We start from the raw sequence: 54814 nt of genomic DNA on the forward strand, positions 1-54814 counted from the left end.
TCCGCCCCACCCCCCCCCCCCCTACCCCCCCCCCCCCCCCCCCCCCCCCCCCCCCCCCCCCCCCCCCCCCCCCCCCCCCCCCCCCCCCCCCCCCCCCCCCCCCCCCCCCACGACGGTTTCGCGCGTGACAGATGTTCGGCAGATGATCTGCGCGTTGTGTCGCCGAGTCAGGTTCCGCTATAGTCGGCTCTGATTCATCGTGGACTGGCCCCCACCGGTCTGCTGGCAGCCTCAAGCTACCTAAATCAATATCGGAGTGCCGGATGGCCAACGATGGGGTAAACGATCCAGTCAATACTGGACGTCGACGGTTTCTGTCAGCAACCACTGCGGTGGTTGGCGCGGTCGGCGTCGGATTTGCAGCGGTACCGTTCATCAAGTCCTGGAATCCCAGCGCCCGCGCCAAACTGGCCGGGGCGCCGGTGATCGCCGACATCAGTGCCCTGCAGGAAGGCCAGCGCCTGGTCCTGGAGTGGCGAGGGCAGCCGATCTGGATCGTCAAGCGGTCCAAGGCCATCCTCGATGCGCTGCATGGTCTGGACGGTCGCCTGAAAGATCCCGAGTCGGGCGAGAAGGAACAGCAGCCGGACTACGTGCTCAAGCAGAACCCCGAATTCCGTGCGATCAAGGCCGATGTCTCGGTCCTGGTCGGGCTGTGCACCCATCTGGGCTGCTCGCCGGAAATGGTGGCCGAGATCCGCCCCGAGCCGTACGACCCGCAGTGGAAGGGGGGGTACTTCTGCCCCTGCCACAAGTCGCGCTTCGACATGTCTGGTCGCGTGTTCAAGGATGTTCCGGCGCCGATCAACCTGCTGGTGCCGCCGCACCATTACCAGGACGACAACACCATCATCATCGGCGTTGACCCGCAGGGGGCGGCTTGAGCATGGCCAATATCCTTACCCGCACCGCCACGGGCGTTGCCGACTGGGTCAATGCGCGCGCACCGGGCCTGATGCCGGTGTACCGCAAGCATGTGAGCGAGTACTACGCGCCGAAGAACTTCAACCTCTGGTACTACTTCGGTTCGTTGGCGCTGCTGATCCTGGTCAACCAGATCGTGACCGGCATCTTCCTCACGATGCACTACAAGACCAACGCGGCCGAAGCGTTCGCCTCCATCGAATACATCATGCGCGATGTCGAATGGGGCTGGCTGATCCGCTACATGCATTCGACCGGCGCCTCGCTGTTCTTCATCGTGGTCTACCTGCACATGTTCCGCGGCCTGCTGTACGGCAGCTACCAGAAACCGCGCGAGCTGGTGTGGATCCTGGGCATGCTGATCTACCTGGTGCTGATGGCCGAAGCCTTCATGGGCTACGTGCTGCCGTGGGGCCAGATGTCGTTCTGGGGCGCCAAGGTGATCATCTCGCTGTTCGGTGCCATTCCGGTGATCGGCAACGGCCTCACCGAATGGATCATGGGCGACTACCTGCCCAGCGATGCCACGCTCAACCGCTTCTTCGCCCTGCACGTGATCGCCCTGCCGCTGGTGCTGCTGCTGCTGGTGGTGCTGCATCTGGGCGCGCTGCACGAAGTGGGCTCCAACAATCCCGATGGCGTGGAGATCAAGAAGGGGCCCAAGGGCAACCGCTGGTCGGCCACCGCACCTGCGGACGGGATTCCGTTCCATCCGTACTACACGCTCAAGGACGGTGTGGGCGCCGGCTTCCTGCTGGTCATCGCCGCGTTCATCATCTTCTTCGCACCGGCGTTCGGCGGCCTGTTCCTCGAGCACGACAACTTCACCGAGGCCAATCGCCTGGTCACGCCCGAGCACATCAAGCCGGTCTGGTACTACACCCCGTACTACGCGATGCTGCGGGTGGTGCCGAACAAGCTGGGCGGGGTGATCGTGATGTTCTCGGCGATCGCGATCCTGTTCCTGGTGCCGTGGCTGGATCGGGCCCGGGTCAAGTCGTACCGCTACCGGGGCCTGCTCTCGCGAGGCCTGCTCGGCATGTTCGCGGTCTGCTTCGTCTGGCTGGGCGTGATCGGGTCGGGCCCGGGCACGGACGCGCATGAGACCTATGTCGGACGCGTGCTGACCTTCCTGTACTTCGCCTTCTTCATCACCATGCCGCTATGGACCAAGCTGGACAGGACCAAGCCGGTACCGGACCGGGTGACCACGCATGACTGACCACTGGATTGTCCGGCTGGCCTGCGCGGCCGCCCTGCTGTTGGCCAGCAGCCTGGCCGGTGCCGCCGAGGGCGGCAAGACCCTGCAGGCCGGCAACGACCTCAGCGACCGCGCCTCGCTGCAGCGCGGCGCGCAGCTCTACATGAACTACTGCTCGGGCTGCCACGCGCTGAAATACCTGCGCTACTCGCGCATGGCCGAGGATCTGGGGCTGAGCGAGGAGGAGGTGATGAACAACCTCAACTTCACCGGCACACCGATCGGCGAGCAGATCCCGGTCTCGATGCCCAAGGCGCCCGCGGAGAAATGGTTCGGCAAAATGCCGCCGGACCTGAGCCTGATCTCGCGCGTGCGGGGCAGCGACTGGGTGTACACCTACCTCAAGTCCTTCTACCTGGATCCCTCGCGCCCGCTGGGCTGGAACAACACGCTGTTCCCCAACGCGTCCATGCCCAATCCGCTGTGGGAAATGCAGGGCCTGCAGCACGCCGTGCATGGCAAGCCCGACGCCCCCGGTGCCGACGCGCCGGTGATCGGGCTCAAGCTTGCGCAACCGGGCAATGTGGACCCGGGCCAGTACGACCAGGCGGTGCGCGACATCACCAACTTCCTGGAGTATGCCGGCGAGCCGGCGGCACTGAAGCGGCAGAAGCTCGGCGTGTGGGTCATCCTGTTCCTGGCATTCCTGACCTTCCTGGTCTATCTGCTGAAGAAGGAATACTGGAAGGACGTGCACTGAACGGGCAGGGCGCCGCCGTTGCGATTCACGGCTACGGGCATGAGACGCATGGCCTATTGGCTTTTGTGATGTGCAGTTGCACACTCGGGTACTGTGACGACTGCCAGCACTGGGCTGGTGGCGCCGATACGACCGGCGGTTTCCGGTCGTTGGAGAGCCTTTGATGGCGGCGAGCGTACGCATGCGGAATACCCTGACGCTGTTTTCCTCGAACGACGATGTCCTGTGCCATCGCGTACGGCTGGTGCTGGCGGCCAAGGGCGTCACTTACGACCTCGTTCCGGTCGATCCGCAGAACCCGCCCGAGGACCTCATCGACCTCAATCCGTACCACTCCGTGCCCACCCTGGTGGAGCGTGAGCTGGTGCTGTATGCGGCGTCGGTGGTCAGCGAGTATCTGGACGAGCGTTATCCGCATCCTCCGCTGATGCCGGTCGATCCGCTGTCCCGCGCGCGTATCCGCCTGGCCATGCTGCGCATCGAGCACGACTGGGTGCCGCAGGTGCAGGCCATCCAGCTGGGCAACAAGACCCAGGCCGAGGCCGGCCGCAAGCGCCTGCGCGAGCTGCTGACCAGCGCAGTGCCGCTGTTCAAGGCCAGCAAGTTCTTCCTCAACCCGGAAATGAGCCTGGCCGACTGCGCGATGGCGCCGATCATCTGGCGCCTGCAGTCGCTGGACGTGGCGCTGCCCAAGGATGGCAAGTCGATCGAGGATTACGGGAACCGTATCTTCCGCCACCCCGGTTTCATCCGCAGCCTCACCGACCAGGAAAAGAAGCTGCGCGACCTGCCCACCTGAGCCGTGCGCCGGGGGCGATGACTGCATCGACGCTTTACGTGTCCAGCGCCGATGCTGACCGCTGTGGGTGCTGGCGCGTACACTTGCATCAGGCAATCCGGATCAAGAGCAGCCGAGCACGGCTCGGCTCTACCACATGACTGAAGACACTTTCCGCATGACCAGCCACCGTCCGTACCTGTTGCGGGCCCTGGTGGAATGGATCAACGACAACGATCTGACCCCGCATATCCTGGTCGACGCGGGCATGCCCGGCGTACAGGTCCCGCAGAGCGCGGTGAAGGATGGCCGGGTGGTGCTGAACATCGCCGAGCGCGCCGTGGTCCGGCTGAACATCGACAACGAGGGCGTGAGCTTCTCGGCGCGGTTCTCCGGTACCAGTTATCCGGTGCAGGTGCCGATCTCGGCCGTGCTGGCGGTCTACGCCCGCGAAACCGGGCAGGGCATGGCGCTGCCGGACGACATCCCCGGCCACGACCCGGGCCCGGACGACGAACTGCCGCCGGACGATTCCCCGACGCCGCCGGACGACGCACCGCCCAAGCCCAGCGGCCGCCCGCATCTGCGCGTGGTCAAGTAAAAACAGAATGGCCGCCGCAAGGCGGCCATTTTTTTGCGGCAGGTCCGATTCGTGGTCGGACGCCCCTGCCGGACACCCCGCCTGGATCAGACGTCTTCGGCGTCGCGGGTATCCACATCGCGGCGGATCTCGCTGATCCGCGCCGCCGACGGCCCGACGAAGGCCACCAGCTGGTCGCCGCGCAGCACCATGCGGCCGCTGTGGCGGTCTACGCCGTCGTGCGAATACTCGAACTTGAAGGTGCGCTCCCAGCCCAGCCAGCCACTCTCCTTGCGCACCACGCGCAGGCCGGTGGCATGCACGCTCTGGTCCAGCCACTGCACATTGGCGGCGTTGCACGCATTGCGGCCCAGTTCGCCCGCGCGCTCGGCGGCGGCGCGCGAGGAGTTCCAGAAGGCGTAGACGAACGCGCCGGCAATCATCAACAGGATCAGGCTGGGCATCGGCGGCTCGGTACGTTCAGGGCGGGTGGCCTTCCAAGATGGCGACGAATGCCGCACGGATCAAGCCGCCCACAGCACCGCGATCACCGTGTCGTGGGTGGCGGCGGCGGGGGAGCGGGGAGCGACACCGCAGGCGGAGCAGCCGGCGCGGTCGGTAGTGGCGGCACTGCGTCCTCAGGGGCTGGCGCCACGGGCGGCAGCCTGGCCGGCGCGGTCGCCACCAGCTTCAGAAGGGCGGCCCAGTCCTGCCGGTTGAAGCTGCATTCGTCCTCGCGGCCGGGGGTGCAGCCGGGGTCCACCCCGCTGCTGGCGCTGGCCTTGGCCGAGGGCAGCTCGATGCGGCCGCTGCGGTCCAGCGACAGCTTGCGCATCGCCACCGTGTTCATCACGTTGCCGCCGACCAGGTACAGGGTCCGGTCGCCGCCCACGTTGGCGGCGATCACCACTTCGCAGTGCGACTTCCAGTGGGCCACCGCGCCACTGCCGAGGGACTGCACCAGGCCGCTGTAGCTCAGCGTTTCGCGGCGGTCGCGCAGGAAGCAGAGCAGGTCGCCGGGTGCCGGCTTCTCCTGCGCGGGGTCGGTCATGCGGTAGGGGCCGCTGTTCTGGTAGGCGGCGCGGATGTAGTCGATGTGGCGCGGCGAGCGGGTGAAGCCGGGCACGCTGGCGCGCGTCATCACCCAGGAAATGAAGGCCGCCGACCACGGGTTGTCGATCAGGAACGCGCGGCAGTCGCTGTCGGTGTAGCGGGTGCCGAGCGGGGCCATGCAGCTGGACGCGCCGGGCTGGTCGCCCATCGGCGACAGCGTGCCGCTTTCGCGCCAGTAGCCCACCACCCGCTGCCAGGCGATCAGCCCGTTGTCGGCCAGGTGCTCGCGCTCGGCTTCGGTGACGCTGAGGCTGGCCGCGCGCCCGTCGCGGTCGATGAAGGGGCGGAACCACAGCCGGTGTTCGTTGCAGGCGGTCTGCACGATGTTCACCGCCAGCGGGCTCAACCCGTAGCGCGGCGGGATGTCGCAGACTTCGGCGGCCGACGCGGCGGCCGGCACCAGCATCGCCAGCGGCGACAGGCATGCAAGCAGGAGCAGGGGGCGCATGCGCGCTCTCCGGGTGGGGGCAGCAAGAGCCTCGCAGACCCGGGCTGCCGACGCCGTGAACGTGGGCAGCGGTGGGGGCCGACCGTGGGCTGCCGTGGGTGCCGACCGTTGGTCGGCACGGCACGCGCCACCTCAGCCCGGCGGCGGGCCCAGCTTCAGCGACAGGTCGATGGCCTGCACATGCTTGGTCAAGCCGCCGATCGAGATGCAGTCCACGCCGTCCTCGGCGATGGCGCGCAGTCCGGCCAGGTCCACGCTGCCGGAGACTTCCAGCGGAATCCGGCCGGCGGCGATACGCACCGCCTCGCGGCGCAGATCGGCGTCGAAGTCGTCGATCAGGATGCGTTCGCAGCCCACTGACAGCGCTTCGCGCAGCTGGTCCAGGTTTTCCACCTCGACCACCAGCGGCAGGTCCGGCCACTGCGCACGCGCTGCCTGCACCGCAGCGGTCAGCGAGCCGGCCGCACGGATGTGGTTCTCCTTCAGCATCACCGTGTCGAACAGCCCCAGGCGATGGTTGTCGCCGCCGCCGCAGCGGACCGCGTACTTCTGCGCCACGCGCAGGCCCGGCAGGGTCTTGCGGGTGTCCAGGATGCGGGTGCCGGTGCCGGCCACCGCCGCGACGTAGCGCGCCGTGGTGGTCGCCGTGCCGGACAGGGTCTGCAGGAAGTTCAGCGAGGTGCGTTCGGCACTGACCAGGCTGCGGTTGCGGCCATGCAGGATCGCCAGCACGGTCCCGGCCCGGACGGTATCGCCCTCGGCCACGCGCCAGTCGATGGTCACGTCCGGATCGAGCGCGCGATGGGTAGCATCGAACCACGGCCGGCCGGCGATCACCGCGTCCTGCTTGCACAGCAGGTACGCGCTGTCGGGACGGTCGGGCAGCAGGGCGGCGGTGACATCACCGGTACCGATGTCTTCCGCCAGCGCACGGGCGACGTCCTCGGCCACCACGGCCGCGGACGGGACGGGCAGCGGGGCCGGGCTCATTTTTCCGGGAAGTCGGCGATCTGCGCCGTTTCGATGGCCTCTTCGGCCAGCAGCACCGGAATGCCGTCATCGACGCGGAACACCTGCTTGCGGTCGCGCGTCAGCAGCGCTTCGCGCAGGGGCTGGGCCTGGGGGCTGCCGTCGGCCTTGGCCACGCCGCCGGCACCGATGGCGCGGTTGAGCGCGTCGAGGGCCTTGGCATCGAGCAGGGACAGGGGCTGGCGCGTGTCGGGCGAGCACAGCAGGTCGAGCAGCTTGCGGTCCATGATTCTTCGTCTTGCGTGGAAGATGGCTAGAATACGTCTTTAAGGCAGGTGACGGCCAATGACCCCCAACCAAACCGCGCCGCTCGTCGGCATCGTCATGGGTTCCCGCTCCGACTGGGAAACCATGCAGCACGCAGCCCAGAAGCTTGATTCACTGGGTGTTCCCTACGAAGTGAAGGTGGTATCGGCGCACCGCACGCCGGACGTGCTGTTCACCTACGCCGAGCAGGCCGGGTCGCGCGGCCTGCGCGCGATCATCGCCGGTGCCGGCGGCGCCGCGCACCTGCCGGGCATGATCGCGGCCAAGACCGCGGTGCCGGTGCTGGGTGTGCCGGTGCAGTCCAAGGCCCTCAACGGCATGGACTCGCTGCTGTCGATCGTGCAGATGCCGGCCGGCATCCCGGTCGCCACCTTCGCCATCGGCAATGCCGGCGCGTCCAACGCGGCCCTGTTCGCCGCCGCCATGCTGGCCTCGGACCAGCCGGCCATCGGCCAGGCGCTGGAGGCGTTCCGCGCCCGCCAGACCGAAGACGTCATGGCCCACGACGACCCGCGTCAATGACCATGAAGACCGTCGGAATCCTGGGAGGCGGGCAGCTGGCGCGCATGATGGTGCTGGCCGGCGCGCCGCTGGGCCTGCGTTTCGAGTTGTTCGACCCGGCCGCCGATGCCTGTGGCGCCCAGGTGGCGCCGCTGCAGGTGGCCGCCTTCGAGGACGAGGCCGCGCTGGCCGCGTTCGCGGCGCGGGTGGACGTGGTCACGTTCGATTTCGAGAACGTTCCCGCGCACAGCGCCCGCTTCCTGGCCGAACGCGTGCCGGTGTATCCGAACCCGGATGCGCTGGCCGTGGCCCAGGACCGGCTCAGCGAAAAAAACCTGTTCCGGCAGCTGGGTATTCCGCTGCCGCCGTTCGCCGATATCCGCAGCCGCGACGAGCTGGCCGCCAGGGTTGCCGAGTTCGGCAGGCCCTGCATCGTCAAGACGCGCCGCCTGGGCTACGACGGCAAGGGCCAGTTCCGCATCCGCAGCGCGGCCGACATCGACGCGGCCTGGGCCACCCTGGGCGACTACGTCGACCGCACCGGCCTGATCCTGGAGGGCTTCGTGGCCTTCGATCGCGAGGTCAGCGTGGTGGCCGTCCGTGGCCGCGACGGGGAGTTCCGCGCGTGGCCGGTGACCGGCAACTGGCACGTCGATGGCGTGCTGTCGGCCAGCCTGGCGCCGGCACGGCTGAGTCCGGCCCAGCACGACGCCGCCATCGGCCATGCGCGCGCGCTGGCCGAACGGCTGGACTATGTCGGGGTGTTCGCGCTGGAGCTGTTCTGCCGCGGCGACGAGCTGCTGGTCAACGAGATGGCGCCGCGCGTGCACAACTCCGGCCACTGGACCATCGAGGGCAGCGAGACCTCGCAGTTCGAGAACCACCTGCGGGCCGTGCTTGGCCTGCCGCTGGGCGATACGCGCATGCTCGGTCACGCCTGCATGCTCAACTGGCTGGGCGCGATGCCCGATGCCGCTGCGGTGCTGGCGCAGTCCGGCGGCCACTGGCATGACTACGGCAAGCAGCCGCGTGACGGCCGCAAGGTCGGCCATGCCACCCTGCGCGACGATGACGCCGCGCGTCTGGCCGGGGCGCTGGAGACGGTCGGCGGGCAGCTCGATCGCAACGCCCAGGTCGCCCCGGTGATCGACACGCTGCGCGGCTGACCGGCAGGTCGGCGCGGATGCCCACCTGCGGTGGGTGCCCCCCGAAAAGGTAGGTGCGCACCGTTGGTGCGCACACTGCCTGCAATCGCGGCGGGATCGGTGCGACCGGACGCCCCGTGCCGACCAACGGTTGTCGCCCCCCCAATTCCCTCCCTTTCTAACCGCGGTCCGTACCTACCAGTACCACCGGCACCTACCGCTCAGCCGTCAATCGCGCAGCTGCGACGCCACGAAGTCCCAGTTGACCAGCTTCCAGAACGCCTGCAGATAGCGTGCGCGTTCGTTCTGGTAGTCGGTGTAGTACGCGTGTTCCCAGACATCGCAGGCCAGCAGCGGGGTGCTGTTGCCGGTCAGCGGCGTGCCGGCGTTGCGCGTGACCTGGATGGCCAGCGCGCCGCCGGGGTGCTGCACCAGCCAGACCCAGCCGGAGCCGAACAGGCCCAGTGCGGCCTGGTCGAACTCATCGCGCAGCCGGCGTACGTCGCCGAAATGGCGGGTCACCAGTTCGGCCAGGCGGCCCTGCGGATCGCCGCCGCCACGGGGATGCAGGCACTGGAAGTAGAAACCGTGGTTCCAGGCCTGCGCGGCCGCGTCGAACAGGCTGCCCTGGCTTTGCCGGACCAGATCGTCCAGGGCCAGATCCTCCAGTTCGGTGCCGGCGATGCGGGCGTTGACCGCGTCGAGGTAGGCGCGGTGATGCCGACCGTGGTGCAGGTCCAGGCTCTCGGCCGACAGGTGCGGCTGCAGGGCGGTACGGTCGTAGGGCAGACGGGGCAGTTCGAAGGGCATGGTCACCACGGGCGGGGAAGGGGCGCCGTATGCGGGGCCAGTAGGCTTACAATGGCGGGCGAGGGAAGTCTAGCCGACCGGTGAGGTCGGGTTGTCCCACATTGGAGGGAGAGTCGTAGTGGCGGTGATGCAGCAAATCCAGGCCGAAGTCGAACGTTACCCCCTCGTGTTGTTCATGAAGGGCACCCCGCAATATCCGATGTGCGGCTTTTCCAGTCGTGCCATGCAGGCGCTGATGGCGGCCGGCGCGGTCGCGCTGCGCACGGTCAACGTGCTCGAAGAGCCTGAGATCCGCGCCAATCTGCCGCGTTTCTCGAACCTGCCGACGTTCCCGCAGCTGTTCATCCACGGCGAGCTCATCGGCGGCTGCGACATTGTGCTGGAGCTGTTCGAGTCCGGCGAGCTCAAGCGCATCGTCGAAGAGGCCTCCCAGGCATGAGTGCGGTCCCGTCCGTCGTGGTCGGGACCGGCGCACTGGCCGATCGTGTGATTCTCATTGCAGGCGCGGGCGGCGGCTTCGGCAGTGCCGCCGCCGTGGCCTGTGCCCGGGCGGGCGCCACGGTGGTCCTGCTGGGGCGCAAGCCGCGCCGGCTGGACCGGGTGTACACCGCCGTGCAGGCAGCCGGCCCGGAACCCCTGCTGTATCCGATGGATCTGGAAGGGGCGACCCCGGACGACTACGCCGCGCTGGCCGAGCGCCTGCAGGGCGAACTGGGGCGTCTGGACGGGCTGCTGTACTGCGCGGCCGATTTTGCCGGACTGACCCCGTTCGAACTGGCCGATCCGGCCGCCTTCGCCCGGGCTGTCCACGTCAATCTCACCGCGCCGGCCTGGCTGACCCAGGCGTGCCTGCCGCTGCTGCGCCAGCGCGACGACGCCGCGGTGGTGTTCACCGTGGACGACCCGACACGGGTCGGGCAGGCCTACTGGGGCGGCTACGGCGCCGCCCAGCACGGGCTGCGGGGCCTGATCGCCTCCCTGCACGACGAACTGGGCCGCAGCCCGGTGCGGGTCAGTGGCCTGCAGCCGGGCCCGATGCGCACCGCCCTGCGTGCCCGCGCCTTCTCGCTGGATGAAGACCGCACCGCGCGTGACCCGGCCGACTGTGCCGATGCCGCCGTCCTGCTGCTGTCCGCCGCCGGCGCCGCCCACCGCGGCCAGATCTTCGAGGGCTGAGCGCGTCGCGGCCGCTGGGGCCTGCCCGCGCCACGCCGGGTAGTGCCGGCCGCTGGCCGGCTCCCCAGCCAGCCTGCGCAGAACCCGTGCACCCCGCTGAATCCCGGAATGCCCGCATTCAGCCGGTCACAATCAAATGTGAAGATGGCGTCACGATCCCGTTGTGATGGCGTGTGTTTTGTCGCCAAACCGTCACAATCCAACGGTACCGTGTTAATCTAGTGTTAACCGTTGCGGCTGAAACCAGCTCGCGGCTAGGGAACCCAGATAAAAGTCCAGTCAGCCGCCAGCAAGGCTGCTTGGGCGCGTTTTTTTCTCCGCCATCGCCAATCTCGCATCGAGGCTACTCCCCAATGACCCACTCCCGTTGTCTCCGGATGTCCAAGCTGACGCTTGGTCTCGTGGCTGCACTTGCTGCCGCTCCCGCCTTCGCCCAGAGCACCTCTGCCGGTGTCGGCGGCCAGGTAATGTCGGCTGCAGGCGCGCCTGTCGCCGGTGCAGAAGTCACCATCACGCATACCGAGTCGGGCACGGTCAGCCGTGCGACCACCGATGCATCGGGTCGTTACAACGCGCGCGGTCTGCGTGTGGGTGGTCCGTACACCATCACCATCAACAAGCCCGGCGCTGGCACCAAGACCGAAGATGGCGTCTACCTCGGCGTGAGCCAGTCGGCGACGGTCAACGCTACGCTCAACGGTGATATGGCAGCGACCAACCTGGATGCTGTCCAGGTCACCGCCGTCGCGGCCGGCTCGGAAGTGTTCAGTGCGACCAAGATGGGCGCCGGTACGAACATCAGCCGTCAGACGATCGATGCACTGCCCTCGGCCGGTGGCAACATCCAGGATTACGTCCGCCTGGATCCGCGCATTGCGCAGACCAACAAGGCCGACGGTCAGATTTCCGTAGGCGGCCAGAACCCGAAGTACAACGCGATCCGCGTTGACGGTGTGTCGATCAGCGACACCTTCGGCCTGGAAGACAACGGCATGCCGACCCGTCGCCAGCCGGTTGCGATGGATGCGCTGGAAGCGATCAACGTCGACCTGTCCAGCTACGACGTCACCATCGCCGGCGCCACCGGTGCGGTGATCGACGCGGTGACGAAGTCCGGTACCAACGAGTTCCACGGTTCGGTCTACGGCTCGTACCGCGATGGCGACTGGTTCGGCAAGGATCCGGCCGGTTACAAGTTCGACGGCTTCGACAACGAGCGCACCTACGGCATGACGCTGGGTGGTCCGCTGGTCAAGGACAAGCTGTTCTTCTTCGCCAACTACGAAAAGCAGGAATGGAAGTCGCCGGGCGCAAGCGTGGCCGACAGTGCGCTGGGCAACGGCACGATCAGCCAGGCCCAGATCAATGAAGCGACCCGTCTGGCCAGCACCCTGTACGGTGTTGATGCAGGCAGCGTTGGCGACGTCGATGGCAGCACCGACCTGGAAGAATATGCGGTCAAGCTGGACTGGAACATCAACGACAATCATCGTGCCAGCTTCCGCTACAGCAAGGTTGAGCAGAACCAGGCGCGCACCCCGACCACGGGTGGTTCGATCGTCAACCTGAGCTCCTCCTTCTTCCAGCAGCAGAAGACGATCGAGAACTATGTCGCCCAGGTCTTCAGCGACTGGACCGACACCTTCTCGACCGAATTGAAGGCGTCGTACCGCGACTACACGTCCGCGCGCATCATGCCGGGCGAAAAGATTGCCACCACCAAGATCTTCTTTGGCGGCAATGTGGATTCTCCGACCGGTGAGTACATCATGTTCGGGCCGGACCCGAGCACCCCGGGCAACCTGCTGCAGACCAAGACCTGGAACGGCTACGCGTCGGGCGTGCTGACCCTGGGCGACCACGATGTCAAGTTCGGTGCCGACTTCAGCAGCAACGACGTGTACAACATGTTCGTCCAGAACCTGTACGGCACGTACGAGTTCTTCGGCCTGGACAACTACGCGGCCGGCAACTGGAGCAACTACGTCCAGCACCTTCCGCAGCCGGGCCTGAGCGATGACACCATCGCCGCCAGCTTCAAGTACCGTGAGCTTGGCCTGTTTGCGCAGGACACCTGGTATGTCAACAACAACCTGACGCTGACCTATGGCGTCCGCGCCGACAAGCCGACCGTCAGTGGTCGTCCGACCCTGAACTCGGCTGCCCTGGCCTCGTTCGGTCTGGACAACAGCTACGTCAACGGCAAGGACAAGTGGCTGGTCCAGCCGCGCTTCGGCTTCAACTACACCTTCGATTCGGAGCGTCCGACGCAGCTGCGCGGCGGCGTGGGCCTGTTCCGCGGCGCATCGCCGCAGGTGTGGTTCGGCAATGCATTCAGCACCACCGGTCTCAACTACCTGCGCTACACCGGCGAGCAGGGCGGCACGATCAACTCGGGCAACTGGGCCTATGAGCCGATCGTGGCCGATCAGGTCCGTCCGTCCGTCGGCACGCCGGAAACCAACGTCACTTACGTGAGCCCGGACTTCGAGCAGCCGTCGGTGTGGAAGGCCAACCTCGCGCTGGATCACGAGTTGCCGTGGCATGGCCTGGTCGCATCGGCCGAGCTGCTGGTGACCAAGGTCAAGAGCGACCTGTTCTACCGCAGCATCAACATCGGCGAGTCCACCTTCAAGGGTCAGGACGGTCGTGACATGTACTACGACCCGTCGCGCATCGGCCGTTCGTGGACCACTGCCAGCAACCGTTACAACCGTGATCGCAACTTCGGCAACGTGTACGTGTTGGAAAACACCGACAAGGGCCGCAGCAGCCAGTTCACCGTGTCGTTGGCCAAGCCGTTCTCGCCGGAAAGTGATTGGAGCTGGAACGTGGGTTACACCTACACCGACTCCAGCATGGTCAGTGACATGACCAGCTCGACGGCCGGTTCGACGTGGAACTACAACTACATCTTCAATGCCAACGAAGAAACGATCGGTACGTCGCGTTACCAGATCCGCAACCGCGTCAGCAGCAGCATCAACTGGAGCCACAAGTTCTTCGGCGACTACAAGACCAGCGTAGGCATGTTCTACGAAGGTCGTAACGGTCGTCCGTTCAGCTACGTGTACTCCAACGATGCCAACGGCGAAGGCCGCAGCGGCAACGACCTGTTCTACGTGCCTGCCGGCCCGGGCGATGTGCTGTTCGGTACCCTCAGTGCAACCGGTCAGTTCACCGCCAACCCGGCGATGGAAAAGTCGTTCTTCGAATGGCTGTCCGCCAACCCGGAACTGGCGCGTTACGCTGGCCAGGCAGCGCCGCGCAACTCCGGCCGCTCGTCCTGGGTGAACAGCTTCGATCTGCGCATCAGCCAGGAACTGCCGGGCTTCTTCAAGGGCCACAAGTCCGAGATCTGGCTTGACGTGATGAACGTCGGCAACCTGATCAACAAGGACTGGGGCCATATTGAAGATTACGGCTTCTTCGCGAACCGTCGCGTCCTGACCGCCGCGGGCATGTATGACGGCAAGTACGTCTACAGCAACTTCAACCCGAACAATGTCGAGCGTCCGACGGTTGCCAATGGCAGCAACGGCAACGGCAATACCGGTGTGTCCCAGTGGTCGATGCAGCTGGGCTTCCGCTACAAGTTCTGATGAAGTGATGTAGCACCGCTGTACGCAGAACGGCCAGGGCAACCTGGCCGTTCTGCTGTCCGGCGCCATGCTTGCTCCCGTGCGCGGTTGCGCGTATGCTCAACCGGTTGCGCCGCAAAAGGCGCCCGTACGGCGGCCCAGAGCAGCGCCGGGGTGCCACATATCCAACGGTCGGGTCTCCCCGGCCGTTTTGCTTTTTAAGGGGGCAGCGGTACAGTCGGACACCTTGAGGAAAGCAGAAAAGATGGAAATGAAAATCACCGAAACGCCGGCGCGCACGCTGCCGGTGCAGGACGCGCGGATCTACCCGCGCGGTGGGCTGGATGTGTTGTCGCGTGCCGAAGTGGCGCGCCTGCGCGACGCCTCCGGCGGCGGCATGCACGAGCTGCTGCGCCGTTGCGCGCTGGCCGTGCTGACCAGTGGCAGTGCCTCGGACGATCCGCGCGCCGCGCGCGATCTGTACCCGGATTTCGACATCCAGGTGGCGCAGCAGGACCGCGGCGTGCGCATCGATCTGGTCAACGCGCCGGCGATGGCCTTCGTCGACGGCGAGATCATCCGCGGTGTGGCGGAACTGCTGTTCGCGGTGGTCCGCGACCTGGCCTACATGGCCATCGAAATGGGCCCGGCCTACGCTGCCGAACTGGAATCCTCCGAGGGCATCACCAACGCCGTGTTCGGGCTGCTGCGCAATGCACGCATCCTCAACCCGGGCGACCCGAACCTGGTGGTGTGCTGGGGCGGCCATTCGATCGGCCGCGATGAGTATCTGTACACCAAGCAGGTCGGCTACGAGCTCGGCCTGCGCGGGCTGGACATCTGCACCGGCTGCGGTCCGGGCGCGATGAAGGGCCCGATGAAGGGGGCCACCATCGCCCATGCCAAGCAGCGCAAGCATGTGACCCGTTACATCGGCCTGACCGAGCCGGGCATCATCGCCGCCGAGTCGCCCAACCCGATCGTGAACCACCTGGTGATCATGCCGGACATCGAGAAGCGCCTCGAAGCGTTCGTCCGGATCGGCCACGGCATCATCGTGTTCGCCGGTGGCGTGGGTACCGCCGAGGAAATCCTCTACCTGCTCGGCATTCTGCTGCGCGAGGAGAACAAGGACCTGCCGTTCCCGCTGATCCTGACCGGCCCGACCGTCGCCGCGCCGTACTTCGAGCAGATCGACCGGTTCATCCGCCTGACCCTCGGCGATGAGGCCGCCAGCCGCTACGAGATCGTCATCGGCGACCCGGTCGCGGTGGCGCGGAAGATGTCGGCCGGCATCAAGCGTGTGCGCGAGCACCGCCTCGCGCAGAAGGATGCGTTCTTCTTCAACTGGTCCATCGAGATTCCGTGGGAGTACCAGCAGCCGTTCGTGCCGACCCATGAGGCGATGGCGGCGCTGGACCTGCATCACGGGCGGGCGCCGCATGCGCTGGCCGCGGACCTGCGCCGGGCCTTCTCGGGCATCGTCGCCGGCAACGTGAAGGAAGATGGCATGCGCCGCATCGAGGAGTTCGGCCCGTTCGAGATCCACGGCGACGCCGACATGATGCAGGCCCTGGACGAGCTGCTGCGCGCGTTCGTCGAACAGCGCCGCATGAAGATTTCGGGCGAGTACCAGCCCTGTTACAAAGTCCTGGCCTGAGCCGGGCAGGGGGCTGACGGCGGGCAGGGGTGCCTGCGGCCAGCCCCGCCAGGGGTACATGGGCGTCAACGCATTGACGCCTGTCGCCCCCGGGCGACCGTTCGTCCTGCCGCCGCTTGCCGCCGGGCGGCAGGGCGTCCATCTTCTGTGTCATCACGCTGGGGAGCGTTCCATGTCTTCACGCCGGTCCAACGGCTTCACACTGGTCGAGTTGATGATCGCCATCGCGGTTGTCGCGATCCTGGCTGCCATCGCCTACCCGAGCTTCCAGAGCGTCCTGCGGTCGAACCGTCTGGCCACCACCAGCAATGAAGCCTCCGGCCTGATCGCGCTCGCGCGCAGCGAGGCCATCCGCAACAAGCGCGGCGGCGGCGTCTGTGGCAGCGCCACCGGCACCAGCTGCGACGGCAGCTGGAGCAAGGGCATGCTGGCCTGGTCCGACGTCAGCGGCGACGGCACCTTCACCACCGGCGAGGTGGTCCTCCGTTACATGGTGGTCAACAAGGCCGTGAGCGCCAGCGGCCCGGATTCCGCCGCGATTGCCTTCGATGCCCGTGGCCGCCGCCGTGGCGCCGATCCGCAGGAAATAGCGCTGCAGCCGGTCAGTTGTGGCAGTCGACCGCTGCGCCGCCGCCTGACCGTCAATGCCTCCGGCCAGCTCAGCACCCTCAAGGAGAACTGCTCATGAGACGTTTCCGTGCCTCCGGGGGACGCAGGGCCGCCGGTGGGTTCAGCATGATCGAAGTGCTGGTCACCATCATCGTGCTGGCCTTCGGCCTGCTCGGCTTCGCGCTGCTGCAGACCATGAACGTGCGTTTCGTACAGAGTTCCAACTACCGCACCCAGGCCACCAACCTGGCCTACGACCTGATCGACCAGATGCGCGCCAACCGGTTCCAGTCGGCGTGGTACACGGGCGCGTCGTTCTCCTCCGGCACGGTGACCCGCGCCGCCTGTACGCGCCCGACCGGGTCGGTGACCATCAGCCAGAACGTGGCCCGCTGGCAGTGCCAGGTGGTGCAGGCGCTCGGTGAGGGTGCCAGTGCCACCGTCACCAATGCCAACGGGCAGGTCCAGGTCGACATTGCGTGGGGCGACCAGCGCTGGGACAAGGCCAACCCCAATGCCCGCACCACCTTCACCGCGGTGACCCAGCTATGAGCCGTGCGTCCACCCTGCCGCGCGCCGTCGCGGGCATCTCCCTGATCGAGGTCATGGTCGCGATGGTGATCGGCCTGGTGCTGATGCTGGGCGTGATCCAGGTGTTCACCGCGTCCCGCGAGGCCTCGCAGCTGGCGCAGGGCACGGCCCGCGCGCAGGAGAATGCGCGCTTCGCGCTGGAGTTCCTGCAGCGCGACATCCGCATGGCCGGCCACTTCGGCTGCGTCAACGACCAGGCGCACTTCGTCAAGAATCAAGGGGATCCTGTGGTGAACATCGCCGGCGTCGACACCGGTGGTGGCAGCGCATTGGACTTCTCGGTATCGATACAGGGCTACGAAGCCCCCAGCAGTGCGCCGAACAGCAACCTCACGCTGGGCGCGACCTGGGTGACCCCGACCATGCCCGACCCGCTGAAGAGCCTGAACGCGCGCGGCGGCAGCGATGTTCTCGTGCTCCGCTATCTCTCGCCGGTGGGCGTGCCGGTAACCAGCATCAGCGCAGGAACCGACAATATTGTCGGCTTCGACAGCGATCTGGGCAGGCGCCTGCTCGAGGATGGCGTTGCCACTCCCACCCTGTTCGGCATCGCGGACTGCAGCCATGCCGATGTGTTCATCGGTTCCTATGCGGCTGGCAGTGTCACTGCCAGCGGCGCCACGCTCAGCCGCTACAACGTGCAGCCGACCGGTGAGACGATGCTCTACCGCGCCGAGTCGATTGCGTACTACGTGGGAACCTCGGCCAACGGCGAACCGGTGCTGATGCGTGCGCGGGCCAATGCCGCCGGCAACTATGTCGTGCGCGAAGAGCTCGTTGAAGGCATCGAGAACCTGCAGGTGATGTACGGCCTGGACACCACTCCGGTGATCAGCCAGACCCAGTTGCCGGTCGGCAACGTCACCGTGCAGGGCACGGCGACCGACGTAAGCACCGGCAATGATGCGGTAGCTGCCAATCAGTGGCGTCGCGTCGGGCAGGTCCAGGTCGGTGTGCTGGCACGCAGCCCGAACCCCTCGATGGCCACGTCGTCTGCCACGGCGGTGAACGACCCGCGCCTGCTTGGCGTGCGTTTCGTTCCTGCGGCCGCCACCGACGGCCGCTACCGTGCGGCGTATGAATCGACCATCGCCCTGCGCAACCGTCTCTTCGGGAACTGATGCCATGAACCGGTCCTCCAGAACCTTCACCGCCCCGGCGCATCAGCGCGGCGCCGTGCTGTACGTCGCCCTGATCATGCTGATCCTGCTGGCACTGATCGGCATCGCCGGCATGCAGGTGGCCGGCATGCAGGAAAAAATGGCGGCCAACTACCGGGCCACCAACACCGCGTTCCAGGCGACTGAAAGCATGACCCGGCGCACCGAGCACGCCATCGAGGCGATCGCCAACCGCACCTCGCCGGCCAGCGATGCGCCGATCACGGCCAGCAACATCGCGCTGAACTGTGATGATGGCTATGACCCGGTCGACTGGGGCCGGAAGAAGTCCATCACCGGCGCCGACGCGGTCAACGTGCGCCGCATCGACTCCTGCATCATCGGCGGCGGCTCGCTGGGAATGGGCAAGGCCCTGGACCCGACCGCACCGATCTACCAGATCACTTCCTTCGCCACCGATGTGCCGGCAGGTCCGTCCTCGTCGGCCGTCATCGACACCGTATTCAAGCTCTGAGGGCTGCCGGCATGATTTCCCGCAAACTCGGTATCACCGCAGGGGCAGGTGTGCTGCTGCTCGGTTCCGGCCTGTACTTCATGTACAGCCTGTTCGCCGCCCAGGGGCAGGGTGAACTCGCGACGGCGCCGCTCAATTCGGTCAGCTCGGCGCCGCCGGCGTTCATCATGGCGGTCGACGACTCCAACTCGATGACGTTCGAGCGCATCTTCGTCGGTGGCGACGGGCGCATGCAATGGAACAGCAAGAACAGCAGCTTCTTCAACTCCGCGGGTGTGTTCTTCGACGTGGGCGCGAGCTGCCCCAACGCTGCGGTGGACTGCTTTGTCTACCTCTTCCCGCACAACGGCTACAACAGCAGCTACAGCCCCGGGCGGGCGATTCCGCCGCTGGATGAGTTCGGCTTCGCGCGTTCGCCGACCTACAACGCCGGCTACTTCAATCCGGCGGTGAAGTACGATCCGTGGCGCAAGTCCGACGGGGTGGGCGCTGCGAGCCTGTGGGCCGCCGCCGTGCCTGGCACCACCCGCGCGGATCCGCGCTCGGATTTCGCCACCGGCTACAACGTGACCTACAACATGGCGTCGTCGCGCGCCGTGTCGTCCGAGAGCTTCGGCATCGTGACCGGCATGACCCTGCCCAAGGGCACGGTCTATTACTCCGATGGCGAGATCTGCAATACCACCTACACCGTCGTCATCAACAACCGCAACCAGACCTTCTCGAACAAGGATGGGTTGCCCGACGCGAAGAAGAAGTGGGTCGAGCTGGCCAGTGACTGGAAAGCACCGACCAGCTGCCTGGTTCCGCTGCAGTACTTCCCCGCCACCTTCTATCTGCCGGCGGATGCGCCCGCACCGGCCGGCTACAAAACCGCCAACGCGAACCGGCCGGTCATCGCAAATGCCTGCGGCCCCGGCTGCGATATGCGCCGCTATACGATCACGTCGAACAACTACGACAGCGGCTACGACGACGCGATCAAGAACTTCGCCAACTGGTTCCAGTATCACCGTAACCGCATCCTGTCGATGGTGGGCTCGTCCTCGCATGCGATGGGCGAGATCGAGAACATGCGGGTGGGGTACTTCACCATCAACAACCTGGTCGACGTGACCATGTACGACGTGAAGCTGCAGCGCGCCGAGCTGTACAAGAAGATCTACAGCCTGGGGCCCAACGGCGGCACACCCAACCGCGGAGCGGTGGATTTCCTCGGCAAGCAGTTCCGTCGCACCGATGCCGGCGCACCGGTCGCGCTGGCCTGCCAGCGCAACGGCGGCATGTTGTTCACCGACGGCTATACCAATACCACCAGTACCGTGCCCAAGGGCACCGACTACGGCAATGCCGATTCCTCCGGTACGACGCACTTCAGCGGTGCGCCATTCGGGGATAACTACAAAAACACCATCGCCGACATCGCAGCGGCGTATTACGACGGGCCGCTGGTGCCGTTGCGGACCGATGCGAACTTCCCCGCCGGCCAGGTGCCGGTCAGCAAGCAGTGCCAGACGCTGAGCAAGACGTCGCCCGACTGGAAGCGCCTGGACTGCCAGCCCGACCTGCACATGAACTTCTACGGGGTCACGCTGGGCGCCCAGGGCAAGATCTACGAGGTCAACCAGGCGGCCACCAAGGATCCGTACACCAACGCGCCGAACTGGAACGGCAACGGTGACCCGATGGATTCGGACGACGGCCGTGTCATCGACGAGCTGTGGCATGCCGCGATCAACACCCGCGGTGAGTTCATCAACGCCAAAACGCCGGCCGAAGTGACCGCTGCCATGCGCCGTGTGCTGTCGGCCGTGGCCGCCGGTTCCTCGCCGTCGGGCAGCATCGCGCTGACCGGTGCGCGCATCGGCGCCGGCTCGCTGACGGTGACCCCGACCTATGAGGTTGCCAACGAAGGTACCGACTGGTTCAGCCGGCTGGCGGCCAACCAGGTGACGGTTGATCCCGGCACCCAAGCCGCGGTGTACACCCCGATCTGGGAAGCCAGCACCAAGTTCCCGCTGGCGGCCGCACGCAAGATCTACTTTGCCGACGGCACCGGCATCAGCGAGTTCACGACCCCGAAGGTCACCCTGGACCTGCTGTGCAGCACGCCCAGCGACCGGTACCCCGGCATGAGCCGCTGCGACAGTGCGGGGCTGACCGGTCTGGCCACGGACGCGACGGCCACCGCCTATCTGCGTGGTGATGCCAGCGGCGAGGTCCGCAATGGCGGCAAGCTGCGTGACCGCACCACGATCCTGGGCGACATCATCAACTCGTCCCCGCAGATCAGCGCGCCGATCGACGACTTCGGCTATCGCGCGCTGCCCGGCAGGCCGGGCTCGACCTATGCTGCCTACATGAAGGCCAAGCTGAGCAATCGCTACATGGTCTATGTGGGGGCCAATGACGGCATGCTGCATGCCTTCGATGGCGGGCTGGATTCGGACGGCAAGGCTGCGGGCAACGGCGGGCGCGAGCTGTTTGCCTATATTCCGGAGACGTCGGTGGGCCACATGGGCAACCTGCTCAAGCCCTACAACCCGCTCAACGCCAAGGACCAGGTGCCGCACCGCTACTTTGTCGATGGTCCGGTCACCGTGGCGGACAGCTTCTACGAGGACGCCTGGCACACCACGCTGGTCGGTACCACCGGTGCCGGCGGGCGCGGCGTGTTCGCGCTCGACGTGACCAGCCCGGGCGACTTCGGCGGCAGCAGCCGCCTGTGGGAGATCAACGATATCTCCGGCGCCTCCACGGATATCAGGAACAACATCGGCTTCGTCCTCGGCAAGCCGGTGATCGTGCCGTTCAAGTCGGGCAACACGGTGTCCTGGAAGGCCATCTTCGGCAACGGCTACAACAGCAAGAACGGCAAGGCCGTGCTGTTCGTGGTGGACATCGGCACCGGTACGCCCAACGTGCGCATGATCGAAGCGACCGAATCCGGCGCGGGGGCGCCGTCGGGCGTCAATGGCCTGGGCAACATCGTGGTGCTGGACCGCAAGGACAATGGCGATTCCACGCGGATGGTGCGCGATGGGTACGCCGATACCGTGTATGGCGCTGATGCCAACGGTGCCGTGTGGCGCTTCGACCTTCTGGAGAGCGCCAATACGGTGAGCAAGCCGGTGTTCACCACGCTGTCGCGCGTGGAATCGAGGATGACCTACCGCCAGCCGATTCTCGGCGGCCTGGTGGCGGCCTCGGGCGAAGGCGGTGGCGTGCTGTTGATGTTCGGCACGGGCAGCTTCTCCTTCGCCAATGACGTGGCGGATGAAACCACCCAGTCGCTGTACGCCTTCACCGATCGCTCCGGCGCCACCATCACCACGGTTACGCGGGCCAATCTGCTGCCCTATTCGGTCGAGGTGGCCACCGACGGGGTCTCGCGCTCGATGACGATGGGAACCCGGCCCACCGGGTCCTTGGGGTGGTACATCGATCTGCCCAGGGGCGAACGCATGATCGGCTATCCGGATGTGGTGTCCGGCGTGGTGTTCATGCCGACCTATGCGGCCCTGCTCAACTCGACCGGTTGCAGTACCGTCGGCAAGAACTGGCTGTTCGGCCTGGATGCGCGATCCGGTATGGCGGCATTGTCCACCGTCCGGTTGGGCTCGCCGGGCGGCAAATCCTACGCGGCGGGCACGGCGGCGGTCGCGCTGGATACCGGCGGTTCGGCACCGGTCAAGGACGTGGCAGTGTCGGTGGTGCCGCGCCTGCAGGCGCCCGCCAACCCGGGCGGCGGTGCCGCACCGCCCACCGTGCCGGGCAGCGGCTGCTGGATGGTGGTCAACGTGGCCGGCGCCCAGCCGATGTACCTGCCTTATCCCTGTGGTCGCCAATCCTGGCGCCAGATCCAGTAACGGAGACCGCACATGCGTTCGATGCTTTCCAACCGGTTCCGCGGCCAGCGCCGCGGGGCCGCGGGCTTCACCCTGATCGAGCTGATGGTCACCGTGGCGGTGATCGCGATTCTGGCGGCGGTCGCCTACCCGTCCTATCAGGACCAGATCCGCAAGTCGCGGCGTGCGCAGGCCAAGGCTGACATGGTGGAGTACAGCCAGAGGGCCGAGCGCTTCCATACCGTCAACAACACCTATGCGGGATTCACGCTGGCTGCGACCCAGACCCCCCGCGAGGGCGGCACGGCGTGGTACGCGCTCACCATTCAGCAGACCCAGGCCACATTCACCATCACCGCCACGCCCCAGGGCATGCAGACCAAGGACAAGTGCGGCACGCTGACCATCAACCAGGCCAGCGTCAAGACGCCGGCCGAAGCGACGGTATCCGGCTGCTGGTAACGCGGAACGGGGCAGGGTGTTGCATCGTCACGCAGCAACCTCTAGAATTCGCCTCCCCGCCCGAATAGCTCAGCCGGTTAGAGCACTTGACTGTTAATCAGGGGGTCGTTGGTTCGAGTCCAACTTCGGGCGCCAGATTCTGCAGAAGCCGCGAGAAATCGCGGCTTTTGTCGTTTTCGGCATTTGCCTCGGCAGCGCCGCCGTTCAGGGGCAGGGTTCGTGGGTGCGGTGGGTCTGGGATCGCGCGCGTCCGTGGTTGTTCACGATCACCTCGCCACGTCGCTCGCCGCGCACACACAGGGCGATGGTGAGGTTGCTGCCCAGGCTGCGCCCGTTCGCGCCATAGCGCAGGTAAGGGCGCCCGGACGTGGCGCTGGCGTGGACGCCGCGCGCGCGCTGACCGGGCTGGTAATGCAGGACATCGTCGGCACCGGCGGGCTGATCCTGGCGGCGGTGGTCGCGGTAGATCAACCACCCCGCGCTCCAGTCCTGGCTGCACTGCCGCCCATCCTCGCTCGCGCACACGCTGACGGCGTGGCGGCGGCTGATCGCGGTGCTGCGCGCGGCGGCGAACGCGGACAGCAGTTGCATCCGCATCGTGTCCACGCGGGCCCGGTCAAGCACATCCTGGAAGCCGGGCAGGGCCAGCGTGGCCAGCGCCGCCAGCAGGCCCAGCGCCAGCAGCAGCTGGATCAGGGACAGGCCGAGCGCATGCAGAGGGGGGCGGGTAACCGGGCGCATCGGGAACGTCCTGAACGGCGGAGGTATCCACAGTGCGGGGCCCGCGCGCTGGGCGGCATCGGCACATGCCGGCCCCTGGCCTCGGTACACCCCTCAGCCAGCCGTCACCAAGGCCCCCGGTATACTGGAGGGCCCGGGTAGTGGCGGCACCATGAGCGATCGCTTTGAACTTGTATCCCCGTACTCGCCGGCCGGTGACCAGCCCGCGGCGATCGAGAAGCTGACGGCCAACTTCGAGGCGGGTGTCGCCAAGCAGACCCTGCTTGGCGTGACCGGCTCCGGCAAGACCTACACCATCGCCAACGTGATCCAGCAGGTGCAGAAGCCGACCCTGGTGATGGCGCCGAACAAGACCCTGGCCGCGCAGCTGTACGGTGAGTTCAAGGCGTTCTTTCCGCACAACGCGGTCGAGTATTTCGTCAGCTACTACGATTACTACCAGCCGGAAGCCTACGTACCGTCGTCGGACACCTTCATCGAGAAGGACAGTTCGATCAACGAACACATCGAGCAGATGCGCCTGGCCGCGACCAAGACGCTGCTGTCGCGGCCCGACGCGATCGTGGTGGCCACGGTGTCGGCAATCTATGGCCTGGGCGCCCCCGAGGACTACCTGTCGCTGCGCCTGATCCTGTCCAAGGGTGAGCGCATCGACCAGCGCGATCTGATCAACCACCTCACCCAGCTGCAGTACACGCGCAACGAATATGAACTGCACCGCGGCACGTTCCGCGTGCGCGGCGAAGTGATCGATGTGTTCCCGGCCGAGTCGGACAGCGAGGCGGTGCGCATCGAGCTGTTCGACGGTGAGGTCGAGCAGATCAGCATGTTCGACCCGCTCACCGGCGAGAGCCTGCGCCGGCTGCAGCGCTACACCGTGTATCCCAAGACCCACTACGCCACCACACGCGAACGGGTGCTGGCGGCGGTGGATACGATCAAGGCCGAACTCAAGGTGCGGCTCGAGCAGCTGTACGAGCAGAACAAACTGGTGGAGGCGCAGCGCCTGGCCCAGCGCACCCAGTTCGACCTGGAAATGATGGCCGAAGTCGGGTTCTGCAACGGCATCGAGAACTACTCGCGCCATCTCACCGGCAAGGCGCCGGGCGAGCCGCCGCCGACGCTGTTCGACTACCTGCCGCCGGATGCGCTGCTGGTGATCGACGAGTCGCACGTGACCATTCCGCAGATCGGCGCGATGTTCAAGGGCGACCGTTCGCGCAAGGAAACGCTGGTGGAGTTCGGCTTCCGCCTGCCGTCGGCGCTGGACAACCGTCCGCTGCGCTTCGAGGAATGGGAGGCACGCTGCCCGCGCAGCATCTATGTGTCGGCCACGCCCGGGCCCTACGAACTGCGCGAGGCCGCGGATGAAATCACCGAACTGGTGGTGCGTCCGACCGGTCTGATCGATCCGGTGGTGGAAATCCGCCCGGTGGGCACCCAGGTCGACGACCTGATGAGCGAGGTCAACGAGCGCATCAAGCTCGGTGACCGCGTGCTGGTCACCACGCTGACCAAGCGCATGGCCGAGAACCTGACCGAATACCTCACCGAGCACGGCATCCGCGTGCGGTATCTGCACTCGGACATCGATACCGTCGAGCGCGTGGAGATCATCCGCGATCTGCGCCTGGGCAAGTTCGACGTGCTGGTCGGCATCAATCTGCTGCGCGAAGGTCTGGACATGCCCGAGGTGTCGCTGGTGGCGATTCTCGATGCCGACAAGGAAGGTTTCCTGCGCTCGACCGGCTCGCTGATCCAGACCATCGGCCGCGCGGCACGCAACCTGCGCGGCAAGGCGATCCTGTACGCCGACCGCATGACCCGTTCGATGCAGGCGGCCATCGACGAGACCGACCGTCGCCGTGCCAAGCAGGTGGAGTACAACGAACTGCATGGCATCGTGCCCAAGTCCGTCCTGCGCCCGATCACCGACGTGCTGGAAGGCGCGCGGTCGGAAGCAGCGGAGAAGGAAAGCCGGGGCAAGGGCAAAGGCAAGGGAAGTCGCATCGCCGAGGAAGCGGTGGATTACCGGACGCTGGAACCGGCGCAGATCGCCAAGCGGCTGCAGGCGCTGGAGCAGCAGATGTACCAGCACGCGCGCGATCTGGAGTTCGAAGATGCGGCCCGTGTGCGTGACCAGATCCGCCAATTGAAGGAGGCCAGCCTCGGCTGAACAACGCATTGTGAAAAATCTTCACAAAAGTGTTGCTCTTCCCAGACGACGTCCGTAATATACGCGGCCTGCACCGACGCATTCGCGGCAGCGCAGAACGAAACGGGCGGTTAGCTCAGCGGTAGAGCACTACCTTGACATGGTAGGGGTCACAGGTTCGAACCCTGTACCGCCCACCACTTAAGTACCTGAGCAATCAGAGGAAAAAGTGGATACGAACAAAGCCGGCCCTTGGGTCGGCTTTTTCGTTTTGCGCGGTCCGGTGCCCAGCGCCGCACCGTGTGATGTCCGCGCCGCGCGATGTCGCGGGCGATCACTGCATTCCCCGGGCTATCCCGACGCAGACCTGCCCCCGTGCCTGATGGCGGCGGCGAGGGTGCCGGCAGACGATGCTGATTCCGTCGCCGTGCCGATCCACATGCCACGCTCGTCCTCCGTCGTGTCCGCCGTTCCCTTGCCGGTGTTCGGCAAGGCCTGTGCCGCCAGCCTGCTGGGTGGCGTGTGCGCGGTCGTGTTCGCACCGCTCCTGCTGCCGGTTGCGCTGGGGTGGTGCTGCGTTGTGGTCGGCGTGTGTGCCTGGGCCGGATGGCCGCGCGGGCGCTGCTGCGGTGCGTTGCTGCTCGGTGCGGGGTGGGCCGCGCTGCATGGCCACGCCGGGTTGGCGGCGCAGCTGCCGGCATCGACTGTGCCTGCCGAGTACGCATTGCGCGGGCGGGTGGTGGATCTTCCGCAGCACGGCGAACGCAGCACGCGGTTCCGCTTCCGCATCGACGATGACGCCGGCATGCCTGTGCCGCTGCGTGGGCGTGATGTCACGCTCAGCTGGCACGATCCGGCGAAGTCGCAGGCGCAGCGCGGCCGTCATGCGCTGCGTGCCGGTGCGCGCTGGGCGTTGAACGCACGGCTGCGCCCGCCGCGTGGGCTGCGCAACCCGGGCGGTTTCGATGCCGAGCGCCACGCGTTGCTGCAGGGCGTGGCCGGCAGTGGCTACGTGACGACGCCGCTGCAGGCGCGTGCGCTGGGCCTGCCGACCGGTCTGCCGGCGTGGCGCGAGCGCATGGCGTTGGCGATCGCCGCACAGGTGCGTGGCGACGGCCGCCGCTTCATACAGGCGCTGGCGCTCGGCGACACGCGCGGCCTGACCCCGCGTGACTGGGACGACCTGCGCGCGCTGGGCTTGACCCACCTGGTGGCGATCTCCGGGTTTCATGTGGGCCTGGTGGCCGGCGTCGCGGCCTGGCTGGCGGCGCTTGCGTGGCGGCTGCTGCCGGGATTGGCGCGCTGCTGGCCGCGACCGTTGGCGGCGGCGCTGGCGGCGGTGGCCGGCGCCGCACTGTATGCCGCGGTCGCGGGCTTCGCGCTGCCCACCGTTCGCACGGCGCTGATGATCGCCATCGTCGCCGCAGCGCGCTGCGCCCGGCGCAGGTCCACCGTGGGGCAGGCGCTGGCGCTGGCTGCGCTGGCGGTGCTGCTGTTCGATCCGCTGTCGGTGCTCGCACCGGGCTTCTGGCTGAGCTTCGCCGGCGTGCTGTGGCTGGTGTGGTGCCTGCCGGGCACGGACCGGCATTGGCTGGCCGCCTTTCTGGGTGCGCAGGGTGTAGCGGCGCTGGGGCTGCTGCCATTGACCGTGGCCTTGTTCGGGCAAGCCTCGCGGGCAGGCCCGCTGGTCAACCTGCTGGCGATCCCCTGGTGGAGCCTGGTCGTGGTGCCGCTGGCGTTGCTCGGCACTGCGCTGGAGGCGCTGTGGGGCGGCGCGGGACGGTGGCCGTGGCAGCTGGCCGCGTGGTGTTTCGACGCCAGCTGGTGGCTGTTCGGCCACGTCGCCAGCCGCCCGCTGGCATTGTGGTGGCTGCCGCAGGCCGGCCCGGCCGCGCTGGCGCTGGCCGTGGCGGGCGTGTTCTGGCTGCTGATGCCACGCGGTGGCGGCGGCCGGCTGCCGGCGCTGGCGCTGTGCCTGCCGTTGCTGTGGCCGGCGCGGTCGCTGCCGGCCGATGGGGAGGTCGAACTGCTGGTGGTCGACACCGGGCAGGGCCTGGCGGTGCTGGTCCGCACCCGCGCGCATGCGCTGCTGTACGACGCGGGTCCGGCACTTCCGGGCGGGTTCGATGCAGGCGAGCGGGTGGTCGTGCCCGCGCTGCACGCACTGGGCATCCGGGCGCTGGATCGCGTGCTGCTCAGCCACGGTGACCTCGACCACGCCGGGGGCCTGCCCGCCGTTCGGCGGGCGCATCCCGGCGTGCCGCTGATGGCGCCTGCCGGCGCCCTCGCCGTGCCGGCGGCGGCGTGCCGGCGCGGCGAGGGCTGGCGCTGGGACGGCATCGACTTCCGGCTCCTGCATCCACCGGCCGGGCAGGGCGGGCGCGGCAATGCCGCCAGCTGCGTGCTGCGCATCGGTACCCCACACGGGGCAATCCTGCTGCCCGGCGATATCGGCCGCCGCGAGGAGGAGGCACTGCTGGCGCACGACGCACCCGGCCTGGCCGCCCGGGTCGTGGTGGCGCCGCATCACGGCAGCGCCGGATCGTCCACGCCCGCCTGGGTGGATGCGGTGGCACCGCAGCTGGCGCTGGTGTCGGCCGGGCATGGCAACCGGTTCGGTCATCCGCGGGCCGAGGTGGTGGCGCGCTGGCGGGCGCGGGGGGCCGAGGTACTGACCACCGCCGACAGCGGCGCGCTGCGGGTGTGGCTGGGCCGGGAGGGCCTGCACGTGCGTGAACAGCGGCTTTTCCAGCGTCGTTGGTGGGATGCCGCGGAGCGGGCACGGGCGACTGCTATCCTATCGACAGTCAAACAGGCGGCCGCAGGGCCAGAGGGTTGAAACGTGTGGGAACTGGTCAAGGCCGGTGGCTGGCCGATGGTGCCGCTGCTGCTGTTGGGCGTACTGGCTTTGGCGATCGTCCTGGAGCGTTTCTGGACGCTGCGTCGCAATGAGGTCCTGCCTCCGGGGCTGGGCCAGGAAGTGCGCAACTGGGCGGCCCGCGGCAAGCTTGATCCCGGTCACATCCAGTCCCTGCGGGCCAATTCACCGCTGGGCGCGCTGCTGGCTGCGGCGCTGGAAGCCCGCAACCGCCCGCGCGACCAGATCCGCGAGCGCATCGAAGATGCCGGCCGTCACCTGGTGCATCGCATGGAGCGCTTCCTGAACGCCCTGGGCACCATCGCCTCAGCCGGTCCGCTGCTCGGCCTGCTGGGCACGGTGGTCGGCATGATCCAGATGTTCCTGGGCATCCTCGACCACGGCGTGGGCGATGTGAACCAGCTGGCCGGTGGTATCGGCAAGGCGCTGGTATGCACGGCCACGGGCATGATCGTGGCGATCCCGGCACTGATGTTCCACCGCTACTTCAAGGGCCGCATCAACGGTTACGTGATCGAGATGGAGCAGGAAGCCAGCGCGCTGCTGGATGCGCTCGATGCGCGTCCCGGCGTGATGACCACCGCCGCCCGTCCGGCCGCCGCTGCGCCGGCCACGGGCACGCCCGTGACGGTCAAGGGCTGACGGATGCGTATCCGCAATGACCGGACCCAGGACGAGCCGCATATCGACCTGGTCCCGCTGATCGATGTGATCCTGGTCCTGATCATCTTCTTCGTGGTCACCACCACGTTCGATGCGCGCTCCACGCTGCAGGTGCAGCTGCCGACGGCCAGCCAGCAGAACAGCGCCGAGCCGCCGCGTGCGCTGAGCGTGCTGGTGAATGCCGAAGGTCGCTATTTCATCAACGACCAGGAAGTGCTGCGTACCGACGTCGAGTCGGTCAAGCAGACCATCGCGTCGGTCGCCGGCACCGATCGCGAGCAGACGGTGCTGCTGCGCGCCGATGCCCGTACTCCCTACCAGGCGGTCGTGACCGCACAGGATGCGCTGGGCCAGCTCGGCTTCCGGCGCATCGCCATCGCAACGGCCCCCGAGGTGCGTCCATGAGCAACAAACACGCGCCGGTCTGGCCGATCTACAAACGCCTGCTGGGCTACACGCGCGCCTACTGGGTGTTCATGGTCGCCGCCGTCATCGGCATGGTGGTCGAAGCCCTGGCCGGCTATCACTTCAGCAAATTGATGGAACCGCTGGTCAACCGCGGCTTCGTCAATCCCGAGCCGCGCATGGCGGTGATTCTGCCCCTCACCATCCTGGGGCTGTTCGTGGCGCGCAGCGCGGCCACCTTCGTCAGCGACTATGCCCTGGCACGCACCGGCCGCAGCGTGGTGCGCGACCTGCGCGAGCAGGTGCTGGAGAAGTACCTGCACCTGCCGTCGTCGCATTTCGATGCCGAGTCCACGCCGGTGATGGTCAGCCGCCTGAACTTCGATACCGAGCAGGTCACCCAGGCCAGCGCCGACGCGCTCAAGACCCTGGTGGCCGACACGCTGACCATCATCGCGATGCTGGTGGTGATGCTGCAGATGAGCGTCAAGGTGACCGTGGCGATGCTGGTGGTGGTGCCGCTGATCGGCGTGATCGTCTCGTTCGTGGGCAAGCGCTACCGGCGCATCAGCCGCGGCATCCAGGACGGCATGGGAACGATGGCGCAGACGGCCGAGCAGTCGCTGTCCGCGCAGCAGGAAGTGAAGGTGCACGGCACCCAGGCGCATGAGATTTCGCGCTATGCACGCCTGGCCAACCGCATGCTGGGCCTGAACATGAAGGTGGAAACCACGCGCGCGGCAGCGTCCAGCGTGGTCCAGTTCCTGGCCGCGCTGGCGTTGGCGGTGATCGTGTGGGTGTCCACCCGCGAAGCGCTGGCCGGGCGCCTGAACGCAGGGCAGTTCATGGGCCTGATGATCTCCATGACCGCGATCATTCCCTCGCTGCGTCGCCTGACCAGCGTGCAGTCGTCGATCGCGCGCGGCGTGTCGGCCGCAGAACGCCTGTTCTCCATCCTGGACATGCCGGTCGAGCGCGATCAGGGGCTGACGCGCATCGGTCGCGTCAAGGGCGAGCTGTCGTTCGAGCACGTGATGCTGCGGTATCGCGAAGACACCGGCATTGCGCTGGACGACATCAGCTTCGTCGCCCGGCCGGGCACGGTGACCGCGATCGTGGGCCGTTCCGGCAGCGGCAAGACCAGCCTGATCCGGCTGGTGCCGCGCTTCTATGAACCCAGCGGCGGGCGCATCACCCTCGATGGCGTGGCGCTGGACGACTATCCGCTGGCCGATCTGCGCCGCCAGGTGGCGATGGTCGGGCAGAAGGTCATGCTGTTCGACGATACGGTGGGCGCCAACATCGCCTACGGCATGGACGCCAGCGAAGCGCAGATCCGCGCCGCCGCCGAAGCCGCCAACGCGTGGGAGTTCATCGAACGGATGCCGCAGCAGCTGCAGACGCCGGTCGGCGAGAACGGCGCGCTGCTGTCCGGTGGCCAGCGCCAGCGTCTGGCCATCGCGCGCGCGATCCTGCGTGATGCGCCGATCCTGATCCTCGACGAGGCGACCGCGGCACTGGACAACGAATCCGAGCGGCTGGTGCAGGATGCACTGCAGCGCCTGATGCCCGAGCGCACCACGCTGGTGATCGCCCATCGCCTGTCCACCATCGAGCACGCCGACCAGGTGCTGGTGATGGACCACGGCCGCATCGTCGAACGCGGTACCCACGAAGAACTGCTGGCGCTGGGCGGCCTGTACGAACACCTGCACAAGATGCAGTTCCGCGAAAGGCAGCCCTGATGGCCGGCAAGGGAACCCAGACTCCGTCGTACTGGTATGACGGCAGTCCGGTGCCGTTGCCGGCGCGCCTGCTGGCGCCCCTGTACGGCGGCGCCATCGCGCTGCGGCGGCTGCTCTACCGGCGCCGCTGGTTGAAGCGACACAGTCTGCCGGTACCGGTGATCGTGGTGGGCAACGTCACTGCCGGCGGCACCGGCAAGACGCCGCTGACCATCGTGCTGGTCAACCGCCTGCGCGAGGCCGGGTGGAAGCCCGGCGTCGCCAGCCGTGGGTATGGCCGCGACGAGGCGGGCACGCCGCGCTGGGTGGAGGCGGCAACCTCCACTGCGTTGGGCGGTGACGAACCGGTGCTGATTGCCTGGAAGACCGGCGTGCCGGTACGCGTGGATGCCGACCGCGTGGCCGCCGGCCGCGCACTGGTCGAGGCGGGCTGCGACATCATCGTCTGCGACGATGGCCTGCAGCACTACCGGCTGGCCCGCGACATCGAGATCGAAGTGGTCGATGCCCAGCGCCGCTACGGCAACGGGCGGCTGATTCCGGCCGGTCCGCTGCGCGAGCCCGCCAGCCGCGCGCGCGACTGCGACTTCCGCGTGGTCAACATGGGCCAGGCCAGCGATGGTGCAGACGCCTTGCCGGCCAGCGGTTTCGGCGAGTGGCCGATGCAGCTGCATATCGATAGCGCCCAGCCGCTGCAGGGCGGGCGCGCACGTACCCTGGCGCACTTCAAGGGCCAGCGCGTGCATGCGGTGGCCGGTATCGCCCATCCGCAGCGGTTCTTCGACATGCTGCGCGCTCACGGTATCGGCGTGGTGCCGCACGCATTTGCCGACCATCACGCCTACCAGGCGTCGGACCTGCGTTTCGGCAGCGAACTGCCGGTGCTGATGACCGAAAAGGACGCGGTGAAGTGCAAGGCCTTCGCCACGGAGTGGCACTTCGCCGTGCCGCTGGCGGCCGAGTTGCCGGCCGCCTTCTGGGTGAACCTGCTGGACCGGCTGGACAAGCTCGGCAAGCGTTGACGGGCAGGGTGCCGGCTGCGGCACACTGTCCCCATCATTCCGCCGGTCACGCGCCGGCCGTCCCGCACCGCCGCTGCGCAGAGGTCTTTCATGAGTGCTCCCCTCGATTTCGTCGTCGCCATTCCCGCGCGCTTCGCGTCCACCCGTCTGCCCGGCAAGCCGCTGCGCCTGATTGGCGGCGAGCCGATGGTCCTGCGTGTGGCGCAACGCGCGCTGCTGGCCGGCGCGCGCGAGGTGTGGGTCGCCACCGACGATGAGCGCATCGCCGCCGCGCTGGCGGGTCTGGACGGGGTGCGCGTGGCGATGACCGCAGCCGACCATGTGTCGGGCACCGACCGCCTGGCCGAATGCGCGCTCAAGGCCGGTTGGGCCGACGACACCGTGGTGGTCAACCTGCAGGGTGACGAGCCCTTTGCGCCCGCCGACGGCATCCGCGCCGTGGCCGAGGCACTGGTCTACAGTGGTGCGGTGATGTCCACCCTGGCGACCCCGATCGAGGACGCCGACACCCTGTTCGATCCGAACGTGGTCAAGGTGGTGCGCCGCGAGAACCTGGACGCGCTGTATTTCAGCCGCGCACCGATTCCGTGGCATCGCGATGCCTTCGCGCAGTCGCGCCAGACCCTCTCCGGGTCGCACTGGCTGCGCCATATCGGCATCTACGGCTACCGCGCCGGCTTCCTGCGCCAGTTTGCCGCCCTGCCGCCGGGCGCGCTGGAGCAGCTGGAATCGCTCGAACAGCTGCGCGTGCTGGAGGCCGGCCACCGGCTGACCGTCGCGCTGTCGCCGGCTGTGTTCCCGCCCGGCATCGATACGCCCGAGGACCTGGTCCGCGCGGAGGCGTGGTGGAGCGCGCAGGCGTGAAGCTGCTGGTGGTGTGCCTGGGCAACATCTGTCGCTCGCCGATGGCCGAGGGCGCGTTGCGCGCGCGTCTGGCGGCGTCGCCGCTGGCGGGCCGGGTCAGCGTGGAGTCGGCCGGCACCGGCGACTGGCACGTCGGCGAGCCACCGGACCGGCGCGCCATCGCCTGCGCCGCGCGGCATGGCGTGGATATCGCCGGCCTGCGCGCGCGCCAGCTGCAGCGCGTGGATTTCGACCGCTTCGATCACGTCTTCTGCGCCGATGCCAACAACCTGCGCGATGCCGCGCGGCTGGCCAGCGCGGCCGGGCAGGCACGCCTGTCGCTGTGGCTGCCGTGGGCCGGGATCGACACCCCGGCCTCGATCCCGGATCCGTACACCGGGGGCGAGGATCATTTCGAGCAGGTCTGGGCCCTGGTGGACGCGGCGGCCCAGGCGACCGTGGCACGACTGTTGCATGACGCCGACTCCGGCATAATCGGGGCATGAACGTCCAGCCCGTCCAGGATCTCCCCGAGTTCGCCACCTGGCTCAACGCCGCCCCGACGACCCTCGCTGAACTGCAGGGCCGGCCCGTGGTGCTTGCCTTCGTCAACGCCGCCTCGGTGTGGTGCGCGCAGCGCCTGACCGAACTGGCGCTGTGGCAGTCGCGCAATCCCGGCAAAGTGCAGCTGCTGGTGCTGCAGGTGCCGCGCTTCGACTGCGAACGCGACCCGGCGCAGTCGCTCAAGCTGCTGCGGCGGCAAGGGCTGACCGCGCCGGCGCTGCTGGATGCGGACTGGGACGGCTGGCGGCGCTTCAACGTCACCGCCTGGCCCACGCTGGTGCTGCTGGATGCCCAGGGCCGCGAGCGCGAGCGCCTGGTCGGCCTTGGCGGTGAGCTGGAGCGCACCCTCAACGGGCTGTGCGAAGGCGCGACACGACCGCTCGACGACGAGCTCAACGTGCGCCGCGAGCTGCATCCCGAGCCCCGCCTGCCGCTGAGTTTCCCCACCGGGCTGGCGGTGACCACCGAACGCCTGTACATCGCCGACACCGGCCACCATCGCGTGCTCGAGTGCAGCCACGGGGGGCGCGTGCTGCGCCAGTTCGGTCTGGGCACCGCCGATTTCATGGACGGTGGCCCGGGCGAAGCCGCTTTCAACCGGCCGCAGGGGCTCGCGCTGGAGCGCGAGTGGCTGTACGTGGCCGACACCGGCAACCATGCCCTGCGCCGCATCCATCTGATTTCCGGCCAGGTCGACACGCTGTGCGGCACGGGCCGTCCCGGTGAGCCGATCGAAGGGCCGGTCGCCGATCCGCGCCGCAGCCCGCTGAACCATCCGCTGGGCCTGGCGGTGGCCGACAACCAGATCCACATCGGCATGGCCGGCGACAACCGCATCTGGAGCTATCACCTGGGCCAGCGCGCGCTGAAGTGGCGTGCCGGTTCGGGGGCCATCGAAGAGCGCGATGGCGGTGGTCACATGGCCGCGTTCGCGCAACCGACCTCGCTGGCGGCGGTGCAGCAGGCACTGTATGTATGCGATGCGCTGGGCTCGTCGATCCGCGCGATGCAGCTGCGCGGCGATCTGGTGCAGACCCTGGTCGGGCAGGGCATGTGGTCGTTCGGCGACGAAGACGGCCCGCGCGCCACTGCGCGCCTGCAGTACCCGCAGGCGATCGCGCTGAGCCCGGATGCGCCGCTGCTGTGGATCGCCGATACCGGCAACGGCCGCCTGCGCACGCTGCGCCTGGGCGGCGGCGAACTGAGCACGCTGGAACTGCCGCGCCGCCTGCACGGCCCGGCCGGCCTGGCCCTCGGCGGCGGGGCGGTATGGATCGCCGAGACCGACGCGCATGCCGTGCTGCGGTTCGATCCGGTCAGCGGCGTTCTGAGCGACGTCCCGATCAGCGAATGACTGTTTCCTCCGCCCCCGCCTTCGACGGCAAGGCATTCGCGGCCCACCTGAGCACCGCCCCCGGCGTGTACCGCATGTATGCCGCCGACGACACGCTGCTGTACGTCGGCAAGGCGCGCGCGCTGCGCAACCGCGTCGGCAGTTATTTCAACGGCACGCCCAAGTCCACGCGGATCATGTCGATGCTGTCGCAGGTTGCGCGCATGGACGTGACCGTGACGCGCTCGGAGGCCGAAGCGCTGTTGCTGGAAAACCAGCTGATCAAGTCGCTGTCGCCGCGCTACAACGTGTCCCTGCGCGACGACAAGACCTACCCGCACGTGCTGCTGACCCGCGAGGACTGGCCGCGCATCGCGCTGCACCGGGGGCCGCGCGCGGTCCCCGGGCGCTACTACGGCCCGTACCCCGGCGTGACCGCCGTCCGCGACACGCTCAACCTGATGCACAAGCTGTTCAAGCTGCGCAGCTGCGAAGACAGCGTGTTCCGCAACCGCTCGCGCCCCTGCCTGCAGTACCAGATCGGTCGCTGCAGCGCGCCGTGCGTGGACCTGGTGGCCGCCGACGACTACGCCGAGTCGGTGCGCCGCGCGTCGATGTTCCTGGACGGCAAGAGCGACGAGCTCGCACGCGAACTGGGCACGCAGATGCAGGCCGCCAGCGAGGCACTGGAGTTCGAGCAGGCCGCGCGCCTGCGCGATCTCATCACCGCACTGCGCAGCATGCAGACCCGCCAGTACGTGGATGGCCGGGCCGCCGACCTGGACGTGCTGGCCTGCGCCACCCAGGGCGCCAATGCCTGCGTGATGCTGCTGGCCTTCCGTGACGGCCGCAACCTGGGCACGCGGCCGTTCTACCCGCGTACCAACGGCGAGGAAAGCGCCGACGAGGTGCTGGGCGCATTCGTCTCGCAGTACTACGCCGAGCATTCGCCGCCGCGCGAGATCCTGCTCGACCGCGAAATCCCCGATGCCAGCCTGATCGAATCGGCGCTGTCGGCCTCGGCCGAGCACAAGGTCCAGCTGCGCTGGAACGTGCGCGGCGAGCGTGCCGGCTATGTCGAACTGGCCAGCCGCAACGCGCAGATCACCCTGGTCAGCGAGCTCACCAGCCGCAGCGCCCAGCATGCGCGCAGCGAAGACCTGCGGCAGATGCTGGGCCTGGCCGAGCCGGTCAAGCGGGTGGAGTGCTTCGACATCAGCCACACGATGGGCGAGGCCACGGTGGCCTCCTGCGTGGTGTTCGATGCCAGCGGCCCGGTGCGCAGCCAGTACCGCCGCTTCAACATCAGTGGCATCGAGCCGGGCGACGATTACGCCGCGATGCGCCAGGCCATCGACCGCCGCTTCCGCCGTGCGGTGGAGGAGGATGGCGTGCTCCCGGACCTGCTGCTGATCGACGGTGGCGCAGGCCAGTTGGGCCAGGCCCAGGCCGCCCTGGCTGATCTGGGTGTGGAGGGGGTGATGCTGGTGGGCGTGGCCAAGGGCGTGGAGCGCAGGGCAGGGCACGAGGCACTGGTGCTGCCGGATGGCCGCGAGCTGCGTCCGGGCGCGGCGTCGCCGGCCCTCCAGTTCATCCAGCAGGTGCGCGATGAAGCCCACCGCTTCGCCATTACCGGCCACCGTGGCCGCCGCCAGAAGGCGCGGATGACCAGCAAGCTGGAGGATATCGCGGGTATCGGCCCGCGCCGCCGCGCGAGTCTGCTCAAGCATTTCGGGGGCCTGGTTGGCCTCAAAGCGGCCGGCGAGGCGGAAATCGCCAACGTGGAGGGCATCAATGACGCCCTCGCTGCACGCATCTACGCTAACCTTCATGGACTGCCCACGCCCGACGCGGCGGGCGAGTAGAGAGACGCAATGAAGTTGACCCTCCCCACCTGGCTGACGCTGCTGCGGATCGTGATGATCCCGGTGCTGGTGCTGGTGTTCTACCTTCCCTACAAGTGGACCAATTTCGCCTCTGCGGCGATCTTCGGCCTGGCCGCATTGACCGATTGGCTGGACGGCTGGATCGCGCGCCGCTACGACCTGGCCTCGGCGTTCGGCGCCTTCCTCGACCCGGTCGCGGACAAACTGATGGTGGCCGTGGCGCTGTTCCTGATCGTGCAGGGCCATCCCACGCCGTGGATGGCGTTCTGGGCCGCTGTGATCGTCGGCCGTGAAATCGCCGTGTCGGCGCTGCGCGAGTGGATGGCCGAGATCGGCCAGCGTGCCAAGGTGCGCGTCGCCCTGATCGGCAAGATCAAAACCACCGCGCAGATGGTCGCGTTGCTGTGCCTGCTGTACTCGGTGGCACCGCACACGCCGATGCACGAGATCTGGATGGGCGAGGTCGTGTTCCACATCGGCGACTGGACGCTGGCGATTGCCGCCGTGCTGACCCTGTTCTCGGGCCTGCAGTACCTGCACGCGGCCTGGCCGAGCCTGCGTGAAGACGAGCGCGCCGCGCGTGAAAGCGCCAAGGCGAAAAAGAATGGCTGAGGGCTGTTGACAGCACCGCGTTTGGCTGTAGAATTTCGCCTCCCAAGCGGGAATAGCTCAGTTGGTAGAGCGCAACCTTGCCAAGGTTGAGGTCGCGAGTTCGAGTCTCGTTTCCCGCTCCAGATACCGGTTTTCAAGGCAGTTCATCGCGTTGAAGCCCAACAGAAAAAGCGACCGGAAGGTCGCTTTTTCTGTTTCTGCGGTCAACACACGCGTGTCAGGGCGGCACGGGCGATGCACTGCCGCCGCAATCATCCTCCACCACCAGTCGCTCCTCACGGATGCCCACGCAGCGCTGGACGAGCGTGTCCTCCTGCAGGGCCGCAAAGCGCACCAGCCACGGCGCGGGCAGCGGGTGGAAGGCGGCGGCAGGTCCGTCGGCCAGATCAACCGCCAGGTCGATCGAATCCAGGCAGCTCTGCAGCACCATGAAATCGAGCTGGACCAGTGCGCCGTTGCGCACTCCAAGCAGCAGAAGACCGTCTTCCTGCCCTGCGCCGCAGTAGCCCATCGGGGCACCGGGGCGCGATGCGGCGCTGATGAACAACAGCAGGCTGCTGTCCGCGTCCGTTGCGGCCGCGTGGCGGCCCAGTGCCATCACGGTGTCCGATCGGGACAGCGCGTCGCGCAGCGTCGGGTTCACCCGCAGATCGGTCGTGCCGGCAGCGGACAGCAGCTGCGCACTGCCGGTGGCGCTGTCGATGCGCAGGCGTGCACGGCTGCCATCCGCCAGCGCTACGGTGAGGGACGGCGGTGCCGCCAGGGCTGGGAACGCGGCGGCGATGCACACGCCGAGGAGTCCGGTGAGAAGGCGCTTCATGGCGCGGATTGTCACACGGGGTCATGCGGCACGCGCGCCGACGTGTCGCTTCATACCCGCTTCACCGGTACTTCATGGCCTCTCCCCGGGCGATCGCGATCCTGCGCATCCTACGAGCGCAGGACGACATACCGATGGAGACCGCTTCTTCCGCCGCCGACTACGATCTGGTCGTGGTGGGGGCCAGCTTTGCCGGCGCCGCGTGCGCGCTGGCGGCGGCGCAGTACGGCCTGCGTGTGTGCGTGCTCGAGCGCAAGGCCGATCCCGGCGCGCGCCTGCACACCACCGGCATTATCGTGAAGGAGGCGATCGAGCAGACCTGGCTGCGGCGCGTGCCCGAGGCGCTTCTGCAGCGGGTGGAGCGGGTGCGGCTGTATGCGCCCAACCTGCGTAGCGTGCTGCTGGCCGCGCCGGGCTACTACTTCATGACCACCGACACCCCGAACCTGCTGCGCTGGCTTGCGGGCGAGCTGCGCGCCAGTGGGGTGGACCTGCGCCTGGCGCAGTCCTTCACCCAGGCGCGGCGCGATGGCGCTGGCTGGCAGGTGGACGGCGTGGGACGCAGCCGCTATCTGGTGGGCGCCGATGGCGCCACCTCGCGCGTGGCGCAACGGACTGGGCTCGGCAGGGTGCGGGACACGCTCTACGGCGTGGAGCACGAGTTTGCCGGCATGCAGTTGCCCGAGGCCGGCGCGCTGCACTGCTTCGCCAGCCGGCGCTTCGCGCCCGGCTACATCGGCTGGGTCGCACAGAATCCGACCGGCGTGCAGGTTGGGCTGGCGCTGCGCCATGATCCCGCCCGCGCCCGGCAGCCGGACCTGGACGGCTTCCTGGCGCACGTCCGCGACGTGGTCGGCCTGCCCGCCAGCGCCCGGCCCAGCGCCACCCGCGCAGGACTGGTGCCCTGCGGGGTGCCGGATGGCCCGATCGCCGCGCCCGGCGTGATGCTCACCGGCGACGCCGCCGGCATCGTCTCGCCGCTCTCGGCCGGGGGCATCCATTCCTCGTGGCGGCACGGCTGGACCGTAGGCGATGCGATCGCGCTGCATCTGCGCGGGCAGGGGCCGGTGCCGGAAATGGTGGCGGCGCGTGCGGCGCCTCGGTTCCGCGCCAAACGGGTTCTGCGCTGGGCAATGGATCACCTGCAGATGGACTGGCCGCTCAATCTGGCCCTGCAGTCGGGCGCGATGCGGAGGGTGGCCGAACAGGTGTATTTCCATCGGCGCGGGATGCGCGTGTAGGCGCGGCACACCGCGTGGCACGATCGTGCCACGTCGGCTGAACAAGCATGTTGACGGCGTGAAGGAATCCCGACACAATAGCGCTCCTTCGACGCAGGTCGAGGGGCCGACAGCCTCCAGCACCTCCGGGTGCGATGCAGTCGGGGCAGGCGAAAGTCTGCGGGAATAGCTCAGTTGGTAGAGCGCAACCTTGCCAAGGTTGAGGTCGCGAGTTCGAGTCTCGTTTCCCGCTCCATATTTCGACAGGGCCCCCCAGGGGCCTTGTTTTTCTCCGCGGTGGCACGCGGGCATCCCATGCGACGCAGTCGCGGCGGATGTGAAATAAAGTGTGAAAAAGCTGGTGTGTTACGCGCGGTTTCGGTAACATACACGCTTGATTTTGCGGGAATAGCTCAGTTGGTAGAGCGCAACCTTGCCAAGGTTGAGGTCGCGAGTTCGAGTCTCGTTTCCCGCTCCAAATCCTGACCAGGCCCCGTTCTCGGGGTCTTGTCATATAGGGTCACCGGCCTGGTGGCAGAGTGGTCATGCAGCGGACTGCAAATCCGCGTACGCCGGTTCAATTCCGACCCAGGCCTCCATCTTGAATCAAACAGAAAGCCCGCCGAAAGCGGGCTTTTTGTTGTTTGCGTGATGTGCCGCGCGGGTGGTCGTGCAGCGCTTTGCCGATCCTGTCGGTATGAACGCTTCAGGCATTGCCTGCTTCCCGTGGCGGGAATCGTGCCAGCATGATGCTCTGCTTCAACCTGGATGTGCCCGATGCCCCTGCGTGCGATCGCCTATGTCAGTGAGGCGCGTTCCGGCCTCTCCACCACCGCGCTGGAGACCCTGGTCGAGGATGCCACCCGCTTCAATGGCGTGGCCGGCGTCACCGGCGTGCTGCTCTACGACGGCGGGCGTTTCCTGCAGTACTTCGAAGGGCCCGATGATGGGGTGTCGGCGGTGTACGAACGCGTCCTGCAGGCGCGCAGCCATGAACACCTGGTCGAACTGGCGCGCGGCCGCGTTTCCAGCCGTGCGTTCCCCTATTGGGGCATGCGTTGGCTTGGCGTCGAACCCGGCCTGATCCGGCAGTTGAGTGCCGGCGACTGGCTGGGCTTCGCGCACCACCTGCATCAGGGCCCTGCGGTGACCGCCGGCATGGGGTTGCTGGTGCAGGTCGTCGCACCGCACGTGCCGCCTGCGCTGCTGGACCAGCACGCGCGGTAGTTCACGCGCGGCGGCAGCCTGCCCGTAGATTCGTCCGTATCCGATGGAGTGCGCGCCCTCCCGGCGGTAGCGTATCCCCGTCGGCGCACCTTCCCATGCGCCGGCCTCCGGCGCGTATCCGACTCTCCCTGGTCGTTTCCCCTCTGCGCGTGACGCCCCGCTGGGCATCGTCGTGACCGGACCTTTTGGGTTGCCTGCCGTTGCCGTGTGCGGCGTACGGCCGCCCCGCTGACATATCGCTGTCAACGACCAGGGGAGATGATGGCCTCGGGCAGATGCATCAAGATGAATGGTTCAGGTGTCTTGATGCGGGGCCGGTCGCGGCGATTGACTTGGCGCAAAGACCGTGCAAGCTTGAGGTGAACCAGGGGTGAAGCGTTCGTCTACGTCGCAATCACGCGGGTTATCGACACCACGCAGGGCAAGTCCACCGGAGGTCGTATGCAATACGGCGCACATGGCTTGGCTGAGGGAGTGCGGACCGAGCTGGAAGCCAGTTATGTCAAACATGGCTGTGGCCCGGAATTCTGGACAACATACCAGCGGGTGCTCGACCGGCTGGTACCACAAGGCACCTCGCGCACGCGGGTGACCAACGAACTGGCCCTGATCATCGAACAGCTGGGTATCGTGCGTCGCGCGCAGATGGTGCCGCCGCGCAGCCCGGGGCGCCCGCGCGCACGTTGACCACCGGGCGGGGAGTCCGGGGCGCAGGGGAGATCACCACCATTGCCAGCCGATGCACAGCAGCGCCAGCAGGCAGGCGCTGGCGGCCAGCGTGCGCGGACGCCACCAGCGCCGCCGTTGCTGCTGGGCACGGCGCGGGCTTTCGTAACGGATCAGTCCCTGCGGGAACTGCCATGCCCGCATCTGCTGGTTGCAGGCGTCCACGCAGGCGCCGCAGGCGATGCAGTCGGCCTGCGGACCGGAGCGGATGTCCAGCCCCATCGGGCAGGCGCGCACGCATGCGGCGCAGTCCACGCAGTCGCCCAGCCGGTCGGCGCTGAAGTGCGGCATGGGGCCGGCGATGTCGGCATGCGCGGCGCGGAAGGCGTAGTCGCTGGCGCTGACCGGATCGAGCAGACCGCGGCCGCGCTCGACCACGCCGCCCTGTCCGGCCGGCCGCGGACCGCGCGGCTCACCGCGGCGTGCGTCGTAGTGCATGCGCGGGGTATCGACGTCGCAGAAGACGGCCTGCACCCGCGCGTAGGGACAGAGATAGCGGCACACCTGCTCACGCAGGAAGCCGGCATTGCCCCAGGTGGCGAGCGCATAGAACAGCACCCAGAAGCGTTCCCAGCTGCTCCATGCGGGCTGCCACAGCGTGGCGACCAGCGTATCGATGGGGGTGAAGAAGCCCACGAAGGTAATCCCGGTCCACAGTGCGACGACGGCCCACAGCAGGTGTCTGGCCGCCCGCGCGGCCGCCGGCCAGGGCACCGCGCGCGCGGTGATCCGGTCTATCCAGCCGAACAGGCGGCTCCACAGCGTCTGCGGGCAGACGTACCCGCACCATAGCCGGCCGCCGAGGTTGGTCAGCAGCACCAGGCCGGTCGCTGCCACCGCCAGCGCGCCCACGACCACCCAGGCGTCCTGCGGCCACAGGGTCATGCCGAACAGATCGAAGCGCCGGGCCGGCAGATCCAGCAGCAGCGCCTGGCTGCCGCGCCAGCGCAGCCAGGGCAGGGCGTAGAAGACCGCCAGCAGTGCCAGCGACAACAGCGGCCGCCAACGCGGCGGCGCGCGCCGGCGCTCCGTCCCGGCAGGCGCAGGCAACGGTGCAGTGTCCACCAGGTGCAGGGGAACCCGTCGCGGCATGTTCATCCCAGCGGCAGGTCGTCGTCGTCGCGCTGCGGCGGTCGCAGCAGGAACCCGGTCAGCGCGCTGGCGGCGGCCGTCACGGCCCAGAACATGAAGAAGCCGACTGTGTACCCCAGTTCGCGGCTGATCGCCTGCTGCGGGAAGCTGATCTCGCGCAGCCGCAGCGGGTCCACGAAGGCAAAGAAGACCAGGCTGGCCAGGCCCGCTGCGATGAAGCTGGGCCACAGCACGGCGCCCCATTGCTGGATCAGCCGTTGCCGGCGGGCGGGGTCGGGCGAGTCGTGCGGATCGTACATTGCAGCCCCGGTCAGGAGAGAGGGGCAGGGCGCGTCTATACTTCGCGCCACCGGAGGCCGGGGACGCCGCTGCGCGCATCCTGCAGGTGCGTTCAGCCTAGGCGGGGCGGACGCCGGCGACATTGATCCTGATCAAGGCGCCCACCTGTCTCCACCCCGACTCTGCTCTCCATCCGTATCTGTTGACCACCCATGCCGGATCTGTCTGAAACCCCGTTGCCCGTTGCTGCGCCCGAGCTGTGCAGCGAAGCGGACGTCACCCGCCTGGTGCATGACTTCTACGCCCGCGTGCGCGCCGAGCCACGCCTGGCACCGGTGTTTGCCGCGCGCGTGGACGACTGGGACGGACACCTGGCCCAGCTGGTGGATTTCTGGTCGGCGATGCTGCGCGGCACGCGGCGGTTCAAGGGCGCGCCGATGCCCAAGCACATGGCCATGAAAGAACTGGACCGGGACCTGTTCGACCGCTGGCTGTGCCTGTTCCGGATTACCACGGCCGAGTGCGGCAATCCCGCGATGCAGCGCCTGGCCGACGATGTGGCCACGCGCATCGCCGATACGTTCTGGCGGCGCTTCCAGATGCTGCACTGGCCGAGCCTGCCGATGCTGGGGCAACCGCGCCTGGATTGATCTGGCGCAATGCGCGCCGGCCCGGTCCCGGGCACGCTGGCGGCATGGACACGATCACGCCTGCCGCTGCCGGCCTTGCCTGGGACTTCGACCCCGAACTGCTGCGTCGCCACGACCGGCCCGGCCCGCGCTACACCTCGTACCCGGCCGCGCCGCACTTCCACGACGGCTTCGACGCCGCCGCGCTGGAAGGGGCCATCGCGGCCAGCAACGTCACGGGGCGCGCACTGTCGCTGTACGTGCACGTGCCTTACTGCAGCAGCCCGTGCTTCTACTGCGGCTGCAACCGGGTGATCACCCGCGACCGCAGCAGGGGCGAGGCCTACGTCGCCCGGGTGCTGCGCGAAGCCGACCGCATCGCGCCGCTGTTCGACCCCGCGCGCGAGGTGATCCAGCTGCATCTGGGCGGCGGCACGCCCAACTTCCTCGATGCGGTCCAACTGCGCGCGCTGCTCGACGGTCTGCGCAGCCGTTTCCGTTTCAGCACGTCGGCTGCGCGCGATTTCTCAATCGAGCTCGACCCGCGCTTCATCACGCCGCCGGACATCGCCGTGCTCGCCGAGCTGGGGTTCAACCGGGCCAGCCTGGGCATCCAGGATTTCGACCCGCAGGTGCAGCAGGCCATCAACCGCGAGCAGGGCGTGGCACCGACGCTGGCGATCCTGCAGGCATGCCGCGCGCACGGGCTGCGCTCGGTCAATGTCGACCTGATCTACGGGCTGCCTCGGCAGACCCTGGCCGGCTTCGCGCAGACCCTGGAAACCGTGCTGCGCGAGCGCCCGGATCGTCTGGCCGTGTACGGCTATGCGCACCTGCCGCACCTGTTCAAGGCGCAGCGGCAGATCGCCGACGCCGACCTGCCGACGCCGGAGCAGAAGCTGGCGCTGCTGGGCCTGGCGGTGCAGCGGCTGGGGGCGGCCGGCTACCAGTACATCGGCATGGACCATTTCGCCTTGCCGGACGAGGATCTCTCCCGCGCGCAGCGCGCCGGCCAGCTGCACCGCAACTTCATGGGCTACACCACCCACGCCGATACCGACCTGGTCGGATTGGGCGCCAGCGCGATCAGCCACATCGGCCCGCACTACAGCCAGAACCCACGCGAGCTGCCTGCCTGGGAACAGGCGGTGGACGCCGGGCAGATACCGGTATGGCGCGGCCTGGCGCTGGATGCCGACGATGAACTGCGCGCCGAACTGATCGGCCAGTTGATGTGCCAGGGCGAGGTGGATGGACGTGCGCTGGCCGCGCGGCATGGGGTGGATTTTGACCACTATTTCGCCGACGGCCTGGCCGCGCTGGCAGCGCTGCAGGCGGACGGGCTGGCCGAGCACGCCCACGGCATCGTGCGCGCCACCGAACGCGGTCGCCCGCTGCTGCGGCTGCTGGCCATGTGTTTTGATCGGTACCTGGCCCAGCCCGGCCAGCCGGTGCGCTATTCGCGCGCGATCTGAACGGCGCGCATTCCAAATCCGGGCGCGATCAGGCACCCTATGGCCGCGGCCCGGATGGCGAAACTGGTAGACGCATCGGACTTAAAATCCGCCGGGGGCAACTCCATGCCGGTTCGATTCCGGCTCCGGGCACCAGCCACCGAAACTCCGTGCCCGGCACACCGGGCATCACCCAGCGATTTTGTCCGCTCCCCGACGCGGTGCTACAGGGGAGCGTCACAGCTCGGCCCCACGCCCAGCGCGTGCAGCGCGTGCGCGTATTTTTCCGTCAGGCGCTGCGCCATCGCATCGGGCAGGTACACCAGACGTGCCGGGTCGCGGTTGTCGGCGATGTCGGCCAGCTTGACCTTCAGGGCCAGTGGATTGGCGCGGATCGCCGCGTAATAGGCGTCGGCCGTGATGTCGTCGCGGCGGGTCAGGCACTGGACCGCCGCCACGATCGGCGCCGGAAAGCCGGCCACCTCATCGGCGAAGTCCGGGCAATCCTCCACGACATCGTGCAGCCACGCCACGGCTTCGGCATCCGGGTCGCCGTGGACCCGGGCGGCGACGCGGGCAACATGGCCGATATAGGGCCGTCCGGCCTTGTCGACCTGGTCGGCATGGGCACGACGGGCAAGCGCGGCGGCACGAAGCGCGATATCGATGACGCATTCTCCCTGTAAACCGGAACCCCATTATGCGCGGGGAACGGAATCGCGCAGCAGAACGCAAACTTTACGCAGCGCGTTCGCCGGCGCATTACGCTGCGCGACACACACCGTACGGGCAGGGAAACATGGAAAAGGCGACACGTGCAGGGATGGCACTGATGGTGATGATGTTGGCGTGGACAACCGCAGCAGATGCGCAGTCGCCACCGCCGGTCGTGGACATGGCACCGGTGGTGGTCTCCGGTGAGCAGCCCGGTCCCGGGCTGTGGAAAGTGTCGTCAAGCGACGGGCACACGCTGTGGATCCTGGGCACGGTCAGCCCATTGCCGGCCAAACTGGAGTGGCGGTCGGACGAGGTCGAGGCCGTCATCGCCGAAGCGCAGCAGATGTTGACCGCACCGGGCTGGACGCTGGACGCCGATATCGGTTTCTTCAAGGGCCTGACCCTGTTGCCGTCGGCGATGAAGGCCGCGCGCAGTCCGGACGGGCGACGCCTGCAGGAGGTGCTGCCGGCCGATCTGTACGCGCGCTGGGAGGTGCAGAAGAAGCGGTACATCGGGCGCGACGGTGGCATCGAGAAGGACCGTCCGCTGGTGGCGGCTGCCGAGCTGTACAGCGAGGCACTGAAGAAGGTGGGCCTCAAACAGCGCTCTGCGGTCTCGGAGGTGCTGGACAAGGCGGCCAAGGCGCACGGGCATAAACCGGTCGCGACGCAGGTGGTGATCCGCATCGAAGACCCGCGCCAGGCGCTCAAGGAAGTGCGCGCCAGCAGCCTGGATGACGTGGCATGTTTCGAGCGCACCCTTGACGTGGTGGAGAGCAAGTTGCCGCTCCTGGTCGAGCGCGCGAACGCGTGGTCGGTGGGCGATATCGAGGCGCTGCAGCAGATGGCCGTGCAGAGCCAGTACGGTGCGTGCGTGGACGCGGTGGCGCGCAGTGAGTTCGGCCGCCGCCGCGGCCTGACCGACCTGGACCGGCGCGCACAGGAGAAATGGCTGGGCCACGCGCGCGAGGCCCTGCAGCGCAACACCGTGACCTTTGCGGTGGTGCCGGTGTTTTCCCTGCTCGCCCCCGATGGCTATCTGGAAGACCTGCACCGGCTGGGTTACGCCGTGGAATCTCCCTGAGTCGCCGCGACGGTTTTCTGACGCGCCGCCCGGTCGCGGCGCGCGCAGCGGTCATCTATCAACGTGTAATTGTTCATGGCATAGTCAGGGAAACTCCTTCGGATACTCCTTCATGCCGCTGTGTGCGATTGCGTACGTAAGTGACGCTGTCGATGGGATTCAATCTTCCGATATAGATCAGATACTGGCGGCGGCCGGCAGCTTCAATAAGGTCGCCGGGGTGACCGGCGTGTTGATGTTCGACGGCCACCATTTTCTGCAGTATTTCGAAGGCCCGGACGACGGCGTCAATTCGGTTTATCAGCGCGTGCTCAATTCGCGCACGCACCGCAATCTGCGCCAGCTGTTGCATGCCCGCATCCCGGCCCGGAACTTTCCGCGCTGGACAATGGCGTCGGCGGCGATCGAACCGGAGGTGCTGGCGAGCATCGCCGATGGCGCATGGGCGGGGTTCGTGGTCGAGCCACCTGCGGCGGACGGACGCAGTGTCGGATTCACCCGCCTGCTGGAGCTGTGGACCGGGGTGCATGGCGAACTGGAACCTGCGGCGCTCACGCTGGGTTCGTAACACAATGATCACGGTTGAGTGTCTAAGCTTTGCCTACCAGCTGTGATCAGTCATGCGGGGTACCACCCTGGGGCTGTCTGAAAGGGTAGTAACCGCAGCTGGACCACTTTGCAGGCCGTCGTCCGTACTCTCCGCGGGCGGCGGCCATTGTTTTTTCAGGGGCAGGGTAATTTTGTGGCGGACCGGCGCACGCGTTAGTCTTGCCGGCATTGCAAAGCCCCGGGCGTCGTGCCGCATGAAGTTCGTTGATTTCCTCCTGTCCCTGCCGATCGTCGCCGTCCGTCCGTCCAGGGGGATGGCGTGAGCGCGGTGGTCACGGCCGCCACGCACCCGGACATTGCGATCATTGGCCTGGGCTACGTCGGGCTGCCGTTGACGGTGGCATTCGGTCGGGTGCAGCCGACCTTGGGGTACGACATCGATGCGGGCCGGGTGGCCGAACTGCAGCGCGGCCACGACCGCACGCTGGAGATGGAGGCGGACGAACTGGCCTCGGCGGTCCACGCGCGCTACACCGACCGCCCCGATGCGCTGGCTGCCTGCAACGTCTATATCGTCACCGTGCCGACTCCCATCGACATGATGGAGCAGCCGGACCTGGAGCCGTTGCGCAGTGCGAGCATGCTCATTGCCGGCGTGCTCAAACGTGGCGATCTGGTGATCTACGAATCCACGGTGTACCCCGGCACGACCGAGGAAGTCTGCGTTCCACTGCTGGAGGCCGGCTCGGGGCTGGTGTTCAACCAGGACTTCTACTGCGGCTACAGCCCAGAGCGGATCAACCCGGGCGACCGTGAGCGTCGCCTGGCCGACATCCGCAAGATCACGTCCGGCTCCACGCCGGCCGTGGCGGCCGTGGTCGACGCTCTCTATGCACGCATCATCCGCGCCGGCACCTGGCCGGCACCGTCGATCCGGGTAGCCGAGGCGGCCAAAGTGATCGAGAACATCCAGCGCGACGTCAACATCGCGCTGGTCAACGAACTGGCGCTGATCTTCGACCGGCTCGGCATCGACACGCAGGACGTGCTCGATGCGGCCGGTACCAAATGGAACTTCCTGCCGTTCCGTCCTGGCCTGGTGGGCGGGCACTGCATCGGCGTGGACCCGTACTACCTGCTGCACAAATCCGCCAGCGTGGGGTACCACCCCGATCTCATCCACACCGCCCGTCAGGTCAACAACCGCGTCGGCGGGCATGTTGCGCAGCGGGTGCTGGCGTTGCTGGCCGGGCGCGGCAAGCTCCCGGCGCAATCGCGCGTGCTGGTGCTGGGGGTGACCTTCAAGGAGAACTGCCCGGACCTGCGCAACAGCCGTGCGCTGGAACTGGCGCAGGCCCTGCAGGCCAGCGGTGCCCAGGTGGAGGTGCACGATCCCTGGGTTGGGCCGGCGGTGCTGGCCGATGCCGGCGTGGACTGGATCGGTGCGCCGGTCGCGCATGGCTACGACGCGGTGGTGCTGGCGGTGGCGCATGCGCGTTTCCGCGCCTACAGCGCCGAGGAGATACGAGCGCTGCTGACACCCGGCGGCGTGGTGTATGACGTGAAGTCGGTGTGGCCGCGCGACGTGGTCGACGACCGGTTGTAGACTCGACGTTGCTTCTGCAATGAGGAACGCCATGCACCGGTATCTTGTCTACCTGCTCGCCATCCTGCTGTTTCCGGTCTGCCTGTGGCTGGCCGGTATCTGGCCCGCCTGGTACTGGGGCGTGGGCATCACTGCCGCCGTGGTGGTGCTGGGCACCTGGGACCTGCTGCAGAAGCGCAGCACGCTGCGCCGCAACTACCCGGTGATGGCGCACTTCCGCTACGGGCTGGAATCGATCGGCCCGGAGATCCGCCAGTACTTCGTTCAGAGCGACCTGGAAGATGTGCCGTTCTCGCGTCAGCAGCGTGCGCTGATCTACCAGCGGTCCAAGAACGAGATGGACGTGGTGCCGTTCGGCACGCTGCGCAGCACCTATGCGGTGGATTACGAGTGGATCAACCATTCGCTTGCGCCAACGTCGATCGGCCACCACGACTTCCGCATCCTGATCGGGCCCAACTGCGCCAAGCCGTACTCGGCCAGCGTGTTCAACATTTCGGCGATGAGCTTCGGCTCGCTGTCGGCCAATGCGATCCGCGCGCTCAACGAAGGCGCGCGGCGCGGCAGCTTCTACCATGACACCGGCGAAGGCTCGATCTCGCCGTATCACCGTGAAATGGGCGGCGATCTGGTCTGGGAGATCGGCTCGGGCTACTTCGGCTGCCGCGACGATGCCGGTGGTTTCAGCGAAGAGAAGTTCGTGGCCAACGCCAACCACGATCAGGTCAAGATGATCGAGATCAAGCTCTCGCAGGGCGCCAAGCCCGGCCACGGCGGTGTGCTGCCGGCAGCCAAGGTCAGCGAGGAGATCTCGATCACGCGCGGTGTGCCGATGGGCGTGGACTGCGTGTCGCCGTCCCGGCATTCGGCCTTCAACACGCCGGTGGAACTGCTGCAGTTCGTGGCGCGGCTGCGCGAGCTGTCTGGCGGCAAGCCCGTGGGGTTCAAGCTGGCCATCGGCCATCCGTGGGAATGGTTCGGCATCGCCAAGGCCATGCAGGAGACCGGCCTGCTGCCGGACTTCATCGTGGTCGATGGTGCCGAAGGCGGCACCGGCGCGGCACCGGCCGAGTTCATCGACCATGTCGGCGTACCGATGCACGAAGCGCTGCTGCTGGTGCACAACACCCTGGTCGGCCTGGACCTGCGCGATCGCATCCGGGTCGGTGCGGCCGGCAAGGTCACCAGCGCCTTCGAGATCGCACGCACCATCGCGCTGGGGGCGGACTGGTGCAATGCCGGGCGTGGCTTCATGTTCGCGCTGGGCTGCATCCAGTCGCTGAGCTGCCACAGCGACAAATGCCCGACCGGCATCGCGACCCAGAACCCGCATCGCTGGCGCCACCTGGACGCGGCCGACAAGGCGTCGCGGGTGCACAACTACCACGAGAACACCCTGCGCGCGCTGCGTGACCTGTTGTGCGCGGCGGGCCTGAACGATCCGTCCGAGCTGGGGCCGGAACACATCCTGCGTCGGGTATCGCCGGTGGAGATCCGCTCGCTGGCATCGCTGTACCGCTACCTCTCGCCCGGCGAGCTGCTGCGCCGGGTGCCGGACCACGCGGTGTTCCACGATTACTGGGCCGACGCGCGCAGCGATTCCTTCCAGCCGCCCGCGCGCATCCAGGCGCTGCGCTCCAGCAAGTCACGGTGAGGGATGCCTATGCACCTGCGTAGCGGCCGGCCCGACGAAGCCGACATCCTGTGGGCACTGCGCACGCGTTGCGTGCGCGAACTCTGCAGCGCGGCCTATCCACCCGAGGTGATCGCGCCGTGGGCGGCCTCGCCACCGCCGGCGCACTACCGCGCGCTGCTCGGGCAGGGCGGCTGCATCGTCGCCGAGGACGCGCAGGGCGCGCTGCTGGGCTACGGGGTGATCGACGTGGCCGGCAATGAAATCGATGCGTTGTTCGTTGATCCCGACCAGGGCGGGCGGGGCATCGGCAGGGCGTTGATGGACGCGATGGTGGCGTTGGGCGACCCGTCGCGCCCGCTGGTGTTGTCGGCCTCGCTCAACGCCGTGCCGTTCTACCGCAGTGCCGGTTTCCAGGCGCTGCGCGAAGAGGCCTACGCGCACCCGAGCGGGGTGGCGCTGGCCTCGGTGCGCATGCAGCGCGGGTAATGCCGGCCGGCTTTACCCCAGGTAGTCGATCACGCCGCGGCCGGCGCGCAGGCCGCTGGCGTAGCAGGCGGTCAGCAGGTAGCCGCCGGTAGGGGCTTCCCAGTCCAGCATCTCGCCGGCGCAGAAGGTGCCGGGCAGGTCGCGCAGCATCAACTGCGCGTCCAGCGCTTCCAGGCGGACGCCGCCTGCCGTGCTGATCACCTCGGCCAGCGGACGTGGGCGCAGGGGCGACAGCGGCAGGCGCTTGAGCGCCGCAGCGATCCGCTCGGGCGGCAACTGGCCTGCGTCCTTGCCCAGCACCTCGAACAGCAGCGCCGATTTGACCCCGCCCAGACCGAGCTGGCGGCGCAGGTATTCGCCGAAGCTGCGTCCCTGGCGTGGGCGCAGCAGCTTGTCCAGGACCTGCGCCTCGGTCTGGCCGGGCAGCAGGTCCAGGTGCAGCTGCACCTGCCCATCGCGGGCCAGGGTATCGCGCAGGTCGGCCGCCAGCGCATAGATCAGGCTGCCTTCGATGCCGTTGGCGGTGATCACGCACTCGCCCTGCAGGGAGCGCGGCTGGCCCTGCAGGTCGGTCCAGTGCGCCACCACCGGCTTCAACGGAGCACCGGCCTGGCGTTCGCTGAAGTACGCGGTCCAGTCCAGATCGAACCCGCAGTTGGCCGATTTCAGAGGGGCGATGTCGATGCCGCGCGCGGCCATCGGCGCCGTCCAGGCGCCGTCGGAACCCAGTTGGGGCCAGCTGCCGCCCCCCATCGCCAGCACCACGGCGTCGGCCGCCACGGTGTGCGTGCCTTCCGCCGTGTCGAAGCACAGGTCGCCGTTGGCATCCCAGCCGGTCCAGCGGTGCTGTACATGCAGGCGCACGCCCTGTTCCTTGAGCCGTCGCACCCAGCCCCGCAGCAGCGGGGCGGCCTTGCGGTCCACCGGGAAGACCCGGCCCGAGCTGCCCACGTAGGTCTCCACGCCGAAGCCCAGCGCCCAGGCGCGCAGCGCCTCGGCATCGAAGTCGGCGAGCCAGTCGCCGACCTCGGCCGCGCGCTCGCGGTAGCGCGATACGAACAGCGCGTGCGGATCGGAGTGGGTCAGGTTCAAGCCGCCCTTGCCGGCGATCAGGAACTTGCGTCCCGGCGAGCCTTTGGCTTCGTACACGTCCACCTGATGCCCTGCGGCACGCACGGTCTCGGCGGCCATCAGGCCTGCCGGCCCGCCACCGATGATCGCTACCCGTCGCGGGGCGCTGTGTTCAATGCTCATGCGCAACGATCAGCGTGCGGTGACGTCGAGCAGCTCGACATCGAACACCAGCGAGGAGCCCGGGGCGATCGGCCCCGCGCGGCGGGCGCCATAGCCGTACTCGGCGGGAATCATCAAGGTGCGCTTGCCGCCGACCTTCATGCCGGCAAAGCCTTCGTCCCAGCCTTTGATGACTTCGCCCTTGCCGAGCGTGAAGCTGAAGGGTTCGCCGCGATCGACCGAGCTGTCGAACTTTTCGCCGTGCTTGTCGGCGGTGCGTTCGTCGTAGATCCAGCCGGTGTAATGAACGCTGATGCGGCTGCCGGGCGTGGCCTCGGCACCGGTACCGGGCTGGGTGTCGATCTTCTGGAACTGCGCGATGCTGCCACCGGGCGGCGGCCCGGGCGGGGTGCAGCCAGCCAGCAGCGACAACATCAACGGAATGAGCAGGCGGCGCATGGCGGCTCCAGGTCAGGAAAACGGGACGCAAGGGTAGCGCATCGCCGGGCGGTATCATGGCGGCATGTCGAAACTGCTGCTCAACCTGCGCCATGTCGCGGACGATGAAATCCAGGACGTGACCGCCCTGCTGGACCAGGCGGGCATCGCCCACTACCGCACCGAACCCAGCCCGTGGGGAATCTCCTGGGGGGGCATCTGGATCCGCGACAACGAGGATCATCCGCGCGCCAAGGCCTTGATGGCCGAGTACCAGCAGGCGCGCGGGGAGCGGGTGCGCGCCGAGCGCCAGGCGGCCCTGCGCGATGGCAGCGCGGAGACGTTCGCGACCCTGGCTCGCCGGCGACCGCTGTTCGTCGTGGCGATGCTGCTGGGCATGGCGGCGGCGGCGGCCCTGGTGCTGCTGCCGTTCATGCTGCTGCGCGGCTGAACGCTTCGCGGCGCCACAGCGGGGGAGGGGGCGGTAAAATGGCGGCATGATCGCCAATACCGCCGCCTACCATTTCACTTCCATCGCCGACCCGGATGCGCTGTGCGCGACCCTGCTGGCGCGCGCTACCGCCGCGGATCTGCGTGGCACCGTGCTGGTCGCCGGGGAGGGCATCAACCTGTTCCTGGCTGGCCCGGAAGCCGGCATCGACACGTTCTACGCCGCGCTGCGCGACGACCCGCGCTTTGCCGACCTGCGGGTGAAGACCAGTTACAGCCAGATGCAGCCGTTTGCCCGGCTCAAGGCCAAGGTCAAGCCGGAGATCATCAGCTTCCGCATCGACGACGGCCAGCCGCTGGCCTATCCGCGCGCGCCGTCGGTGGACCCGGCCACGGTGCAGCGCTGGCTGCGGCAGGGGCATGACGACGCCGGCAAGCCGGTGGTGATGCTGGACACCCGCAACACCCAGGAGATCGAGTACGGCACCTTCCAGGACGCGCTGGTGCTGCCGATCACCAAATTCACCGATCTGCCCGAAGCGCTGGCGCCCCACCGCGAGGCGCTGCGCGACAGCACCGTGGTGAGCTTCTGCACCGGCGGCATCCGCTGCGAAAAGGCGGCGCTGTGGATGCGCAACGACGGCATGGACAACGTGCTGCAGCTCGACGGCGGCATCCTGGGGTACTTCGAGGCCGTGGGCGGGGAAGGCTATGACGGCCGCTGTTTCGTGTTCGATGAACGGGTGGCGCTGGACGCGGACCTGGCCCCGCTGGTCGATACGCCCGCCGTTTAACCGCTGAACGCGAAAATCAGCGTCCCGCTGCCGGGCATGGCGGCGCCGGGAATCGGCCCCATCTGAAGGGGATACCCTTTGATGGAACGCGTCCATGCACCTGTCGATTCTTGATCTGGCCCCGGTCTGCGAAGGCAGCGATACCACGCAGGCCTTCGCCAACATGCTGGACCTGGCCCAGCACGCCGAGGGCTGGGGCTACCACCGCTACTGGCTGGCCGAGCACCACAACATGCCCGGCATCGCCAGCGCCGCCACCGCCGTCCTGATCGGCCACGTCGCCGGCGGCACCCGGCGCATCCGCGTGGGCGCCGGCGGCATCATGCTGCCCAACCATTCGCCGCTGCAGGTGGCCGAGCAGTTCGGCACGCTGGCCTCGCTGTACCCGGACCGCATCGACCTCGGCCTG

Annotated in this window: 53 protein-coding genes, 7 tRNA genes and 1 pseudogene (1 of these 61 cut by a window edge); 49 read left to right on the forward strand and 12 right to left on the reverse strand. The window is 67.7% G+C overall.

Annotation, left to right across the window (positions count from 1 at the left end; genetic code table 11):
• The first annotated feature begins 263 nt into the window (after nucleotides 1-263).
• From petA to ACO6VK_RS11685, 5 genes are all read left to right on the forward strand, one after another.
• A complete protein-coding gene (petA, locus tag ACO6VK_RS11665; RefSeq protein WP_017354852.1) occupies nucleotides 264-884 on the forward strand; it encodes a ubiquinol-cytochrome c reductase iron-sulfur subunit in 621 nt (206 codons plus the stop codon).
• Nucleotides 885-886: 2 nt separating this feature from the next.
• Nucleotides 887-2146, forward strand: coding sequence for a cytochrome b (locus ACO6VK_RS11670; protein ID WP_422507326.1), 1260 nt, complete (start codon nucleotides 887-889; stop codon nucleotides 2144-2146).
• Nucleotides 2139-2885, forward strand: a complete 747-nt coding sequence (locus tag ACO6VK_RS11675) for a cytochrome c1 (RefSeq protein WP_422507328.1) — start codon at nucleotides 2139-2141, stop codon at nucleotides 2883-2885. The genes ACO6VK_RS11670 and ACO6VK_RS11675 overlap by 8 nt, the downstream gene beginning before the upstream one ends.
• 163 nt (nucleotides 2886-3048) lie before the next feature.
• Entirely contained in the window at nucleotides 3049-3684 is a 636-nt protein-coding gene (locus ACO6VK_RS11680) for a glutathione S-transferase N-terminal domain-containing protein (protein WP_017354849.1), read from the forward strand.
• A 136-nt stretch (nucleotides 3685-3820) separates the two neighbouring features.
• Nucleotides 3821-4264: a ClpXP protease specificity-enhancing factor gene (locus ACO6VK_RS11685; protein ID WP_422507330.1), complete on the forward strand. Its 444-nt coding sequence runs from the start codon at nucleotides 3821-3823 to the stop codon at nucleotides 4262-4264.
• 86 nt (nucleotides 4265-4350) lie between these two features.
• Here ACO6VK_RS11685 and ACO6VK_RS11690 read toward each other — a convergent pair whose 3' ends face one another.
• From ACO6VK_RS11690 to ACO6VK_RS11705, 4 genes are all read right to left on the reverse strand, one after another.
• Nucleotides 4351-4707 (reverse strand): DUF3301 domain-containing protein, encoded by a 357-nt coding sequence (locus ACO6VK_RS11690; protein WP_422507332.1) that lies wholly within the window; start codon nucleotides 4705-4707, stop codon nucleotides 4351-4353.
• 83 nt (nucleotides 4708-4790) lie between these two features.
• Complete coding sequence (locus ACO6VK_RS11695) at nucleotides 4791-5804, reverse strand: DUF2272 domain-containing protein (protein WP_422507334.1); 1014 nt, start codon at nucleotides 5802-5804, stop codon at nucleotides 4791-4793.
• Nucleotides 5805-5936: 132 nt separating this feature from the next.
• Nucleotides 5937-6794 (reverse strand): carboxylating nicotinate-nucleotide diphosphorylase, encoded by an 858-nt coding sequence (gene nadC / locus ACO6VK_RS11700; RefSeq protein WP_422507336.1) that lies wholly within the window; start codon nucleotides 6792-6794, stop codon nucleotides 5937-5939.
• The gene (locus ACO6VK_RS11705; protein ID WP_422507338.1) at nucleotides 6791-7060 is read right to left on the reverse strand and encodes a Trm112 family protein; all 270 of its coding nucleotides are present in this window, start codon (nucleotides 7058-7060) and stop codon (nucleotides 6791-6793) included. The genes nadC and ACO6VK_RS11705 overlap by 4 nt, the downstream gene beginning before the upstream one ends.
• A gap of 58 nt (nucleotides 7061-7118) precedes the next feature.
• On the opposite strand from ACO6VK_RS11705, the gene purE reads away from it, so the two are divergent.
• Both purE and ACO6VK_RS11715 read left to right on the forward strand, forming a co-directional pair.
• Nucleotides 7119-7622 carry a 5-(carboxyamino)imidazole ribonucleotide mutase gene (purE, locus tag ACO6VK_RS11710; RefSeq protein WP_422507340.1) on the forward strand — a complete coding sequence of 168 codons (504 nt, stop codon included), beginning with the start codon at nucleotides 7119-7121 and terminating at the stop codon, nucleotides 7620-7622.
• Nucleotides 7623-7624: 2 nt separating this feature from the next.
• Nucleotides 7625-8767: a 5-(carboxyamino)imidazole ribonucleotide synthase gene (locus tag ACO6VK_RS11715; protein ID WP_422507342.1), complete on the forward strand. Its 1143-nt coding sequence runs from the start codon at nucleotides 7625-7627 to the stop codon at nucleotides 8765-8767.
• A gap of 207 nt (nucleotides 8768-8974) precedes the next feature.
• Here the strand turns inward: ACO6VK_RS11715 and ACO6VK_RS11720 are convergent, their stop codons facing one another.
• Nucleotides 8975-9556 (reverse strand): superoxide dismutase, encoded by a 582-nt coding sequence (locus ACO6VK_RS11720; RefSeq protein ID WP_422507344.1) that lies wholly within the window; start codon nucleotides 9554-9556, stop codon nucleotides 8975-8977.
• A gap of 118 nt (nucleotides 9557-9674) precedes the next feature.
• On the opposite strand from ACO6VK_RS11720, the gene grxD reads away from it, so the two are divergent.
• The 11 genes from grxD (at nucleotide 9675) to ACO6VK_RS11775 (ending at nucleotide 23253) form a co-directional block, all read left to right on the forward strand.
• Nucleotides 9675-9995 carry a Grx4 family monothiol glutaredoxin gene (gene grxD / locus ACO6VK_RS11725; RefSeq protein ID WP_411850548.1) on the forward strand — a complete coding sequence of 107 codons (321 nt, stop codon included), beginning with the start codon at nucleotides 9675-9677 and terminating at the stop codon, nucleotides 9993-9995.
• Nucleotides 9992-10732: an SDR family NAD(P)-dependent oxidoreductase gene (locus ACO6VK_RS11730; RefSeq protein ID WP_422507346.1), complete on the forward strand. Its 741-nt coding sequence runs from the start codon at nucleotides 9992-9994 to the stop codon at nucleotides 10730-10732. Before grxD ends, ACO6VK_RS11730 begins: the two co-directional genes overlap by 4 nt.
• A gap of 353 nt (nucleotides 10733-11085) precedes the next feature.
• Entirely contained in the window at nucleotides 11086-14334 is a 3249-nt protein-coding gene (locus ACO6VK_RS11735; RefSeq protein WP_422507348.1) for a TonB-dependent receptor, read from the forward strand.
• Nucleotides 14335-14584: 250 nt separating this feature from the next.
• Nucleotides 14585-15973: a nucleotide 5'-monophosphate nucleosidase PpnN gene (ppnN, locus tag ACO6VK_RS11740; protein WP_411850551.1), complete on the forward strand. Its 1389-nt coding sequence runs from the start codon at nucleotides 14585-14587 to the stop codon at nucleotides 15971-15973.
• 172 nt (nucleotides 15974-16145) lie between these two features.
• Nucleotides 16146-16661, forward strand: coding sequence for a GspH/FimT family pseudopilin (locus tag ACO6VK_RS11745; protein ID WP_422507350.1), 516 nt, complete (start codon nucleotides 16146-16148; stop codon nucleotides 16659-16661).
• Nucleotides 16658-17134, forward strand: a complete 477-nt coding sequence (gene pilV, locus ACO6VK_RS11750) for a type IV pilus modification protein PilV (RefSeq protein ID WP_422507352.1) — start codon at nucleotides 16658-16660, stop codon at nucleotides 17132-17134. The genes ACO6VK_RS11745 and pilV overlap by 4 nt, the downstream gene beginning before the upstream one ends.
• The gene (locus ACO6VK_RS11755) at nucleotides 17131-18294 is read left to right on the forward strand and encodes a PilW family protein (RefSeq protein ID WP_422507354.1); all 1164 of its coding nucleotides are present in this window, start codon (nucleotides 17131-17133) and stop codon (nucleotides 18292-18294) included. The genes pilV and ACO6VK_RS11755 overlap by 4 nt, the downstream gene beginning before the upstream one ends.
• Before the next feature lie 4 nt (nucleotides 18295-18298).
• Entirely contained in the window at nucleotides 18299-18808 is a 510-nt protein-coding gene (locus tag ACO6VK_RS11760; protein WP_422507356.1) for a pilus assembly PilX family protein, read from the forward strand.
• A gap of 11 nt (nucleotides 18809-18819) precedes the next feature.
• Nucleotides 18820-22677 carry a pilus assembly protein gene (locus ACO6VK_RS11765; protein WP_422507358.1) on the forward strand — a complete coding sequence of 1286 codons (3858 nt, stop codon included), beginning with the start codon at nucleotides 18820-18822 and terminating at the stop codon, nucleotides 22675-22677.
• A gap of 12 nt (nucleotides 22678-22689) precedes the next feature.
• Complete coding sequence (locus ACO6VK_RS11770; protein ID WP_422507360.1) at nucleotides 22690-23118, forward strand: type IV pilin protein; 429 nt, start codon at nucleotides 22690-22692, stop codon at nucleotides 23116-23118.
• Between the two features lie 58 nt (nucleotides 23119-23176).
• Nucleotides 23177-23253, forward strand: a tRNA-Asn gene (locus ACO6VK_RS11775).
• Nucleotides 23254-23322: 69 nt separating this feature from the next.
• On the opposite strand, the gene ACO6VK_RS11780 is transcribed toward ACO6VK_RS11775, so the two are convergent.
• Nucleotides 23323-23859 (reverse strand): GspH/FimT family protein, encoded by a 537-nt coding sequence (locus ACO6VK_RS11780; protein ID WP_422507362.1) that lies wholly within the window; start codon nucleotides 23857-23859, stop codon nucleotides 23323-23325.
• Nucleotides 23860-24010: 151 nt separating this feature from the next.
• On the opposite strand from ACO6VK_RS11780, the gene uvrB reads away from it, so the two are divergent.
• From uvrB to ACO6VK_RS11845, 13 genes and pseudogenes are all read left to right on the forward strand, one after another.
• The gene (gene uvrB / locus ACO6VK_RS11785; RefSeq protein WP_422507364.1) at nucleotides 24011-26035 is read left to right on the forward strand and encodes an excinuclease ABC subunit UvrB; all 2025 of its coding nucleotides are present in this window, start codon (nucleotides 24011-24013) and stop codon (nucleotides 26033-26035) included.
• Between the two features lie 104 nt (nucleotides 26036-26139).
• Nucleotides 26140-26214, forward strand: a tRNA-Val gene (locus tag ACO6VK_RS11790).
• Nucleotides 26215-26453: 239 nt separating this feature from the next.
• Nucleotides 26454-28966, forward strand: a pseudogene (locus ACO6VK_RS11795) (DNA internalization-related competence protein ComEC/Rec2).
• The gene (locus ACO6VK_RS11800; RefSeq protein WP_422507366.1) at nucleotides 28857-29534 is read left to right on the forward strand and encodes a MotA/TolQ/ExbB proton channel family protein; all 678 of its coding nucleotides are present in this window, start codon (nucleotides 28857-28859) and stop codon (nucleotides 29532-29534) included. Before ACO6VK_RS11795 ends, ACO6VK_RS11800 begins: the two are co-directional and overlap by 110 nt.
• 3 nt (nucleotides 29535-29537) lie before the next feature.
• Nucleotides 29538-29960, forward strand: coding sequence for an ExbD/TolR family protein (locus tag ACO6VK_RS11805; RefSeq protein ID WP_422507368.1), 423 nt, complete (start codon nucleotides 29538-29540; stop codon nucleotides 29958-29960).
• Nucleotides 29957-31705: a lipid A export permease/ATP-binding protein MsbA gene (msbA, locus tag ACO6VK_RS11810; RefSeq protein ID WP_422507370.1), complete on the forward strand. Its 1749-nt coding sequence runs from the start codon at nucleotides 29957-29959 to the stop codon at nucleotides 31703-31705. The genes ACO6VK_RS11805 and msbA overlap by 4 nt, the downstream gene beginning before the upstream one ends.
• On the forward strand, nucleotides 31705-32727 hold the full coding sequence (gene lpxK / locus ACO6VK_RS11815; protein ID WP_422507372.1) for a tetraacyldisaccharide 4'-kinase: 1023 nt from the start codon (nucleotides 31705-31707) through the stop codon (nucleotides 32725-32727). Before msbA ends, lpxK begins: the two co-directional genes overlap by 1 nt.
• A 90-nt stretch (nucleotides 32728-32817) precedes the next feature.
• Nucleotides 32818-33591, forward strand: coding sequence for a 3-deoxy-manno-octulosonate cytidylyltransferase (gene kdsB, locus ACO6VK_RS11820; RefSeq protein WP_422507374.1), 774 nt, complete (start codon nucleotides 32818-32820; stop codon nucleotides 33589-33591).
• Complete coding sequence (locus ACO6VK_RS11825) at nucleotides 33588-34076, forward strand: low molecular weight protein-tyrosine-phosphatase (protein WP_422507376.1); 489 nt, start codon at nucleotides 33588-33590, stop codon at nucleotides 34074-34076. Before kdsB ends, ACO6VK_RS11825 begins: the two co-directional genes overlap by 4 nt.
• A complete protein-coding gene (locus ACO6VK_RS11830) occupies nucleotides 34073-35488 on the forward strand; it encodes a hypothetical protein (RefSeq protein ID WP_422507378.1) in 1416 nt (471 codons plus the stop codon). Before ACO6VK_RS11825 ends, ACO6VK_RS11830 begins: the two co-directional genes overlap by 4 nt.
• Nucleotides 35485-37332 (forward strand): excinuclease ABC subunit UvrC, encoded by a 1848-nt coding sequence (gene uvrC, locus ACO6VK_RS11835; protein WP_422507380.1) that lies wholly within the window; start codon nucleotides 35485-35487, stop codon nucleotides 37330-37332. The genes ACO6VK_RS11830 and uvrC overlap by 4 nt, the downstream gene beginning before the upstream one ends.
• 9 nt (nucleotides 37333-37341) lie before the next feature.
• Nucleotides 37342-37965 carry a CDP-diacylglycerol--glycerol-3-phosphate 3-phosphatidyltransferase gene (gene pgsA, locus ACO6VK_RS11840; protein ID WP_422507382.1) on the forward strand — a complete coding sequence of 208 codons (624 nt, stop codon included), beginning with the start codon at nucleotides 37342-37344 and terminating at the stop codon, nucleotides 37963-37965.
• 46 nt (nucleotides 37966-38011) lie between these two features.
• Nucleotides 38012-38087, forward strand: a tRNA-Gly gene (locus ACO6VK_RS11845).
• A gap of 95 nt (nucleotides 38088-38182) precedes the next feature.
• Here the strand turns inward: ACO6VK_RS11845 and ACO6VK_RS11850 are convergent.
• A complete protein-coding gene (locus ACO6VK_RS11850; protein ID WP_422507384.1) occupies nucleotides 38183-38785 on the reverse strand; it encodes a hypothetical protein in 603 nt (200 codons plus the stop codon).
• A 134-nt stretch (nucleotides 38786-38919) separates the two neighbouring features.
• Here ACO6VK_RS11850 and ACO6VK_RS11855 point away from each other — a divergent pair, with 134 nt between their 5' ends.
• The 6 genes from ACO6VK_RS11855 (at nucleotide 38920) to ACO6VK_RS11880 (ending at nucleotide 41919) form a co-directional block, all read left to right on the forward strand.
• Nucleotides 38920-40026, forward strand: a complete 1107-nt coding sequence (locus tag ACO6VK_RS11855) for an NAD(P)/FAD-dependent oxidoreductase (protein WP_422507503.1) — start codon at nucleotides 38920-38922, stop codon at nucleotides 40024-40026.
• Between the two features lie 159 nt (nucleotides 40027-40185).
• A tRNA-Gly gene (locus ACO6VK_RS11860) sits at nucleotides 40186-40261 on the forward strand.
• A 146-nt stretch (nucleotides 40262-40407) separates the two neighbouring features.
• Nucleotides 40408-40483 (forward strand) — tRNA-Gly (locus ACO6VK_RS11865).
• A gap of 47 nt (nucleotides 40484-40530) precedes the next feature.
• Nucleotides 40531-40604 (forward strand) — tRNA-Cys (locus ACO6VK_RS11870).
• A 178-nt stretch (nucleotides 40605-40782) separates the two neighbouring features.
• On the forward strand, nucleotides 40783-41232 hold the full coding sequence (locus ACO6VK_RS11875; RefSeq protein ID WP_422507386.1) for a BLUF domain-containing protein: 450 nt from the start codon (nucleotides 40783-40785) through the stop codon (nucleotides 41230-41232).
• 441 nt (nucleotides 41233-41673) lie between these two features.
• On the forward strand, nucleotides 41674-41919 hold the full coding sequence (locus ACO6VK_RS11880) for a hypothetical protein (protein ID WP_136006325.1): 246 nt from the start codon (nucleotides 41674-41676) through the stop codon (nucleotides 41917-41919).
• Between the two features lie 33 nt (nucleotides 41920-41952).
• Here the strand turns inward: ACO6VK_RS11880 and ACO6VK_RS11885 are convergent, their stop codons facing one another.
• On the reverse strand, nucleotides 41953-43050 hold the full coding sequence (locus ACO6VK_RS11885; protein ID WP_422507388.1) for a 4Fe-4S dicluster domain-containing protein: 1098 nt from the start codon (nucleotides 43048-43050) through the stop codon (nucleotides 41953-41955).
• 2 nt (nucleotides 43051-43052) lie between these two features.
• A complete protein-coding gene (locus ACO6VK_RS11890) occupies nucleotides 43053-43349 on the reverse strand; it encodes a hypothetical protein (RefSeq protein ID WP_422507390.1) in 297 nt (98 codons plus the stop codon).
• Nucleotides 43350-43541: 192 nt separating this feature from the next.
• Between ACO6VK_RS11890 and ACO6VK_RS11895 the strand changes: the two genes are divergently transcribed.
• The 3 genes from ACO6VK_RS11895 (at nucleotide 43542) to ACO6VK_RS11905 (ending at nucleotide 45568) form a co-directional block, all read left to right on the forward strand.
• Entirely contained in the window at nucleotides 43542-43979 is a 438-nt protein-coding gene (locus ACO6VK_RS11895) for a group III truncated hemoglobin (protein ID WP_422507392.1), read from the forward strand.
• Nucleotides 43980-44023: 44 nt separating this feature from the next.
• Entirely contained in the window at nucleotides 44024-45433 is a 1410-nt protein-coding gene (gene hemN, locus ACO6VK_RS11900) for an oxygen-independent coproporphyrinogen III oxidase (RefSeq protein ID WP_422507394.1), read from the forward strand.
• A 48-nt stretch (nucleotides 45434-45481) separates the two neighbouring features.
• Nucleotides 45482-45568 (forward strand) — tRNA-Leu (locus tag ACO6VK_RS11905).
• Nucleotides 45569-45636: 68 nt separating this feature from the next.
• Here the strand turns inward: ACO6VK_RS11905 and ACO6VK_RS11910 are convergent.
• A complete protein-coding gene (locus ACO6VK_RS11910; RefSeq protein ID WP_422507505.1) occupies nucleotides 45637-46002 on the reverse strand; it encodes a phosphohydrolase in 366 nt (121 codons plus the stop codon).
• Here ACO6VK_RS11910 and ACO6VK_RS11915 point away from each other — a divergent pair.
• The 6 genes from ACO6VK_RS11915 (at nucleotide 45931) to ACO6VK_RS11940 (ending at nucleotide 51490) form a co-directional block, all read left to right on the forward strand.
• Nucleotides 45931-46098: a hypothetical protein gene (locus ACO6VK_RS11915; protein ID WP_422507396.1), complete on the forward strand. Its 168-nt coding sequence runs from the start codon at nucleotides 45931-45933 to the stop codon at nucleotides 46096-46098. The two genes, ACO6VK_RS11910 and ACO6VK_RS11915, sit on opposite strands and share 72 nt — an antisense overlap.
• A 137-nt stretch (nucleotides 46099-46235) precedes the next feature.
• Complete coding sequence (locus ACO6VK_RS11920) at nucleotides 46236-47213, forward strand: TraB/GumN family protein (protein WP_422507398.1); 978 nt, start codon at nucleotides 46236-46238, stop codon at nucleotides 47211-47213.
• A 112-nt stretch (nucleotides 47214-47325) separates the two neighbouring features.
• On the forward strand, nucleotides 47326-47781 hold the full coding sequence (locus tag ACO6VK_RS11925) for a BLUF domain-containing protein (protein ID WP_422507400.1): 456 nt from the start codon (nucleotides 47326-47328) through the stop codon (nucleotides 47779-47781).
• A 300-nt stretch (nucleotides 47782-48081) separates the two neighbouring features.
• Complete coding sequence (locus ACO6VK_RS11930) at nucleotides 48082-49368, forward strand: nucleotide sugar dehydrogenase (RefSeq protein ID WP_422507402.1); 1287 nt, start codon at nucleotides 48082-48084, stop codon at nucleotides 49366-49368.
• Nucleotides 49369-49399: 31 nt separating this feature from the next.
• On the forward strand, nucleotides 49400-51022 hold the full coding sequence (locus ACO6VK_RS11935; protein ID WP_422507404.1) for an FMN-binding glutamate synthase family protein: 1623 nt from the start codon (nucleotides 49400-49402) through the stop codon (nucleotides 51020-51022).
• A 9-nt stretch (nucleotides 51023-51031) separates the two neighbouring features.
• Nucleotides 51032-51490, forward strand: a complete 459-nt coding sequence (locus ACO6VK_RS11940; protein ID WP_422507406.1) for a GNAT family N-acetyltransferase — start codon at nucleotides 51032-51034, stop codon at nucleotides 51488-51490.
• 12 nt (nucleotides 51491-51502) lie between these two features.
• Here the strand turns inward: ACO6VK_RS11940 and ACO6VK_RS11945 are convergent, their stop codons facing one another.
• Together ACO6VK_RS11945 and ACO6VK_RS11950 are read right to left on the reverse strand one after the other, a co-directional pair.
• Complete coding sequence (locus ACO6VK_RS11945; protein WP_422507408.1) at nucleotides 51503-52744, reverse strand: TIGR03862 family flavoprotein; 1242 nt, start codon at nucleotides 52742-52744, stop codon at nucleotides 51503-51505.
• A gap of 9 nt (nucleotides 52745-52753) precedes the next feature.
• On the reverse strand, nucleotides 52754-53182 hold the full coding sequence (locus tag ACO6VK_RS11950; protein ID WP_422507410.1) for an FKBP-type peptidyl-prolyl cis-trans isomerase: 429 nt from the start codon (nucleotides 53180-53182) through the stop codon (nucleotides 52754-52756).
• Between the two features lie 64 nt (nucleotides 53183-53246).
• On the opposite strand from ACO6VK_RS11950, the gene ACO6VK_RS11955 reads away from it, so the two are divergent.
• The 3 genes from ACO6VK_RS11955 to ACO6VK_RS11965 all read left to right on the forward strand — a co-directional run.
• Complete coding sequence (locus ACO6VK_RS11955; protein ID WP_411850583.1) at nucleotides 53247-53612, forward strand: DUF6164 family protein; 366 nt, start codon at nucleotides 53247-53249, stop codon at nucleotides 53610-53612.
• A 46-nt stretch (nucleotides 53613-53658) separates the two neighbouring features.
• The gene (locus ACO6VK_RS11960) at nucleotides 53659-54405 is read left to right on the forward strand and encodes a sulfurtransferase (protein WP_422507413.1); all 747 of its coding nucleotides are present in this window, start codon (nucleotides 53659-53661) and stop codon (nucleotides 54403-54405) included.
• A gap of 94 nt (nucleotides 54406-54499) precedes the next feature.
• Nucleotides 54500-54814: the 5' portion of an LLM class flavin-dependent oxidoreductase gene (locus ACO6VK_RS11965; protein WP_411850585.1), read on the forward strand. 681 nt of this gene lie beyond the right edge of the window; only the first 315 of its 996 coding nucleotides appear in the window; the start codon lies at nucleotides 54500-54502; the stop codon falls past the right edge of the window.

The sequence above is a fragment of the Stenotrophomonas sp. GZD-301 genome, assembly GCF_049310345.1.
Classification (GTDB): Bacteria; Pseudomonadota; Gammaproteobacteria; order Xanthomonadales; family Xanthomonadaceae; genus Stenotrophomonas.

Excerpts from the sequence above, each read along its gene's own strand:
- nadC (WP_422507336.1), bottom strand. The coding sequence starts at position 6,794 with ATGAGCCCGGCCCCGCTGCCCGTCCCGTCCGCGGCCGTGGTGGCCGAG.
- ACO6VK_RS11670 (WP_422507326.1), top strand. The coding sequence starts at position 887 with ATGGCCAATATCCTTACCCGCACCGCCACGGGCGTTGCCGACTGGGTC.
- ACO6VK_RS11695 (WP_422507334.1), bottom strand. The coding sequence starts at position 5,804 with ATGCGCCCCCTGCTCCTGCTTGCATGCCTGTCGCCGCTGGCGATGCTG.
- ACO6VK_RS11880 (WP_136006325.1), top strand. The coding sequence starts at position 41,674 with ATGCAATACGGCGCACATGGCTTGGCTGAGGGAGTGCGGACCGAGCTG.
- ACO6VK_RS11920 (WP_422507398.1), top strand. The coding sequence starts at position 46,236 with ATGGCACTGATGGTGATGATGTTGGCGTGGACAACCGCAGCAGATGCG.
- ACO6VK_RS11675 (WP_422507328.1), top strand. The coding sequence starts at position 2,139 with ATGACTGACCACTGGATTGTCCGGCTGGCCTGCGCGGCCGCCCTGCTG.
- ACO6VK_RS11765 (WP_422507358.1), top strand. The coding sequence starts at position 18,820 with ATGATTTCCCGCAAACTCGGTATCACCGCAGGGGCAGGTGTGCTGCTG.
- ACO6VK_RS11745 (WP_422507350.1), top strand. The coding sequence starts at position 16,146 with ATGTCTTCACGCCGGTCCAACGGCTTCACACTGGTCGAGTTGATGATC.
- ACO6VK_RS11685 (WP_422507330.1), top strand. The coding sequence starts at position 3,821 with ATGACTGAAGACACTTTCCGCATGACCAGCCACCGTCCGTACCTGTTG.
- ACO6VK_RS11730 (WP_422507346.1), top strand. The coding sequence starts at position 9,992 with ATGAGTGCGGTCCCGTCCGTCGTGGTCGGGACCGGCGCACTGGCCGAT.
- uvrC (WP_422507380.1), top strand. The coding sequence starts at position 35,485 with ATGACTGTTTCCTCCGCCCCCGCCTTCGACGGCAAGGCATTCGCGGCC.
- ACO6VK_RS11895 (WP_422507392.1), top strand. The coding sequence starts at position 43,542 with ATGCCGGATCTGTCTGAAACCCCGTTGCCCGTTGCTGCGCCCGAGCTG.
- uvrB (WP_422507364.1), top strand. The coding sequence starts at position 24,011 with ATGAGCGATCGCTTTGAACTTGTATCCCCGTACTCGCCGGCCGGTGAC.
- ACO6VK_RS11875 (WP_422507386.1), top strand. The coding sequence starts at position 40,783 with ATGCCCCTGCGTGCGATCGCCTATGTCAGTGAGGCGCGTTCCGGCCTC.
- ppnN (WP_411850551.1), top strand. The coding sequence starts at position 14,585 with ATGAAAATCACCGAAACGCCGGCGCGCACGCTGCCGGTGCAGGACGCG.
- ACO6VK_RS11735 (WP_422507348.1), top strand. The coding sequence starts at position 11,086 with ATGACCCACTCCCGTTGTCTCCGGATGTCCAAGCTGACGCTTGGTCTC.
- ACO6VK_RS11955 (WP_411850583.1), top strand. The coding sequence starts at position 53,247 with ATGTCGAAACTGCTGCTCAACCTGCGCCATGTCGCGGACGATGAAATC.
- ACO6VK_RS11940 (WP_422507406.1), top strand. The coding sequence starts at position 51,032 with ATGCACCTGCGTAGCGGCCGGCCCGACGAAGCCGACATCCTGTGGGCA.
- ACO6VK_RS11705 (WP_422507338.1), bottom strand. The coding sequence starts at position 7,060 with ATGGACCGCAAGCTGCTCGACCTGCTGTGCTCGCCCGACACGCGCCAG.
- ACO6VK_RS11680 (WP_017354849.1), top strand. The coding sequence starts at position 3,049 with ATGGCGGCGAGCGTACGCATGCGGAATACCCTGACGCTGTTTTCCTCG.
- ACO6VK_RS11805 (WP_422507368.1), top strand. The coding sequence starts at position 29,538 with ATGCGTATCCGCAATGACCGGACCCAGGACGAGCCGCATATCGACCTG.
- ACO6VK_RS11960 (WP_422507413.1), top strand. The coding sequence starts at position 53,659 with ATGATCGCCAATACCGCCGCCTACCATTTCACTTCCATCGCCGACCCG.
- ACO6VK_RS11755 (WP_422507354.1), top strand. The coding sequence starts at position 17,131 with ATGAGCCGTGCGTCCACCCTGCCGCGCGCCGTCGCGGGCATCTCCCTG.
- pilV (WP_422507352.1), top strand. The coding sequence starts at position 16,658 with ATGAGACGTTTCCGTGCCTCCGGGGGACGCAGGGCCGCCGGTGGGTTC.
- pgsA (WP_422507382.1), top strand. The coding sequence starts at position 37,342 with ATGAAGTTGACCCTCCCCACCTGGCTGACGCTGCTGCGGATCGTGATG.
- kdsB (WP_422507374.1), top strand. The coding sequence starts at position 32,818 with ATGAGTGCTCCCCTCGATTTCGTCGTCGCCATTCCCGCGCGCTTCGCG.
- ACO6VK_RS11780 (WP_422507362.1), bottom strand. The coding sequence starts at position 23,859 with ATGCGCCCGGTTACCCGCCCCCCTCTGCATGCGCTCGGCCTGTCCCTG.
- ACO6VK_RS11950 (WP_422507410.1), bottom strand. The coding sequence starts at position 53,182 with ATGCGCCGCCTGCTCATTCCGTTGATGTTGTCGCTGCTGGCTGGCTGC.
- msbA (WP_422507370.1), top strand. The coding sequence starts at position 29,957 with ATGAGCAACAAACACGCGCCGGTCTGGCCGATCTACAAACGCCTGCTG.
- purE (WP_422507340.1), top strand. The coding sequence starts at position 7,119 with ATGACCCCCAACCAAACCGCGCCGCTCGTCGGCATCGTCATGGGTTCC.
- ACO6VK_RS11885 (WP_422507388.1), bottom strand. The coding sequence starts at position 43,050 with ATGCCGCGACGGGTTCCCCTGCACCTGGTGGACACTGCACCGTTGCCT.
- ACO6VK_RS11760 (WP_422507356.1), top strand. The coding sequence starts at position 18,299 with ATGAACCGGTCCTCCAGAACCTTCACCGCCCCGGCGCATCAGCGCGGC.
- ACO6VK_RS11850 (WP_422507384.1), bottom strand. The coding sequence starts at position 38,785 with ATGAAGCGCCTTCTCACCGGACTCCTCGGCGTGTGCATCGCCGCCGCG.
- ACO6VK_RS11925 (WP_422507400.1), top strand. The coding sequence starts at position 47,326 with ATGCCGCTGTGTGCGATTGCGTACGTAAGTGACGCTGTCGATGGGATT.
- petA (WP_017354852.1), top strand. The coding sequence starts at position 264 with ATGGCCAACGATGGGGTAAACGATCCAGTCAATACTGGACGTCGACGG.
- ACO6VK_RS11690 (WP_422507332.1), bottom strand. The coding sequence starts at position 4,707 with ATGCCCAGCCTGATCCTGTTGATGATTGCCGGCGCGTTCGTCTACGCC.
- lpxK (WP_422507372.1), top strand. The coding sequence starts at position 31,705 with ATGGCCGGCAAGGGAACCCAGACTCCGTCGTACTGGTATGACGGCAGT.
- ACO6VK_RS11855 (WP_422507503.1), top strand. The coding sequence starts at position 38,920 with ATGGAGACCGCTTCTTCCGCCGCCGACTACGATCTGGTCGTGGTGGGG.
- ACO6VK_RS11890 (WP_422507390.1), bottom strand. The coding sequence starts at position 43,349 with ATGTACGATCCGCACGACTCGCCCGACCCCGCCCGCCGGCAACGGCTG.
- ACO6VK_RS11720 (WP_422507344.1), bottom strand. The coding sequence starts at position 9,556 with ATGCCCTTCGAACTGCCCCGTCTGCCCTACGACCGTACCGCCCTGCAG.
- ACO6VK_RS11770 (WP_422507360.1), top strand. The coding sequence starts at position 22,690 with ATGCGTTCGATGCTTTCCAACCGGTTCCGCGGCCAGCGCCGCGGGGCC.
- ACO6VK_RS11830 (WP_422507378.1), top strand. The coding sequence starts at position 34,073 with ATGAACGTCCAGCCCGTCCAGGATCTCCCCGAGTTCGCCACCTGGCTC.
- ACO6VK_RS11945 (WP_422507408.1), bottom strand. The coding sequence starts at position 52,744 with ATGAGCATTGAACACAGCGCCCCGCGACGGGTAGCGATCATCGGTGGC.
- ACO6VK_RS11935 (WP_422507404.1), top strand. The coding sequence starts at position 49,400 with ATGCACCGGTATCTTGTCTACCTGCTCGCCATCCTGCTGTTTCCGGTC.
- ACO6VK_RS11715 (WP_422507342.1), top strand. The coding sequence starts at position 7,625 with ATGAAGACCGTCGGAATCCTGGGAGGCGGGCAGCTGGCGCGCATGATG.
- hemN (WP_422507394.1), top strand. The coding sequence starts at position 44,024 with ATGGACACGATCACGCCTGCCGCTGCCGGCCTTGCCTGGGACTTCGAC.